The 57671-nt window shown below is 39.3% G+C and carries 47 protein-coding genes (2 of these 47 running past the window's edge); 24 read left to right on the forward strand and 23 right to left on the reverse strand.

The features are described 5' to 3' along the window. Positions 1–1037, reverse strand: partial view of a PAS domain-containing sensor histidine kinase gene (locus tag LVD15_RS15595; RefSeq protein WP_233776146.1) — the beginning only. The gene continues 1555 nt to the left of window position 1, outside the view; 1037 of the gene's 2592 nt are visible here — the first part of the coding sequence; it begins with the start codon at positions 1035–1037; its stop codon lies beyond the left edge, outside the window. 224 nt (positions 1038–1261) lie between these two features. Between LVD15_RS15595 and LVD15_RS15600 the strand changes: the two genes are divergently transcribed. Then, positions 1262–1852 (forward strand): hypothetical protein, encoded by a 591-nt coding sequence (locus tag LVD15_RS15600; RefSeq protein ID WP_233776147.1) that lies wholly within the window; start codon positions 1262–1264, stop codon positions 1850–1852. Here LVD15_RS15600 and LVD15_RS15605 read toward each other — a convergent pair. From LVD15_RS15605 to rpsF, 13 genes are all read right to left on the reverse strand, one after another. Continuing rightward, a complete protein-coding gene (locus LVD15_RS15605; protein WP_233776148.1) occupies positions 1849–2358 on the reverse strand; it encodes a hypothetical protein in 510 nt (169 codons plus the stop codon). The two genes, LVD15_RS15600 and LVD15_RS15605, sit on opposite strands and share 4 nt — an antisense overlap. A gap of 6 nt (positions 2359–2364) precedes the next feature. Continuing rightward, complete coding sequence (locus tag LVD15_RS15610) at positions 2365–3102, reverse strand: alpha/beta fold hydrolase (RefSeq protein WP_233776149.1); 738 nt, start codon at positions 3100–3102, stop codon at positions 2365–2367. Then, positions 3089–4477 (reverse strand): condensation domain-containing protein, encoded by a 1389-nt coding sequence (locus LVD15_RS15615; protein ID WP_233776150.1) that lies wholly within the window; start codon positions 4475–4477, stop codon positions 3089–3091. The genes LVD15_RS15610 and LVD15_RS15615 overlap by 14 nt, the downstream gene beginning before the upstream one ends. Beyond that, positions 4470–5666 (reverse strand): glycosyltransferase, encoded by a 1197-nt coding sequence (locus LVD15_RS15620; protein ID WP_233776151.1) that lies wholly within the window; start codon positions 5664–5666, stop codon positions 4470–4472. The genes LVD15_RS15615 and LVD15_RS15620 overlap by 8 nt, the downstream gene beginning before the upstream one ends. A 22-nt stretch (positions 5667–5688) precedes the next feature. Then, the gene (locus tag LVD15_RS15625; RefSeq protein ID WP_233776152.1) at positions 5689–6888 is read right to left on the reverse strand and encodes a glycosyltransferase; all 1200 of its coding nucleotides are present in this window, start codon (positions 6886–6888) and stop codon (positions 5689–5691) included. A 52-nt stretch (positions 6889–6940) separates the two neighbouring features. Beyond that, positions 6941–7741, reverse strand: a complete 801-nt coding sequence (locus tag LVD15_RS15630) for an alpha/beta fold hydrolase (protein ID WP_233776153.1) — start codon at positions 7739–7741, stop codon at positions 6941–6943. Beyond that, a complete protein-coding gene (locus LVD15_RS15635) occupies positions 7732–8025 on the reverse strand; it encodes an acyl carrier protein (RefSeq protein ID WP_233776154.1) in 294 nt (97 codons plus the stop codon). The genes LVD15_RS15630 and LVD15_RS15635 overlap by 10 nt, the downstream gene beginning before the upstream one ends. Next, positions 8016–12329 carry a type I polyketide synthase gene (locus LVD15_RS15640; protein ID WP_233776155.1) on the reverse strand — a complete coding sequence of 1438 codons (4314 nt, stop codon included), beginning with the start codon at positions 12327–12329 and terminating at the stop codon, positions 8016–8018. The genes LVD15_RS15635 and LVD15_RS15640 overlap by 10 nt, the downstream gene beginning before the upstream one ends. Before the next feature lie 46 nt (positions 12330–12375). After that, positions 12376–19698 carry a type I polyketide synthase gene (locus tag LVD15_RS15645; protein ID WP_233776156.1) on the reverse strand — a complete coding sequence of 2441 codons (7323 nt, stop codon included), beginning with the start codon at positions 19696–19698 and terminating at the stop codon, positions 12376–12378. A 658-nt stretch (positions 19699–20356) separates the two neighbouring features. Continuing rightward, positions 20357–23737 (reverse strand): methylmalonyl-CoA mutase family protein, encoded by a 3381-nt coding sequence (locus LVD15_RS15650; RefSeq protein ID WP_233776157.1) that lies wholly within the window; start codon positions 23735–23737, stop codon positions 20357–20359. A 155-nt stretch (positions 23738–23892) separates the two neighbouring features. Then, the gene (rplI, locus tag LVD15_RS15655) at positions 23893–24336 is read right to left on the reverse strand and encodes a 50S ribosomal protein L9 (protein ID WP_233776158.1); all 444 of its coding nucleotides are present in this window, start codon (positions 24334–24336) and stop codon (positions 23893–23895) included. Positions 24337–24354: 18 nt separating this feature from the next. After that, positions 24355–24606 carry a 30S ribosomal protein S18 gene (gene rpsR, locus LVD15_RS15660; protein WP_040495468.1) on the reverse strand — a complete coding sequence of 84 codons (252 nt, stop codon included), beginning with the start codon at positions 24604–24606 and terminating at the stop codon, positions 24355–24357. Next, positions 24603–24971 (reverse strand): 30S ribosomal protein S6, encoded by a 369-nt coding sequence (gene rpsF, locus LVD15_RS15665; RefSeq protein WP_202243149.1) that lies wholly within the window; start codon positions 24969–24971, stop codon positions 24603–24605. Before rpsF ends, rpsR begins: the two co-directional genes overlap by 4 nt. 110 nt (positions 24972–25081) lie before the next feature. On the opposite strand from rpsF, the gene LVD15_RS15670 reads away from it, so the two are divergent. Beyond that, positions 25082–26149 carry a hypothetical protein gene (locus tag LVD15_RS15670; protein WP_233776159.1) on the forward strand — a complete coding sequence of 356 codons (1068 nt, stop codon included), beginning with the start codon at positions 25082–25084 and terminating at the stop codon, positions 26147–26149. Between the two features lie 23 nt (positions 26150–26172). After that, complete coding sequence (locus LVD15_RS15675; RefSeq protein WP_233780972.1) at positions 26173–26937, forward strand: DUF547 domain-containing protein; 765 nt, start codon at positions 26173–26175, stop codon at positions 26935–26937. Here LVD15_RS15675 and LVD15_RS15680 read toward each other — a convergent pair. The 4 genes from LVD15_RS15680 to LVD15_RS15695 all read right to left on the reverse strand — a co-directional run bounded on the left by LVD15_RS15680 (position 26934) and on the right by LVD15_RS15695 (position 29423). Then, positions 26934–27395 carry a hypothetical protein gene (locus tag LVD15_RS15680; RefSeq protein WP_233776160.1) on the reverse strand — a complete coding sequence of 154 codons (462 nt, stop codon included), beginning with the start codon at positions 27393–27395 and terminating at the stop codon, positions 26934–26936. The genes LVD15_RS15675 and LVD15_RS15680 overlap by 4 nt on opposite strands. A 119-nt stretch (positions 27396–27514) precedes the next feature. Next, on the reverse strand, positions 27515–27850 hold the full coding sequence (locus tag LVD15_RS15685) for an avidin-fold protein (protein WP_233776161.1): 336 nt from the start codon (positions 27848–27850) through the stop codon (positions 27515–27517). 43 nt (positions 27851–27893) lie between these two features. After that, positions 27894–28508 carry a class I SAM-dependent methyltransferase gene (locus LVD15_RS15690; RefSeq protein ID WP_233776162.1) on the reverse strand — a complete coding sequence of 205 codons (615 nt, stop codon included), beginning with the start codon at positions 28506–28508 and terminating at the stop codon, positions 27894–27896. 51 nt (positions 28509–28559) lie between these two features. After that, positions 28560–29423: a helix-turn-helix domain-containing protein gene (locus tag LVD15_RS15695; protein ID WP_233776163.1), complete on the reverse strand. Its 864-nt coding sequence runs from the start codon at positions 29421–29423 to the stop codon at positions 28560–28562. Positions 29424–29518: 95 nt separating this feature from the next. Between LVD15_RS15695 and LVD15_RS15700 the strand changes: the two genes are divergently transcribed. Next, positions 29519–30415, forward strand: a complete 897-nt coding sequence (locus LVD15_RS15700; RefSeq protein WP_233776164.1) for a hypothetical protein — start codon at positions 29519–29521, stop codon at positions 30413–30415. Here LVD15_RS15700 and LVD15_RS15705 read toward each other — a convergent pair. The 3 genes from LVD15_RS15705 to LVD15_RS15715 form a co-directional block, all read right to left on the reverse strand. Continuing rightward, positions 30400–31719, reverse strand: coding sequence for an IS1380 family transposase (locus LVD15_RS15705; protein WP_233776077.1), 1320 nt, complete (start codon positions 31717–31719; stop codon positions 30400–30402). The two genes, LVD15_RS15700 and LVD15_RS15705, sit on opposite strands and share 16 nt — an antisense overlap. 291 nt (positions 31720–32010) lie before the next feature. Next, positions 32011–33009 (reverse strand): endo alpha-1,4 polygalactosaminidase, encoded by a 999-nt coding sequence (locus LVD15_RS15710; protein ID WP_233776165.1) that lies wholly within the window; start codon positions 33007–33009, stop codon positions 32011–32013. A 114-nt stretch (positions 33010–33123) separates the two neighbouring features. Next, on the reverse strand, positions 33124–34062 hold the full coding sequence (locus LVD15_RS15715; protein WP_233776166.1) for a DUF8428 domain-containing protein: 939 nt from the start codon (positions 34060–34062) through the stop codon (positions 33124–33126). Between the two features lie 110 nt (positions 34063–34172). Here LVD15_RS15715 and LVD15_RS15720 point away from each other — a divergent pair, with 110 nt between their 5' ends. Both LVD15_RS15720 and LVD15_RS15725 read left to right on the forward strand, forming a co-directional pair. After that, positions 34173–34751 (forward strand): class I SAM-dependent methyltransferase, encoded by a 579-nt coding sequence (locus tag LVD15_RS15720; RefSeq protein ID WP_233776167.1) that lies wholly within the window; start codon positions 34173–34175, stop codon positions 34749–34751. Positions 34752–34881: 130 nt separating this feature from the next. Continuing rightward, entirely contained in the window at positions 34882–35319 is a 438-nt protein-coding gene (locus LVD15_RS15725) for a ferritin-like domain-containing protein (protein ID WP_233776168.1), read from the forward strand. 56 nt (positions 35320–35375) lie between these two features. Here the strand turns inward: LVD15_RS15725 and LVD15_RS15730 are convergent, their stop codons facing one another. After that, entirely contained in the window at positions 35376–35657 is a 282-nt protein-coding gene (locus LVD15_RS15730) for a DUF4235 domain-containing protein (RefSeq protein ID WP_233776169.1), read from the reverse strand. A 214-nt stretch (positions 35658–35871) separates the two neighbouring features. Between LVD15_RS15730 and LVD15_RS15735 the strand changes: the two genes are divergently transcribed. From LVD15_RS15735 to LVD15_RS15745, 3 genes are read left to right on the forward strand one after another with little or no spacing between them, the layout of a single operon-like run. Continuing rightward, positions 35872–36162, forward strand: a complete 291-nt coding sequence (locus LVD15_RS15735; protein ID WP_233776170.1) for a GNAT family N-acetyltransferase — start codon at positions 35872–35874, stop codon at positions 36160–36162. A 25-nt stretch (positions 36163–36187) separates the two neighbouring features. Continuing rightward, positions 36188–37393 (forward strand): Pycsar system effector family protein, encoded by a 1206-nt coding sequence (locus LVD15_RS15740; protein WP_233776171.1) that lies wholly within the window; start codon positions 36188–36190, stop codon positions 37391–37393. A 17-nt stretch (positions 37394–37410) separates the two neighbouring features. After that, positions 37411–40077: a BamA/TamA family outer membrane protein gene (locus LVD15_RS15745; RefSeq protein WP_233776172.1), complete on the forward strand. Its 2667-nt coding sequence runs from the start codon at positions 37411–37413 to the stop codon at positions 40075–40077. 107 nt (positions 40078–40184) lie between these two features. On the opposite strand, the gene LVD15_RS15750 is transcribed toward LVD15_RS15745, so the two are convergent. After that, positions 40185–40511 carry a phosphoribosylpyrophosphate synthetase gene (locus LVD15_RS15750; protein WP_233776173.1) on the reverse strand — a complete coding sequence of 109 codons (327 nt, stop codon included), beginning with the start codon at positions 40509–40511 and terminating at the stop codon, positions 40185–40187. A gap of 328 nt (positions 40512–40839) precedes the next feature. Between LVD15_RS15750 and LVD15_RS15755 the strand changes: the two genes are divergently transcribed. From LVD15_RS15755 to tamL, 15 genes are all read left to right on the forward strand, one after another. Further along, entirely contained in the window at positions 40840–41109 is a 270-nt protein-coding gene (locus LVD15_RS15755) for a YtxH domain-containing protein (RefSeq protein WP_233776174.1), read from the forward strand. Between the two features lie 52 nt (positions 41110–41161). Next, positions 41162–41347, forward strand: a complete 186-nt coding sequence (locus LVD15_RS15760) for a CsbD family protein (RefSeq protein ID WP_233776175.1) — start codon at positions 41162–41164, stop codon at positions 41345–41347. A gap of 80 nt (positions 41348–41427) precedes the next feature. Beyond that, on the forward strand, positions 41428–42336 hold the full coding sequence (locus tag LVD15_RS15765) for a mechanosensitive ion channel family protein (protein WP_233776176.1): 909 nt from the start codon (positions 41428–41430) through the stop codon (positions 42334–42336). A gap of 19 nt (positions 42337–42355) precedes the next feature. After that, positions 42356–42778: an arsenate reductase family protein gene (locus LVD15_RS15770; RefSeq protein WP_233776177.1), complete on the forward strand. Its 423-nt coding sequence runs from the start codon at positions 42356–42358 to the stop codon at positions 42776–42778. A 94-nt stretch (positions 42779–42872) separates the two neighbouring features. Next, positions 42873–43751 (forward strand): mechanosensitive ion channel family protein, encoded by an 879-nt coding sequence (locus LVD15_RS15775; protein WP_233776178.1) that lies wholly within the window; start codon positions 42873–42875, stop codon positions 43749–43751. A 10-nt stretch (positions 43752–43761) separates the two neighbouring features. Next, positions 43762–45102: a dihydrolipoyl dehydrogenase family protein gene (locus tag LVD15_RS15780; RefSeq protein ID WP_233776179.1), complete on the forward strand. Its 1341-nt coding sequence runs from the start codon at positions 43762–43764 to the stop codon at positions 45100–45102. A gap of 2 nt (positions 45103–45104) precedes the next feature. After that, complete coding sequence (locus tag LVD15_RS15785; protein ID WP_233776180.1) at positions 45105–46124, forward strand: DNA topoisomerase IB; 1020 nt, start codon at positions 45105–45107, stop codon at positions 46122–46124. Between the two features lies 1 nt (position 46125). Next, complete coding sequence (locus tag LVD15_RS15790) at positions 46126–47445, forward strand: DUF2254 domain-containing protein (RefSeq protein WP_233776181.1); 1320 nt, start codon at positions 46126–46128, stop codon at positions 47443–47445. Positions 47446–47586: 141 nt separating this feature from the next. Then, positions 47587–47949 (forward strand): hypothetical protein, encoded by a 363-nt coding sequence (locus LVD15_RS15795; RefSeq protein ID WP_233776182.1) that lies wholly within the window; start codon positions 47587–47589, stop codon positions 47947–47949. Positions 47950–47996: 47 nt separating this feature from the next. Further along, the gene (locus LVD15_RS15800) at positions 47997–49163 is read left to right on the forward strand and encodes a baeRF7 domain-containing protein (protein WP_233776183.1); all 1167 of its coding nucleotides are present in this window, start codon (positions 47997–47999) and stop codon (positions 49161–49163) included. A gap of 150 nt (positions 49164–49313) precedes the next feature. Then, positions 49314–49877, forward strand: a complete 564-nt coding sequence (locus LVD15_RS15805; RefSeq protein WP_233776184.1) for a type 1 glutamine amidotransferase domain-containing protein — start codon at positions 49314–49316, stop codon at positions 49875–49877. 196 nt (positions 49878–50073) lie between these two features. Then, positions 50074–50505: an Ohr family peroxiredoxin gene (locus LVD15_RS15810; protein ID WP_233776185.1), complete on the forward strand. Its 432-nt coding sequence runs from the start codon at positions 50074–50076 to the stop codon at positions 50503–50505. Next, positions 50502–50939, forward strand: a complete 438-nt coding sequence (locus LVD15_RS15815) for a pyridoxamine 5'-phosphate oxidase family protein (RefSeq protein WP_233776186.1) — start codon at positions 50502–50504, stop codon at positions 50937–50939. The genes LVD15_RS15810 and LVD15_RS15815 overlap by 4 nt, the downstream gene beginning before the upstream one ends. A 215-nt stretch (positions 50940–51154) precedes the next feature. Next, complete coding sequence (locus LVD15_RS15820) at positions 51155–56086, forward strand: translocation/assembly module TamB domain-containing protein (protein WP_233776187.1); 4932 nt, start codon at positions 51155–51157, stop codon at positions 56084–56086. Then, positions 56083–57671, forward strand: partial view of a translocation and assembly module lipoprotein TamL gene (gene tamL / locus LVD15_RS15825; RefSeq protein WP_233776188.1) — the 5' portion only. The gene runs 712 nt beyond the window's last position; only the first 1589 of its 2301 coding nucleotides appear in the window; the start codon lies at positions 56083–56085; the stop codon falls past the right edge of the window. Before LVD15_RS15820 ends, tamL begins: the two co-directional genes overlap by 4 nt.

Below are 57671 nucleotides of genomic sequence, written 5' to 3' on the forward strand. Positions count from 1 at the left end.
CTGATAGAACCGTCTTTTCTCAATATCCTATATTCAAGTGATAAATCATTACTTCCTGAAAGCGTCTTTCTTATTCCTTCCTTGGCTTTATGATGGTCATCGGGGTGTAAATAATCCAGGCCTTTTTCAAAAGTAGGTACCACTTCATTATCTTCAAGCCCGAGGATTTTGAAAAGTTGTTCTGACCAGTACACATCTCCGGTTTCTAAATCCATCTCCCAGTTACCAAGGTTAGCTAATTTTTGGGCCTTGAGTAATACGGCCTGACTTTGCTTCAGCTCCTCTTCAAGCAATTTTTGCTTAGTTACATCCAGCAAAATACCCTCAATAGATATCAGCTCATCTCTTTCAGAAAATACACCCTGTCCTCTTTCAAATATGTATTTAATTTCTCCATACCTGGTTCTGATACGATAATGGATTTCAAAGGCTTCTTTTTTATTAATATACTCTTCTCTGGTTTTCCAAACACGATCTTTATCTTCTGGCACAATCAGCTTTACAAAACTGATGCTGGCCTTTTTAATAAAGTCTTCCTTGTGGTAGCCCGTAAGGTCTTCTACAGCATTACTTACAAATAGTATGGTTCTATTACTATCATGATTACAGCTGTAAGGAACCCCGGGAATGTTTTCTACCAGCTTAGAAAGCCGGGCCCTGCTTTTTTTGAGTAGTTCTTCGTTCTTTTTTCGCTCTGTAATAAATTCAGTGTGAACTATAATACCACCAATCTTATTTTGGTCATCTCGCCACGGACGGGCATCCCACCGGAGAATTTCCTTCTGGCCGTTTTCTTTTATGAACTCATCGTTTTCATTGAATTCCATAGCCCCTTTAAGGGCTCTTTTATGCACACTTTTCCAGTAGGGGATTACATCAGGAAATACTTCATAGTGGTTTTGCCCAATAAGGTCATCTATGTGAATAGGAGTGCTCTTTACCCACCAGTCGGTAAGCCATTTATGACTACAGGCTATGTAGTTCATGTGCCTGTCAAACATAGCTATTGACACAGGGGCATACCTAACAAATTGCATAAAGTGAGTGTATGCCGAATGGGTATGGGATGATTGCGTTGTCATTAAGAATTCTCTACTTCAATATCTCTACTGCTTATTCCTAACAGTTTATAATAAGTTAAGCAATAAATCTGATAAATATGATAGATTTTATTTTGAATATGTTTGATAACCAGAGAGAAACATCATTGGGGTGGGGGCTGCATGTAAACATTACTTGGGGAGATCTGTTAATTTAATCGATGGAGCAATTCTATGAAATACCTATATTTCCTTTAGCCATATTGCCTTTGCCTCATGAGCTGGTACCTCTTCATATTTTCGAGCCTCGTTTTCAGGAGATGCTGAGAGATGTAGAGGAGAAAAAGATCACATTTGGTATATATTACAGTCATGGGCAAAATAAAGATAGGCTAGGAGGCGTAATGGAGCTAGACAGCGTTTTAAAGCGATATGAAACCGGTGAAACTGATATAGTAGCCAAATGTGTAGATGTTTTTCTAATGGCCGAGTTTTATAGTCAGTGGAAAAAGAAATTGTACCCTGGAGGTAAGGTGTATCCGCTAAATATGTTGGAGCCTGAGCCTATGAGCAAAGGTTTTGTGGCTGATTTTAAGCGTTATATGAAGATGAAGGATGTCACTGATATCGATGACGACTTTGATATTCATGACATTGCTAACGAGCTTAATCTGGATGAAGTAGATAGAATAAAATACCTTAGATTACTTAGCAACCCTAAAAGAGAACGTTTTTTAAAGGAAAGACTGAAGTATCAAAAATTTATTCTTAATCAAGAGCAAAAAAATAAGGATACCTTTTTCCTTAATTAGTGAATAGAATTTAGCTTTCTAGTGGCTCTTAAGATTTGAACTACGGGTGATATGGTGAAAATTACAGCCATAGCACCTGCCATAGACGTGAGGACGACCATCACCAAGACACTGTTAAACATCATGTTTTTAGGTGATAGTAAAAATACTGATACCAGTATTATTGAAAATACCAATAACGACCAGCCAGCGTTTTTAAGACCGAGAATTAGGCGAAACTTGAGCGTTTTGTACTTCTTTGGCACTGAATAAGGAACGTTTTTCTGACAAGTTTTATCATAAAACCGCTTTACAGAGTCCATAGTTACAAATAGCGGGAGGAAAAAGGCCAGAGGTAAAAATACTCGTAAAATGGACTGCTCTCCTGAAGAAAAACTGATTTGCTCAAAATTATGCAAGCCCCAATATTGCACTCCAAAATTAAGTAATAAGTTGATTATCAAGTTTATAGATGCCCTTTTGATGATGAATTGCTTTATGGGCTCAATATTCAGGATATTCATCATGGTAACTCAAGCGTATACTGGTTCTGATAAAAACTTTTTCAGCTCTAAAGATACCAGGCTTGGTTTGGTCATAATGAAATAATGATCTCCATCAATTTCTTTTAAAGTGGTATTGGGTGCGTGAGTAATAAGTCTGGTGGCCATATCATAACAATCAGAATGCGTGCCATATAGTAAAAGTGTAGAGGGTTTTAATTGGCTAATGGATTCATTGTCAATGTCTTTATCGGCATCAATATCTTGAGTGATGGTAGTGGTATTCATTAATTTAAGCGTTCTCTGCTTAAGCCTGTCTTTAAATTTATCAGTCGGATTTTTACTGTTCTCATCTTCTTTCATGTGTTCCTGGGCCGTTTCGAAGGTGGGACGTATGGGGTTTGGGCATTCAATAATGCCTAGTTTATGAATCCTTTTAGGGTATTTAAAAGCAAATTTTAGTGCGATTAGCCCACCGAAGCTAAAGCCTATGATATGTGCTTTTTTGATTTTTAAGACTGACATCAATAAAAGCAAATCCTCATTGAAATCATCAATTTTATAGTTGGAGGCAGGCATATCGGTTTTACCATGGCCTCTGATATCATATAAAATTACACGATAAGATGAAGATAGTTCTGGAGCAATGGTCAGGTAAAATTGAGCCAGGTTAGCAATAATACCATGGATCATAATTATGGTTTCTTTCCCGGATGGGTTAAGTTCCTGGTAGTGGGTTCTAAGTCCGTTTATATCAATAAATGGCATATTTTTTCACTTTTTTATTGTGCGAAGTATATAAATCAATTGTTCGAGTCTCCTTTTTCTCCAGCGTAAGGGCTTGCGAAAGTGCATCATAAGGTTTCCAGCGGCATGCCATTTGGAGCTCGTTCATGCTTAAAGAGGCTATTTCACGCATCTGCTGGCAGGTAAGGGTATAATGGTTAGCCATAAAAGCAAAGCTCATGATTCCGTTAAGTGTGTTCACAATTACCGTATTGGCATTATACCAAGGTAAACCTACTATGGTGCCAAGCATTCGCTCAGCTTTAAAGTTTTTATATTCTAAGGGTATGGGTATTTTTCCTAAGTTGGACAAGGTAAGGCAATGGCTCCCCTTAGTATTTTGCATGAATCGGGAAATGGCTGGTACCAAAGGATGAATAATCTCGTCCTTTGAAAGCATTTTATAGATCTTTTCTTCAGTGGTGTTAATTTTAAGATCATCCAAAACTTTTCTGGTAGTGCTCCAGAAATCAAGGTTTCGATCTCCGTTTATGGCTATTCTCACGGCAGGGGCGAAAGAAAATAGCATGTCTGGTTTAAGGTCAGGTAAGAATTTTCGGATATCAATAGGAGAGATAACTTTTAATTCCTTTTTCTTCTTTTTATTTATTACCTGATGAAACCCTCTCATGAATGCTACACAAAGAGCCGCATGTACGGTGGTATTATTTTCTTTGCAGGCAGCAATAAGAGCTTTGGTTTGTGTTTCAGGTAGAGTCCATTTAATAGCCTGCATGGCGAATTGCTTTTTTTTGGTGAGCATATTCGCCACTTTCAGTATGTTGCCTCCTAATTTCAGGCCTAGTTTTGCATAAAATGCTTTATTTCCTTTAAGGAGATGCTTTTCGGGGATCATGCCGGCTAGATCCCCACATAAAGAATAGTTTTCCAGCTTAGTGTCAGGGTTATCTATTAAACTGAGCAGCTCTTTAATGATTACTACAAAAGAAGCACCGTCGCAGATAGCATGGGGGCTGATTATGAGCAAGTCAGACTTCTCTTTTCCTTTCACCCACAATAGCCGGATAGAGGCTCCTCGCTCCAGGTCAAAGGGTGTAGACCATTCATAATCTATCTGATCCCACCAGCTTTGTTCGTTTTTCCATGGAACAATCCGGATGGGAATGGACTTATACTTCTTGAGCACATGGTAACATGGAGAGCCATTTTTGTCTTGGCGTATAACTGATCTGAGCAAAGGATGCTTGGTCTGCACTACCTGGAGCGCATGTTCCAATTGTCGCAGCTCAATTGTGCCGGCTATCCGGATTCCGAAATATATATTGAATGGTTTTTTGCCATCCAGATACATGAGCCGTTCGCCAACAGAGAGCTTTCTTATGTTAATTTCATCCATAAACAGAAGTGTGTTGTGGTACTACATCTTCTAATAATTCTACCGCTCTTTTTTCACCTCCGGCTGCAGTAAACGAGTTACTTATAAATTTTGAGGCTTCTTTATAAGATGGGTTATTAAGTATATCCTGTACGGCAGTTTTAAGTTGAGTGGCTTTAAACCTTTTGAAATTTAGTCGGATACCACAACCCGATTCAGCTACCTGAGAAGATACATGCGATTGATCGTAGGCAATGGGGATGGTTATGAGTGGCAATCCGTGTGTGAGAGATTCACAAACGGTATTATGGCCGCCATGGCAGACTACAGCATCCAGGTATTTTAATAATTCTAATTGTGGGATGCGAGGCTGAACGATAAAGTTTTTTGGCCATGAAGGGAATAGCTTCTCTTCTGAAACTACTACCACAGTCATAGGTTCATCGCCTAAGGCTTCTATCACTTTTGCGAAGAAGTCTTTTTTATATTGCATATCAAAAGTAGTGCCTATCGATACCAAAACCCTTGGTCCTCTGGTATTTTGAAAACGAGCCCAATTAAAAGAAAAGGCCACTGGTCGGCCTACCGTGATAGGACCTACAAACTGATAATATTCTGGGTATGTCTCGTCGCCTAAAAATTCTTTAGAGGTAAAAACGAGTGTAAGCAGTTCTGAGCAGGCGAGCGAGCTGTTTCCGGCTATGCCTAACTCTTGCTGTAATCCTACTATTTGTTCTGTTTCCCATTCTAATATTTTAGGCATGTCTTTCATGGCCTTGAGTGCGGTAGGAGCTGTAACTGAAGTAACATAGGGAATTCTTTTTTTCACAGCTGCAATAGCTCCGGCATACACCTGATGGTCCGTAATTACTACATCTGCCCGCCAGCTATCAATAAACTTGCAAATGCCCGGAAACATAAACCGAGACATGGGAATGAGCACATCTTCATACAAAAACTTAATGCTTTCTATGCCAAATGCTGTATGACCTTTTTCGGTAATCTGGTCGAAGTATTCTTTTCCGCTGGTGCCATCATCACCACTTTGGATTAGGAGTAATTCTCCTCCATCAGGAATTTGTCCGTTAAAATTGTCGGTTAAGCTTATCCAGGCTACTTTATGACCTGCCTGCAGCAGTTGTTTTCCTAAGCTTAAAGTAGGGTTAATATGCCCTGTAAAAGGAGGTACAATAAATACGAATCTTGCCATATGGGTAGGTTTAGGTTAAGGGTTATAATACGGTAGCGGGTCTTTTATCAGCAGCAAACTGTTCTACATGGCTGGCTGCTGCCTCAGCTCCACCACAGTCTTTTAAGGATGCTTGTATCTTTAAGGCCTCTTTTTTATAGGAATTTCCTGGTTCCAGAATTTGATCCAGTGCTTGTTTTAAAGCATCTATGCGTAGCCTTTTATACCTTATATCTATGCCGCAACCCGCTTCTTTTACTAATGAGGCGATATAAAACTGATCATAAGCAATAGGGGTGATCACCATGGGTAATCCGTGGTAAAAGGTTTCATTTACCGTGTTAAATCCACCATGACAGATAACGGCATTCATTTTAGGAATGATTTCACTCTGAGGTACGTATGATTGGACTATGAAATTATCTGGCCATTCTTCTATTATATCCGGATTGGTAGCACAAACAAAGGTGTATGGCGAATCAGCAAAGGCTTCCACTACTTTAGAGAAGAATTTCTTTCTGATGTCTTCCAGCAAAGTGCCTATAGAAACATAGATTTTAGGGCTTGAAGCTTTATCCAGTCGTTCCCAGTCGAAGGTTACGGAGTTGGGTCTTCCTTTTATCAGTGGACCTACAAATTTATATTGCTTACCCAGTCCGCTGGCATCAGCAAACTCAGGAGAGGTAGATACTATGCAGAGCTCTTCAGACCTTAAAATGGGCTTGTCTAAGTCTATTCCATAAGCCTTTTGAACACCGAAAGTATGCCCTTTTACCCAATTCTCAATTTTAGGAATATGAAAGCGGTCTATCACTTTTGGGGGTACGGCTATGGTGGTAACATAAGGAATGCCTTTGTTCACCGCCAAAATAGGAGCAGCAAAGATCAGCTCATCATGAATGATAACATCGGGTTCCCATTCTTCTACCAAACGGGTAAGGCCCGGCATGAGTAGGTGACAAAAGGGGACATAAGTCTCTTCCAATGCTAGCTTTAAGGTTTCTAGTTTGGATAGGGAAGGGCCTTTATCCTGCTTTCCCAGAATTTCAAGGAGCTCTTCCTGATGGTCTTCTAGTTCTTCAGGCACCAGAAAGCGGCCTTTTTCAGGTACTTGTTTTTGATCTATTGGTTTTAATCCTACCCACACTACCTCATGCCCACGGGAAATAAGTTCAGCCCCCAGACTTAGTGTAGGACTTATATGTCCGAAAAAAGGAGGGACTACTATCATGAATTTGTGCATAAGCTCTTTGTTTGAGGCATAGCGCCTGATGAATATTTTATTATGTTAGCATTTATTGCTCCTCTAAGGCAAGGGTTTGCTCGCTCCGTTCTCTTAAAAACATAGAAAGTTCAAGCCCTACCTGGCGGCCAGATACCATGGGCATACTATGATTGCCATCCAGATATTTCAGGCTGGAAGAGGGTAAAATGGCTGACAGCGTTTTCCCGTCTTCAGCAAAGCTTGAAGATCTGGCATATAGTAATAAAGTGTCGTTCGTAATGTGTTTTAAATCAGGATGATAAAAGAAATTTTCTTCCATTTTTAAGTCTACAGGTAAGGTGGTTTCCCGAGTAAGAAAGTGATAAGAAGAAATGCTTTTATCTACCTTTTTTCTAATGAAAGCAGCGGCACCTTCTTTTGCATTAGCATGCTGCTGCATGTATGGTGTGATAAACTCTCGTTCATACATCTGAGCAAAACCTTCTTCGCTTATAGCCGATAAATCAGGAGCATCTATGATCATGAGTTTATCTATTTTTTCAGGGGCTATCATTGCCATTTTTAAGGCTATGAGGCCGCCAAAGCTATATCCTGCCAGGTGAACTTTTTCTAATTCATAGTGATCTATAAGGGCTTCCAAATCCTGAGTCATTTGATTCAGGTGGTAGCCGCTTTCTTCTTTACTATTCTTGCCATGGCCGCGCAGGTCATACATGAGCACCCGGTAGTTTTCGCTAAGCAGAGGAGCTATGTTGAAATAGTAAAGAGAGAGGTTCCCGAAGAGACCATGAATTAATATCACAGTGTCTTCGGAGTTACCTTCCAGCTCTTGCACATGCAGTTTTCCTGATGGTATATTGATTACTGGCATGATTGTATAAAGTCAATTACATCTTTCAATTTCATTTCTATGATCTCTTCCAGGTTTTTATTGGTAAGCCAGCCTGTAAAGTCTATGTCCTTACCAAAGCTCTCCTTCACCTTTTCTGAGAATGAGACTATTTCAATGCTGTCCATCTCCAGGTCTGAGGTAAATGAACTTTCTTCGGTGATATCCATATCTTCCACAAATTCTTCCCCAATGACATCGGCTATAATTGATTTCATTTCCTCGAGAATTTCATTTCTTCCGGTAAGTGTTTTTACTATATCCATCCTATTACGTAGTTATTAATTAAGGTTGATTTAATCCATTTGTCTTTAATGCGGACGCTGGTGCCGTCCACGGCTTCTATTTCATAATTTTTAGGATTGCCTTGCAGGCCTTTACCTATGCTTTTGCCGTAAGCTTCTTTGGCTGCCCAAAGCCTTGTAGCCCACTCCCAGGTGTCTTCATTTTCCGGAATAAGCGCCAGCTCACTTTCGTGGAATGACAGTTTCAGAAAGCCTTCACCTCGGTCTTCTATAATTTCTATGTCAATGCCTGGCTCACTGCTTTGAGATGCAATAGCCACGGCTATTTTGTCTTTATGAGCCAGAGATACATTGATAGGTTCAAGTTTAGTATGCTCCCCTGAAATAGTGGGTTTGCCATATTGATCTTTCTGTACTCTTATTTCGCAAGGGTAAAGGGCACTGTCTCTCTGGTCATCGAGCTTAGCCTTAACGGCATCTTTTATGACTACTCTCCCCATGAGCCATTTCTTTCTTCTTGGCAGAGGCAAACTCTCCATGTAGTCTTTTTCAGGCTTATTAAGGTATCTTTTGTTAATAAAATCCCAAGCCGTGCTTCTTCGGTAGATGTCTTTAAAGATGAATATCCCTTCAGGAAGCTGCTCACTAAGCGGATGATCTAATACATGGCGAGAAGTACCCCATAATTTGCGATCGAAACCGAGTCTGCGGTTCGTCCAGCCATTAATGGTGGCCCAGGTTTTACCGTTTCTGTTCACCGTCATATTACAGGTGAGCAAGTCATCAGTCATTTGAGTCAGCTGGCTGGTACATTCAAAATCACCTTCCTGATCCATAAAGTCTCCAGGGAAGTTGATTTCTTTAATCCTTACGGGAAAAGCTACATGGTCTACTTCTACCGTCATGTGAGTCCAAAGGCCAAATAACTGACCTGCATTATCTAAGAGTGATCCTTTGCCTGAGCTACCAGAAATAGTAGCAATAATGCCTTTGTCACCCATTTTTATAAAATTCTTAATACCCTGATAGGCTGGGCCATGGAACATATGGTTATCCTTATAGATATCTTCTGGCTTGATGGGCGGTGTGAGTATCTTACCTAAATCCTCCAAAGTTGAGAGGTAAGAAGATCCATTGCCAGTTCTGACGGTAATGAGTGCGGTTGCATAATCACCAAGCGTTACGTTTACCTTTTTGCTATCTTGCCAGCTGCCTTTTAAAACCAAATGGATAGGATCAGAAACATGGGTCCATTTAAATGCTTGAATGTTTTCAATTTTCTCTATTTGCATGCCTGGCACCTGCTCTAATACGGCATCAGCCATAAGCTCTATGAGCATGGTCATAGGCACCACAGGGAAAAGGTCTTCCATATAAGGCCAACCTTCTTTTTGCTCATACATGGAGTGGTCTATCAAATACGGATACTTGTTTAATGACAGCTCCATGGCTTTTTCAAAGTCATTTGGCGTAACCTTTTCCTCCGGCTGATAAGTATAAGGTGGCGATGGAGGTGTTTCTATAGCTACTGAAGAAGAACCCATGGTGAGCTTCTGTTTCAGTACACTGCTGATTTCCTTTTGAGCACTGTTGATAGCATTAAAATTATGATGCAATGACTGAAGTAATGGATGACCATCTTCAGCAATATATTCTTCTACTACCGTGTTTTCCGGTTTAGCAGGAGCGATAGGAGTGCTATCAAACTCATTTACCAAAGGAAAGCCTAATGATAACTTCATACTTCTGGCAGCCTTTACGGGCATGCGTAGATTGAGGAAATCAAGATCGATTTCTTTTCCTTCTACGAAAAGAGAGGCAAGCACACGCTGCAGCTGGTTGAGTGCTGTTCTTTTCGGTGAGCTGGCTGAGATAGTTTGAAAAGCTTTTCCTTTCAAGGTATCATCAGCAAAGCCAACTAAGCCGCCAGCGCCGATTTGTAAGAAATATTTGACTTCTTCTTGTTCATGTAGCTTCTCTATCAGTTCACGAAACCGTACCGGTTGGGTTAAATGGTGAAGCGTGAGCTCTTTGATTTCTTCTATACTGTTAGGATAAAGGTCGGTAGTGGTGGCTGACCATAAAGGAATAGAAGGTTCTTTTTGAATGATAAATAGCTTATCGCGAAGCTGACTGATATAGCCTTCAAAAAACGGCGAATGAAAGCCTGATTGGAAGGGCAGTAACTGATGGAATATCTGCTTTTCATTTAAAATCTCCTTACATTTCTCTATAGCTGTAATATGCCCACAAACTATTACCTGATGAGGACAATTGTCATGGGAGAGATACAGGTTGTCAAGGTCTTTTATAATAGGTTCTATCTCGTCTATTCCGGTACCAATGACCAAAAAGTGAACGTCAGGAACGCTGATAGAATGCGGATCGAGCTGAGTGAGCATCTTTAGCACAAACTTTTCATCGCATATGCCAGAAGAGTAGCAGCCTAGCCATTCTCCCAGGCTATGACCAGCAATCAGGTCAGGAGCCACACCTAGCTTTTTAAGTGCCTGATCCAGTATCATACTGGTTTCAAATACTTTAATACTGGATTCTATTAATTCAGAGGCTTCTGCATGTTCCATCCTGGGTATGTCGAAGTATTCAGAAACACTTTCTATATCGCTTTTTTCAAGGGCGTCTAAGCCGGGGAATAGAAAGCATATTTTATCATTTGTCTTTAGCAGAGGGTCATTTACATACCATATATCATTTCTATTTCTCCATGATTTGCCTTTGTTAATAATTTTAATGGCCTTTTCTATTCTGTCGGGTGTAGGATCGAACAAGGCCAGCTTATGATCTCCACTACCTGCAGAGGTATCCCCTTTCTTGAGGGCATCAATAAGTGCGGCTGCAGTAGGGCGAGCCATGAGCATTACCTGGTCTTTAGATAGGTTCACTGAGCTGCCCGGAAATGATTTGGTGGATTTGTTCTCAGGAGAATTGAAGCCTTCTAAAACTACATGGGCGTTTATTCCTCCAAAGCCGAAAGCATTTACACCTGCCTTTCTTGGTAATTCGGTCTGATCCCAATCTATGGCTTCATTGATAGTCATAAAGCGAGAGTTACCTAATGCCTCCAAAGGAGAATCACAATGCAAGGTGGGAGGAATTTCGCCATGATAAAGCGCCAGAGCTGTTTTTATGAGTCCGGCCATACCAGCAGCGGGCATGGTGTGGCCAATCATAGACTTCACTGATCCCAAGCCAGCCAGAGGGGCATCTGTACGGCTACCAAAGCATTTGATCAGGGTTTCTGTCTCTGTTTTATCTCCTAGCTGTGTTCCTGTGCCGTGAGCTTCTATGTAGCCCACTTCTCTTTCCATTTGAGCCATATCCCAGGCATGCTCTATGGCTTGTGACTGTCCTTTTACAGAAGGACTCATCAAGCTGCTTTGAGCACCATCGCTGGCTACACCTACGCCTTTTACTACGGCATATATGCGATCATCATCAGCTAGGGCATCTTCTAACCTTTTGAGGACTACCATGCCACAACCTTCACCTATTAGCAAGCCATCAGCATTTTTATCAAAAGGCCTTATTTGTTGACTTCGGGATAGTGCTCCCAATTGAGTGAAAACGCTGTAGAAAGTGGCGTTTTGGCATAAGTGAATACCTCCGGCCAGTACCATATTGCACCTTCCGGTTTGCAGTTCTTTCACAGCATGATCTATGGCTATCAGTGAGCTGGCACAAGCCGCATCAATGGTGTAGGCAGTTCCGCCAAGGTTGAGTCTGTTAGCTACCAATGAGGCCGCCAGGTTAGGAATAAGCCCCATGGCAGTATCAGGACCATAACGGCCTGTGCTTTTCTGGAAGCCTTTTCTGATTTTATCTATTTCGGTAGGAGTAAGGTCAGGCACCAAAGTGCTGAGCAGGTTCACAATATGCTCACCGGTACGCATTTTTTCTACTAAGCGAATAGTACCAGTACCGGTATAGTTACCTTTGCCTAAAATTATACCGGTTTTATCCAGACCTATTTTTTTATCAAAAACACCAGCATCAGCAAGGGCTCGCTTCGCCATTTTTAATGTGATAAGATGATCGGGTTCAGTTCCTTCTACTGCTATCGGCACTATGCCGAATTCAATTGGGTCGAAGTCAGCAAAATCATCTATAAAGCCGCCTCTTTTACAGTAAAATCTGTCAATTTCTGAAGAAGCAGGATCGTAATAACGACTTTCCCACCTGTTCTCAGGAACATCTGTAATTGCATCGACCTTATTTTTTATATTGTTCCAGTAAGTATCTATGTCTCCAGCGCCAGGGTAGACACATGACATGCCCACAATAGCAAAATTATTGGTATTGGTCATATTGAATTAGGTTGTAGGTTGAAGAGGAAAAGGACAGAGTATTTTACTACTCTGCCATAATCAGCACCTGACTGTCTTTTCCATATTTGATTTCGTTGACAAAGGACTCCATGCCTTCTTCTAAAGGAATGAGTGCAATGCCTCTGCGTTCGTACTCTCTGGCCAATGTAGGAGATACCATACCGGCTCCTTTCCACGGTCCCCAGTTGATAGAGATAGTTTTGCCTTTGAATTTCTCCTTAAGTTCCCAGGCGTAAATATCTAACACACTATTGGCTGCTGCGTAGTCAGTTTGTCCTCTGTTTCCATACACGGAAGCCACACTGGAGAATAGCACTAGAAATTGAACATCATCCTTCAGTTTTTCTGCCATTACCCGTATAGGTGTTACTTTGGTTGAAAATACACGCTCGAATGACTCGGGAGTTTTGTCCTGGAAAAGCTTGTCTTCCAAAAGTCCGGCACCATGCACTACGCCGTCTATTCTTCCGTATTGATTATACAGATCATCAATAAGACCAGATAAGGCTGCTTCATTTCTGAGATCCAGAGCCTTATAGTTTACCTTAGCTCCGTTAGCTTCTAAAGAGCGAATAGTTGCCAAGATCTGGTTTCGCTTATAGATTCTGTTGGTTTTAGCTTCAATTTCGGCAGGTTTTTTCAATGAGCCTTCTTTTATAATGGCTTTCTTGAGTTCATCTTTATCTAGCATGAAAGTGTAAGCGTCTTCAGCTTCTTCTCTAGGATCTGCAGACCTACCCACCAGCACATAATTACAGGCATATTCACGGCTGAATCGTATCATCATCTCCGCTGTAATGCCCTGCGCGCCACCCAGAACAAGTACTACTGATTCACTGTCAAGCGTAACCTCGGGGGCAGTGCCGCTGGCCAATTCTGTAGGCACCAACTCATAAGTCTGACGTTGATTGCCTTTGTAGAATACTTCTATGTGGTTGTCTTGTAAGAAAAGCTCATGAAGCATAATGTTGGCTATATCATTGTCTGGTAGCGGATTCTCCAGGTTAATAGTACGACAGTGTGTATGGGGCAACTCTTTGTTAAGACTTTTTAAGAAGCCTGAGTAGCCCTGAAAGTTCCTTAGCATACTGATGTCTTTAGACATTTTGAAGTGTGCTTTCAGATCAGAGATCACATAAATCCATTGTGCTTTTTGTGGATCTAACCGCTTGATTAATGACACAAAGTCGATGATCTGAGGCCGCTTGGAAGATTCGAAAATATCCAAAAGGATGAGTCCGTCATATCCTTTTAAGTCAGTGACTTCAGAGACTATGTCTACTTGTGCTCCGCTATTTTCTAGAAGTGATTTAGCAGATTCAGCTATTTTTCCTCCATCATTGGTAATGGCAAACTTTTTATTTTGAATAATCGATTGATTGCTGTCAATGTCCTTAGAGTTGGTTAGTTTGAACATGAGTCGAACCAATCGTTCTTTCAGCCCAGTTTTTTTAGGGATATCTGCAGCAGGAGTTATACCATTTGTTGCTGCAGTTGTGGTAGAAGGCTCAGCTGCTGGTGCTGAGGCACTGCAAATCCAATTTACCAGACCTTGCAACGTTTTTATTGATGCCAATTCTTCTATCAGTGCTTCCTCTGACTTGCCATTGCTTTTAAAACCACCCAATTGATTTTTCAAGTCATTGATAATCTCCATTCGTTTAATAGAGTCAATGCTTAGATCGGCTTCCATATCCAGATCCATGCCCAGCATATCTTCAGGGTACCCTGTCTTTTCACTAATAATATTGGTGAGCATTTTTTTAACTTCTTCCTGGCTGGGTGCTCCACCACTGGTGCTGGCAGCAGGTGCCGCTTGTGTTGTCGCTGTAGGTGCAGAAGTAGTGGCAGCAGGTGGCTGAATTCTGTTTTCTAACCAGCTGATAAGTCCGCTTAAGGTTTTTATGGCAGAAAGTTCTTCAACCAGTTGCTCCTCAGACTTGTCTGTAGCTCCGAATCCACCGAGTTTATTCTTCAGCTCTCCGATAATCTCCATTCTTTTGATAGAGTCTATGCTCAGGTCGGCCTCAAGGTCCATTTCCAGTCCTAACATATCATCAGGATATCCCGTTTTTTCGCTTACTATTGATATTAACATGCCTTTAATGTCAATATTAGCTGTAGGGGCAGGTGCGGCTGCAGGTTGAGCTGCAGGAGTGGCTGCAGGTTGTGGAGCGTTAGCCAGGACCCAATCTACCAACCCGTTGAGTGTTTTAATGGATGCTAATTGCTCTACTACTTGTTCTTCATTTTTTCCGTTAAGGTTAAAGCCTCCCAATTTATTTTTTAACTCAGCGGTGATCTCCATTCTTTTAATAGAGTCTATGCTCAAATCTGCCTCCATATCCATATCCATGCCCAGCATGTCTTCAGGGTAGCCCGTTTTATCACTGACTATGGCCATTAAAGTGCTTTTTATGGAAGCAGCAGTTAAGGCAGGAGCTTGAGCCGGCTGTGGGGTAGAGGCCGGAATGGCTTGCTGCGTAGTGTTGGTTTTTGGCTGCTCTTGCGGTAAAGGATAATTAACAGGAGCTTTAGGAGCATGACCTAAGTAACTCAAAATAACATCTCTCTGTGCATCTACCATGGTTTTAACATTGGTGAGATAATCTTGCACTAACTTTTCAGTCTGATGATCATTAGTAGGCGTAGGAGTAAAGCTGCCATTGCTCGATAGCTTTATTTGCTTAGTGATTGGCTTGGCACCGTGCGCTGGTAATTTACCAAAAGCAGGATAAGAGTAGTGGCCGTTAACATACCACATGGTTTTTCTTTTGGCATACTGAGCAGGGTTATCCAAATCAAGTTTTTCTACATCTCTGTCATTAAATAATTTGCTTAGTTCTACTGATCTTCCGGTAGATAGATAGGCAGCGATGCTATTCAATAAATAGGCTATACCAGAACCCGCCCTTTCGGTGGTTATAATTACTTTTTCATCATCAATTATACTTTTGGTTAATGAAGTGAGTACAGATCCTGGTCCTGCTTCTATAAATATTCTAGCTCCATCTGCGTACATATTAGCTACTTGCTCGGAGAATTTCACAGGATTCACCAGGTGATCGGATAGCCTTTCTTTAATGTCCGCAGCCTCTGTAGGGTAAATAGCGGCTGTAGTGTTAGACCATACATCTACAGATGGTTTACCGAAGGCATAATCTTCTAGTACCTTGCTGTATAGGCCCTTGGCTCCGGCCAATAGAGGACTATGAAATGCACATGCCACCGGAATAAGCTTGCAACTAACGCCTTGTGCTTTTATTTTTTCAGCGAAAGCGGTAATGGTATCTGTGGCGCCTGCCAATACCTGCTGCTTAGGAGCATTCAGATTAACCGGATATACGCCTTCTTCATCTTTTAATAAATCTTCTAGCTCATCGGTTGTAATGCTTACCGCTAACATGGTACCCGGATCACCATCAATAGCATTAAGAATAGACTGTGCCCTGGTAATACTTAGGTCTACCAAATCATATTCATCTATAACTCCGGCAAAGCATAGAGCAGGTAGTTCTCCGTAACTGTGACCAGCCACCATATCAGGCATAATGCCCAGCTGCTTTAGGTAGGAAGCTATAGCATAATCTACCACACCCAGCAGTGGCTGAGCGTTACGAGTGTCTTTAATATTTTCCGTTTGTTCTTTTACAAGGTCACTATCAAAGGCCGCTGAAGGAAAAAGGATTTTTTGTAAATCAGGTCTGTCTTTAAGTAACTTCCTCATTTCGGGGAAAGCAACGAACAGATCACGAGCCATATTCACTTTTTGACTTCCCTGCCCCGGGAACATAAAGGCCACTTTACCTTCTTTAGTTTCGGTTTTGTAAATGCCTTGTTCAGAAACTCCACGACTGGTGAGTTCCAGTTTTTCCATTAGGTCATGGTAGTCATTAGCTACTATGGTAAGCTGTACAGGCTCATCATTATAGGTTGCAAGGCTATAGGCCAGGTTTTTTAATGGTGTTTTGTCATTACCTGTAAGCAGTTCTTTTACCTGATTGATCATTCTTAGGGCGTCTTCATATGACTTACCTCTAAATGCGAAAAGCTCAGCAGGCCAATGCTTCATAGTGGAGGCCTTTTGGGCTGTTTGCTCAGCAGACTGTAGAACAGCATGAAAGTTAGTACCTCCAAAACCAAAGGCGCTTACTCCGGCAGTTCGTTTGTCATCAGTCCAGATGCCCGCCTGAGTATTAAAACCGAACGGGCTGGTTAGAGCATTATAGAACGGGTTAGGGTTCTTGAGCTGTATAGTAGGAGGCTTCACGCCATGGTAAATAGATAAAGCTGCTTTAATAAGCCCCGCCAGGCCAGCGGCACATTTGGTATGGCCTATTTGCGTTTTTACTGATCCCAAGTGGGTTTGGTTAATAGTTGCGCCAGCCTGAAGCATGAGATCTGTGAGAGCACTAATTTCTGTTTTATCACCCACTACGGTGCCGGTACCATGAGCTTCTATGAGTCCGGCTTCAGCAGGGGAGATGCCTGCGTTTTCATAAGCACGTTCCAGTGCTTTTACCTGTCCACTTCTGCGAGGAGCTGTTAAGCCCAGGCTTTTGCCATCGCTGCTGCCTCCAACGCCTTTGATAACAGCATAAATTTTATCTCCATCAGCCTGGGCATCGGTAAGCCGTTTGAGAGCTACTACGGCTATTCCTTCACCCAATGCTATGCCATCGGCATCTTTATCGAAGGTCTGACAGCGGCCTTTTCTTGATAAGGCATGGGTGCTGGAGAACATCAGATAATCATTAATGCCATTGTGGAGGTCGGCTCCACCCGCCAGCACTAATTCAGAGCGACCTAGTATCAGTTCCTGACAAGCTAGGTCTACCGCTGCAATAGAGCTGGCACAGGCTGCATCTACGGTGTAGTTTCTGCCTCCCAGATCCAGGCGGTTACTGATTCTGCCTGATATTACGTTAGCCAGTACACCAGGGAATGAATCTTCAGTGAGTTTAGGGAGCGCTTCGTCTACCTCTTTTGGTATTTCTCCAAACAGCTGAGGAAAGAAGCAGCGGAAGCCATAGCTATTGGCTAAGTCATTACCTCCTTCTGCTCCAAATATTACAGATATGTCTTCTTTATTCACTTCTTCACCTGCGTAGCCAGCATCTTCAAGTGCCTTTTTTGCTACCATTAGGCTTAGTAATTGTGTAGGCTCTATGGCTGCTAGTGATTGTGGAGGGATACCATATTCTAGCGGGTCGAAGTCAATCTGAGGAATGAAACCACCCCACTTAGAAGGCGTTTTTTCTCCGTTCATAGAGTTAGGATCATAGTATAAATCCTTGTTCCAGCGCTCGTCTGGCACTTCGGTAACACAGTCTTTACCTTCTAAGATGTTTTTCCAATATTCATCAATATCAGAAGCGCCTGGGTAGATACATGCCATACCTACTATGGCTACATCCAGAGATTTTTGGGTAGAAGATGGGTAATCTGGAAGTAATGCTTTTTCTATGACTGACTGATTGTTCACAGCTACATCATGGTGAAGCTCAGCCATTGGCACTATTTTATTTCTGAGCGCAGCTACTTCACCGATCATGTACATGCCGGAGGTGAGTTGCTCATCAGTTTTTATTTCCACTAGCCCTGCTGCTTGTCTTTCAATGCCTTTAGAGGCGATTCTCAGTCTGCCCACATTGAGTTCTTCCAGCTTCATCCAGATCTCTTTCTTATCGAGGCCTTCTTCTATCATGCGCTTTTTCTCATTATTGAAAAAGTCTGCAAAAGGAGTATTGAGGCAACGTGTTTCATGACCTGGAGCGGTTTCCAGCAGCACGGTGTCGGTATGTTCTATTGCCTGATCCTGGAATTCCTGTAAAATGGCTCCGCAGGAAACGGCCTCTTCAGTAAACAGATAACTGGTGCCCATTAATACTCCAATTTTTGCGCCTTTGGCAGCTAACGGCGCGGCCATAGTGGCTATCATGGAAGCGGAAAGGGCATCATGTATGCCTCCCGCAAATATGATGTTGAAGTCTTCCGCTTTATCTTCTTCTAGCAGTCGATCGATTTGTCTTTCCCATAAAACTAGGCTGGAGAGTGGGCCTACGTGTCCACCACATTCTCTTCCTTCGAAAACAAAACCTTTGGCTCCTTCTTTCAGATACATGTCTAGCAGGCTGGTTGAGGGCACATGAAGAAAGGTTTTAATTCCTAATTCTTCTAAGGGCTTGGCTTGAGAGGGTCTGCCGCCAGCAATAAGTACTACCGGGGGCTTCGCGTCTTTGATATACTTCATTTGCTCATCTCTGAGTTCCTGAGGGGCAAAGCCAAGAATACCCACTCCCCAGGTTTTATCGCCAGCCAGCTTTTTGGTGTTTTCTATCATGTCAATAGCTTTCTGTCCTTTTACCAGGGACAGGGCGATAAAGGGTAAACCTCCGGCCTCAGCTACAGCATTGGCAAACTCAGGTTCATCACTCACCCGGGTCATAGGTCCCTGGGCGATAGGATATTTTATATTGAAGGTGCTGGCGAAAGCATTGCCAGGAGCAAGGACAGGGATGGATTTGGCTTGTTTAATATGAGCGTGAATAGCTTCCTGAAGACCTCGAACCATTTTTTTGATGGTGTTGAATTTAGCCTTTAGGTTTCTGGCTATATTAATATCCTGACCTATAGTTATGATAGATTCGCTAATATCTAAGCCACCAAGTAAGGGCTCCAGATCCTTAAAAGTAGGAGCTTCTGGTAGTTTAGGTGAGTTAGGCCTAATCAATACACGGTGACCGTCTATGAGCTTGGTATCAGTGCCATCTACTTTGCTTAGTGTGTCTTTTAATGCTTGTGGCAGTTTACTTTCGCTGAAGAGAGCCAGCTGACTGTCTAATACTACACCCGAGGCTCCTGCCATAATGAGAGCCGGAGAGGTATGTAAACCAGCACCACCCTGAATTAAAATGGGTAAAGAAATAACCTCTTTAATCCTTTGGAATAAAATGAAACTAGACTCATAGGCTACTTTGCCAGCACTTTCATTACCTTTTATAATGATAGCATCGGCTTGTTTATCCTGCGCTTCTTTGGCCTCTGTAGCATTAGTAACTTGTATATACCACTCCTTGCCTTTAGGGAGGGTAAGGTTTACTGTGCTGGAAGAGATGACAGAAGTGACTTGCTCTGGAAGTTCCAGATCAGCTAATTCTTGTGTTTCAATACAAACGCCGAATGGTTTGTAAGTTTTTTCAGTAAGTAGATTTAGAGCCTCTATGGCTTTTTCTTTGTTTCTACCCAGATGTAATACTGGATAGGCAGCGGTTTTCAAAATAGAGAGTACAAGGCTTACATCTGGATACTCACATGGAGTAACCATAAAAATTTTATACATGCTCATAGGTCAGGTGGTTTAGGTGAATAAGTTTTGAGTAACTCTAATACGTAAGGGTTTTTACAACCTTAAATATTAAAGTAAGTAGCAGTAGTGAGTAGCATGAGTTGTATAAAATCAAATTCTATACTTTCAAGTAAGGATAAATTCCTTAGAAAAAATAGGACTAAATGGAGTGACTCTGTAAAATGTAAGCTTTAGTTTTATAATTAACATCAGTTTCTTGCTATCGAGGATAGAAAACGATTTAAATGGAGGCTTATTTATGGTTTAATAATAATTGTAAACTTGTATTAATGTAAGAAACCATATACTTTTTTAATAAACCGTAGCTTTTACGTTTTGGAAATGAGTAATGAATTAGAATACTTACTTGAGATGAATGGTAAGGGAGTAAAATCTATGGTTATTCAATTATTTACCGATGTTATTCTTAACAATATTTAAATATTCAAATAATATCCATTGTTATATACGGTTGTTTGTTTTGTGAAAGAACTAAAATTCAGGCACTTAAATAATTACGGGCTCATATAAATTGTTAATATGAGCCCGTTTTATCTTCAATAGTAAATCATGATGTTTTCACTGACTGGGATTCATATTATAGAATGGATCCAAAGTGTCTCGTAGCCATTTGGTGCGATAACCCATTTGTGAAACCTTACATATTTCTTCTATATTCTCCGCCTACTTCAAACAAAGCATGTGTTATTTGCCCAAGTGAACAAACTTTAGAGGCTTCCATTAAAGCAGTGAATATATTTTCATTCTCAATGGCCACTTTTTTAATGGTTTCTAACTCTTGTTCAGCTTTAGAAGAATAGTGTTTATGTAGATTATTCAACATGTCTATTTGATATTCCTTTTCTTCTTTAGTGGCTCTTATCACTTCTTGGGGTATGATAGTTGGAGATCCTTGTGCACTTAAAAAGGTGTTTACTCCTATAATAGGGTAGTTTCCTGTGTGTTTAAGTGTTTCATAGTGGAGACTTTCTTCTTGTATTTTACTGCGCTGATACATGGTTTCCATAGCACCAAGTACACCTCCGCGTTCTGTAATACGATCAAACTCGGTAAGTACGGCTTCTTCTACCAGATCAGTGAGTTCTTCTATTATGAATGAACCTTGAAGCGGATTTTCATTTTTAGCCAGACCCAATTCTTTGTTAATGATGAGCTGTATGGCCATCGCCCTTCTTACTGACGCTTCAGTAGGAGTGGTAATTGCTTCATCATAGGCATTGGTATGTAATGAATTACAGTTGTCATAAATAGCATATAGAGCCTGTAACGTGGTTCTAATATCATTAAAGTCAATTTCCTGAGCATGTAAAGATCGTCCCGAGGTTTGAATATGGTATTTGAGCATTTGTGACCTGGCATTAGCTCCATATTTTTCTTTCATAGCTTTGGCCCAAATGCGGCGGGCTACTCTACCTATTACTGCATATTCTGGGTCTATTCCATTAGAAAAGAAGAAAGATAAGTTAGGAGCGAACTTATTGATGTCCATACCACGACTCAGGTAATATTCCACGTAAGTGAAACCATTGGCTAATGTAAAGGCTAGTTGGGTAATGGGGTTGGCACCGGCCTCAGCAATATGATAGCCAGAGATAGACACAGAGTAGAAATTTCTCACATTTTCATTGATGAAATACTCTTGGACATCACCCATCAGTTTAAGCGCGAATTCGGTAGAGAAAATGCAGGTGTTTTGCGCCTGATCTTCTTTTAGTATGTCGGCCTGTACGGTGCCTCTTACCGTAAAGAGTGTCTTTTGTTTGATCTCATTATATACTTCGGCAGGCAGTACCTGATCTCCGGTAACCCCGAGGAGCATAGTGCCTAAGCCATCATTCCCTGCTGGGAGTGGGCCTTGATAGGCTGGCCTTTCCTGTTCGCGACCTTTATAGATAGCCTTTATTTTTTGTTCTACTTCTTTTTCGAGGCCATTTTCTTTGATGTAAATCTCACATTGCTGGTCAATAGCCGCATTCATAAAGAAACCGAGTAGGATAGGAGCTGGGCCATTGATAGTCATAGAAACTGAGGTGTACGGATCGGCCAGGTTAAAGCCAGAGTATAGCTTTTTAGCATCATCGAGGCAGCAGATTGAGACTCCGGCATTACCGATTTTACCATAGATATCTGGTCGGCAATCAGGATCATTACCATATAGCGTAACGGAATCAAAGGCCGTTGATAGTCGTTTGGCTGGCATATCTTTGCTCACATAATGGAAGCGTCTGTTCGTTCTTTCAGGCCCACCTTCTCCGGCAAACATACGGGTAGGATCTTCTCCTTCTCTTTTAAAAGGATAGATTCCCGCGGTATAAGGAAATTCACCAGGAACATTTTCCTGCAAAAGCCATTTTAGTCTATCTCCCCAGCCTTCATACTTAGGAAGGGAAATTTTGGGTATCTGAGTATGAGACAAGCTCTCGGTATGCGTTTTTATGGATATAGTTTTATCTCTAACGCTAAAGGTGTACAGTTCATTTACATATTTTTCTCGCAGAGCATCCCAATCTTCCAGCAGCTTGTTGTTTTTAGGGTCTAGATTAAGAGCAAGCTGATCATAAGTGTCTTGCAAGCCTTGGGTTACGGTGGTTTTATCTTCAATGATACTGGCTGCAATAGTTTCTATAGACTTATTGAGGGCATAGAGCTGCTGAGCTATTTCACCTTGTTCCTGTGTTCGTTGATTATAACTTCTATTACTATCAGCAATTTCTGAGAGATATCGCGTACGGTTGGGAGGTATCACAAATATTTTTTCAGACATCTCATCTGATATTTCGAAGGAGGAGTGGAGGTCCGCTTCCGTTTGGTTGGCTATGATGTCCATCACTTCTTTATAGAGCCTGTTCATACCAGGATCGTTAAACTGCGAAGCAATGGTGCCGTACACCGGCAGATCATCATCAGCAGTTTCCCATAGGCCGTGATTACGTTTATATTGCTTTTTTACATCTCTTAATGCATCTAGAGAGCCTCTTTTATCAAACTTGTTTACCGCTATAATATCAGCGAAATCCAGCATGTCGATTTTTTCCAGCTGCGTAGCAGCACCATACTCAGGAGTCATAACATACAGGCTCACATCAGAATGGTCGGTAATTTCTGTGTCTGACTGACCAATGCCGGATGTCTCCAGTATAATCAAATCAAAATTGCTGGCTTTAAGAATTTGAATGGCTTCTTTAATATGCTTAGACAAGGCCAAATTCGATTGCCTGGTAGCCAGAGAGCGCATGTATACTCTTGGGCTTTTAATAGCATTCATTCTAATTCTATCACCCAAGAGTGCACCTCCTGTTTTTCTTTTTGAAGGATCTACAGATATGATAGCTATGGTTTTATCATCAAAATCCATTAGGAATCTTCTCACCAGTTCATCTACTAATGAGGACTTACCAGCACCGCCTGTTCCGGTTATTCCCAGTACAGGAATCTTTACTTTTTCAGCTTGCTGGTGTATGTCATCTAGTTGCTTTTGGTGTTTATCTGGGTAGTTTTCTGCTGCTGAAATAAGCCTGGCAATAGCTGATGGAGATTTTTCTACCAGATGCGAAGCTTCGCCGTTGAGGTTTTCGCCAGTAGCAAAATCACATTGCTCTATCATGTCATTGATCATACCTTGCAGACCCATAGAGCGCCCGTCATCAGGTGAGTAGATTCTGCTGATGCCGTAGTCATGCAGTTCTTTGATCTCTTCAGGTAAGATAACACCACCACCGCCACCAAATATCTTGATGTGTCCGGCACCTTTTTCTTTGAGGAGGTCATGCATGTATTTGAAGTATTCTGTATGACCACCCTGGTATGAGGTCATGGCTATGGCCTGAGCATCTTCTTGAATGGCGGTGTTGACCACTTCTTCAACACTTCGGTCGTGGCCTAGATGTATTACTTCGCAGCCGGTAGATTGTATAATACGGCGCATGATGTTAATAGCTGCATCATGACCATCGAACAGGCTAGCTGCCGTGACTATTCTAATTTTATGCTTTGGTTTATAAGGAGTTGCTTGCTTCATGAGGGCATTCGTTTATTATCAAAAATAAAGAATTATTCATGATTAAGCTAACAAGCATTAGTTAGGAGGAGGATGTGAAAGGAAAACGTTTAGCCTTTAAACGAAAAAAGCCTTGATGCGGCTGCACCAAGGCTTTTCTTATAGTCTTCTGAAGCTTATTCAGCTACTACTTTAATGCTAATTTCATGCTTCACATCTCTGTGTAAGTCGATAGTAGCAGTGTACTCTCCAAGATCTTTGATATTTTCGTTGAAAGAGATTCTCTTTTTATCGATATCAAAACCTTTAGATTTTAACTTCTCAGCTACCTGATTAGCAGTAATAGCACCGAAAATTTTACCGCTTTCACCAGCTTTAGTTCCTAACTCAATAGTTAGATCACCAATGCTAGCAGCAATGTCTTCAGCATCTTTCTTAATTTTCTCTGCTTTGTGAGCCGCTTGTTTGATGTTTTCAGCGATCATTTTAGCATTAGACTTGCTGGCAATGATAGCAAACCCCTGAGGGATCAAATAATTACGACCGTAACCTGGTTTCACCTCTACAGTGTCATTCTTGTAACCAAGTCCTTGTATATCTTGTTTTAATATTACTTCCATGATAAATAAAGTCTTTTCTTATTTTAAAGAATCGGTTACATAAGGTAATAAAGCTAAATGTCTTGCTCTTTTTACAGCTTGAGACACTTTCTTTTGGAATTTCAGGCTAGTACCAGTAATTCTTCTAGGCAATATTTTACCTTGCTCGTTTACAAACTTCAACAAGAAATCAGGATCCTTGTAGTCTATATATTTAATACCGTTCTTTTTGAAACGACAGTATTTGTTTTTATTCTCGTTCCTGTTTACAGGTTCGTTCATTAATGTCATGATGCAGCCTCCTCTTTAGCTTTTTTCTTATCTTTTCTAAATGCTCCTTTTCTACGCTTTTCGTTGTACTCAATAGCGTGTTTGTCTAATGAAACTGTAAGAAATCTCATTATAGCTTCATCTCTTCTGAATTCAGTCTCTAGTTTATCTACAAGCTCAGGATTCGCCTCAAATTCAACCAGGTTATAGAAGCCAGTAGATTTATGCTGGATAGGATAAGCCAGCTTTTTAAGTCCCCACTGTTCTTCGTTGATGATGTTTGCTTCACCATCTTTCAATACCTGTACGAATTTTGCGACAGTATCCTTCATCTGCTCCTCAGATAAAACGGGATTTAAAATGAATACCGTCTCGTAATTTTTCATAAAACTAAGTATTTTATAATTGTTTAAAATTTTGGTTTGCAAAACTAGATAATTTTTCAATAAATAAAAACTTACTATGCATTTTAGTCTCGAGTATTTACTTTTAAAAAATGAGGTTATGCTTTGTATTAATATTATGTATCATTCTGGGGGGTGAAAATACCTTTTCTCAGTCACCTAATGATAATATGGCCAATGCTCAGCTATTGGAGATAGGCACATCAGTAGACTCACATACCCGAAATAATACGGTAGAACAAGCCTGTATAGATGAATCTTTGACAGATAAGTGTATAAAATATCATAATGATCAATGGTATTTTTTTAAAACTGAAGAGCAGACTCACCTTTATATCAACCTCCAGGGGCAGCAGTGCAGAGATTTGCTAGGTGTGCAGCTAGTGGTGTTAGAAGGCGAACTGTGCTCGCCTGATACTTATAGTATAATAGATTGTGTTTCTTTAGCTACGCAAGATGATATCTATGTGGAGCTAGACCATTTGGAACCTTTTCACCAGTATTGGATAAATGTGGATGGCTACCTGCATGACTTCTGTAGTTTTGAAATAGAGGTAAACCCTACGCCGAAAGGATTTTCTGCACAACAAATCAATATTCTTGAAAAATATGAGGCATCAAAGCAGGGTAGCCATGTTACGCTGCAATGGGCTATTCCTGATAGTATTTTAAGCACTAGCTCTTCTACCTTAATCTATAGGAGAACAGATGATCAGTTTCGTTATTCATTATTGGCAGAAGTACCGGTACAGTATAATGCTTTTGGTAGTGCTCAGCAGCAGTATGAGTATATCGATTCTCTGAAAAGGCCTGATTATTATTATTATCGAATGGTGCTTCAAAATAATGCGGGAAAACAATATTTTGTAGCAGAGTCTTCTTTTAGAATTTCAGATAGCATCGATAAATTATCAATTAACCTGGAATGTAGTAGGGATGATGAAATAGTGTTGGAAGTACGCGACGAGCAAGGAGGAGCTCCGCTTGATGTATATGAATTTTACTATAATCCTACGTTACATCAGCCTTTCATTTTGTTTACATCAGCCTACAAGGCTAAGGACATTCGTTACCTGGAAATAAAAGTGATGAATAAAGATGATGACTATTTACAGACTTATTATGCCGATTTGGCAACAGGGCTGGTGAAAAAGTTTTAGTGTTTCAGATGGATAAAGCGATGATGAAAATAATTTACACTCACATACTTCTTATAGTGGCCATGGTGGTGGCCTGCAATGCCTCTGAGCGTGAAACTAGTAAGGTGGCACCCAGCCATGATATGTGGGATACACTTGTTAAAAAGCATGTAGACGACCAAGGCTGGGTAGATTACAAAGGATTTATTTCTGACAAAGCCCTTTTGGAAGAATACTTGAACCTCTTGAGCAATCATGCTCCTGATAAAGCCAAATGGAGCAGAGAGGAGCAGCTAGCCTATTGGATCAATGCTTACAATGCTTTTACTGTAAAACTGATTGTAGATAACTATCCTGTAAAAAGTATTAAGGACCTGAAGCCTACTTTAAATATACCCGGAGTAAATACAGTTTGGCATAAGCAGTTTTTTACCATAGGTGGAGTGGCCAGTAGTCTTGATGAAATAGAACATGATATTTTAAGAAAGCAGTTTGATGAACCCAGGATTCACTTTGCTATCAATTGTGCTTCTTATTCTTGCCCTCCATTAAGAAATGAAGCTTATAAGGCCTCGTTAATAGATGAGCAACTACAAGCTCAGGCAGAATGGTTTATAAATGACGAGAAGCGGAACCTAATAGCCGAAAATCATATCCGCATCTCAAGTATATTTAGTTGGTTTAGCGGAGACTTTACCAAGAAGGGAGATCTTATTGATTATTTAAATCAATATAGTAAAGTGAAAATTTCAAAAGACGCTGAGATCAAATATTTGGAATATGATTGGCAATTAAATGAGCAGCATTAGACTGTAGAGGTGAATCTGCCTTTTAATTTTTCTTTAAGTAACGCTTCTAGCGTTTTTAGTTTATTCTCCTTTTCTATAAGCTCTAGAGGATATTTGTGTTTATTTTTTTTAAGCGTTTTTAAGCGCAATATTGTTCCGGATTTTGTAGAGGCGTAAATGCAATAACCTCCAAATAAAAATGGGATTATTGGTATCAGAATCTGTTCTATATATATGGTAACGTAAATATTATTCTGAATAGCAAGGTACAGTTTTACAGAATAGTAAATAGAAAAAACTACAAGGCTAATTCCTATAGCAAGAATGATAGTCCAGTTTTTTAGCTCTTTGCCTGTTTCTATCCTTATTTCATCTATTTCGGAATAAGGATATGTTTTATAGTTAAATCTATCTCGAAGAAGATGAAACCCTTCTTGGGACAGCCCGAATTCGTTAGTTTCGAAAAGGAAGTCAGACATGTGTTGGTGCTTTATTTCACTAAATGTATAAAATAATACTGATGTTTAATGTGAATATTACATCAAAACGCATGAAGAAAGGTATGAGTATTTGTTTTAAAATCAACTTGATTCAAAAATTACACTTCTTCCAAAACAGACTCTCCTGAGGATTGATCTCCAGAAGTCCATTGCCATTTTTCATGTAGTCTTATTTTGCCTGTAGGCATTATCTCAGGTGTAGAATGACAAATTCCAGTCATTAGTTCTCCCTGGCTGTTCACCTGATGATACCTCATATTAATATGACCGTTTTCATCTACTAACCCAATTAAATGGCCTTTTACAATTTGTGACCCACTGTACTCACAGGTTAGAATATTGCCTTCTTGTTTGTAATGAAAACGCGTATCTTCAGAAACTTCTCCATTTTCTGAATTACTTAATGGCCGGAATTGCTTGTTATGATAGTTCACAGTTATTTATTGGTTGTTACCAAGTTACTATTTTATCATTTCTTTACTGCTTTATACCCACAAATCTGATTACAGAACCTTGTCCGTTATGATATTTACCTTCACTAAGTAAGACTAACTCTTCATGAAAATAAAGAGGTTTATAATTGGCGAAATCAGAAGCTACTTCTTCTTTAGAAAACAATGATTCTAAGTCTTTAGGGCCACCTACTTTTGGATTTTTCATTCTTAGTTCCAAATGAGTTTTGCTGAAGGCTTCAAATATAATTAATCCACCAGGCTTGAGAGTTTGGTCTAGTTTTTTGTGCATAGCAGACTTAATGGAAGCAGGAAAGTGAGCATAAATAAGGCCTATGGCATCAAAGCTGTTTTTTTCGAAAGAGAGGTTTTGGAGATCGCCAACCATATAGTTTAGGCTTACCTTTCTGTCCTTTGCTAACTGTAATGCTTTGGTTCTGCCAGCTTCGCTAAGGTCGCATGAGGTAACTTGCCAGCCTTGTTCGGCAGCGTAAACGCCATTTCTTCCTTCTCCATCGGCAGGCATTAGTATTTGGCCTGGTATCGCAGTTTTCAACCATCGTTCGAAAAATAAATTAGGTCCCGCTCCATAGGCAAACCCTACTTCCTGGTATCTTTCATCCCATTTTTGTGTCATCATCTTTTTGCGTAAAGCTAAGATTCCGCATCATGTTTATGATAGGACTAATTTTTAATATGGTAGCACTTCTGGGTAGTTCTTTCTAAACATTTCAGGCGAATGGTTGGTGTGCTTTTTAAAGAACCTGATGAAGTAGGAAGGATCCTGGTAACCTAGCAGGTAGGCTATTTCGTTCACCTGCATTGGTGTAGTAACCAGGTACTTTTTGGCTTCCAATATAATATGTTCATTGATAAGCTCAGAGGCTGTTTTATTAAGCATTTTTTTGGTGATGTGATTGAGCTGGTAATTACTTAAGTGTAGCCTGTCAGCATAGTAAGATACCTGTTTGTGCTCATGAATATGCGATTCTATTAATTCTATAAATTCATCTAGTTGAGTAGAATAGGAGAGTGGCTGAGACTCTTGAGGTTGAAGTCTGTAAAGTGAAATAAGCAAAATAGAGAGGTTGGCCTTAATTATTTCACTATATTCTTCTGGTTTTTCACTGTTTTCAGTGTATGAGTGGGCACATGAGTATATTACCTTTGATAAAACATTAGCTGGTGGCATGTACAAATTATGTTGTGCTACCTTGCGCAGAATGTGATAACTGGTGTGTTCAGTTTTAGCGAAGTAATTTTTATGGAATTGAAATATGTAGCCTGTGCAGTTGGCATTTAGTTCTAACTGGTGCACCTGTCCTGGTTTTAAAACAAAGATGCAGCCGCTGGTAATGTTGTAATGATGGAAATCTATAACATGGCTGCCAGTACCAGACTCTATGATTAATAAATAATAAAAATCATGTCTGTGAAGCGGTTCTGAGTGAGGCTGGCCATTGGTTAATTGTTGGATAGAAAGAATTTTAACAGGGTGCAGTTCATTATGAGCAGTGGTTTTTGATTCTATTTTTCTTACGGGAATATCCTGCATAGCCGGTTTCTTTTGCGCTTAGGCTAAGTTAATGGATTAAAATTAATTGGGCATTCTATGCACTTTGCTCATCTACCGAATTTAAAATAAATGTTATGACTCCATTTGAAGAAGAAGTATATGGCTATGTAGATAACTGGGAACTAGATAAGTTAGATGCCCTTTTTGAAGAAGTGAAAGATGGTTCTTTGGAAAAAAGAGAGGTTTTGTCAGATGCTTACTTGTCATGTTTTGGGCAATGTCATTATGATTTCTACAGTCAGAAGTTTACCAAGATGGAGGAAGTTTCACAACTATTTGACTGGGCTGAGAAGGCTTATGTTTTGAGCCCACAAGATAATGGATTACATGAACTAAGAGCCAGGGTGTATGAGATGCTGTCTTTAGCGGAAGATACGGATGATCCTGTAAAGTATAATGCTCAATGCATAGAAGAGCTGAGAAAGCAGATCGAAATAGAAGAATCAGCGGCCTTATTGGTATATCTGAGTGAAAAGTTATTTCAACATATTGAGTTCTCAGGAGTCTGTGAAGATGCTCAGGTAGCAGAGATCAAGCGGTTGTTAGTGAGAGTCTTCGCTCTAAAGCCAATATACATTGGCAGCATGCTGGCAGAAGGAGGGTATCACATTGGCCTTTGTATAAGAATAACTTATGCCTGGCTTAAGACCACTTACCCTGATAGAACAAAATGGCATCTTGATTATTTAAGCACTTTTAGTACTGAGCTTCAGTTAAGTGCGGAGAGCGAGCCTAAAGACTATTACTACTGGGCCAATGAACTTTTTCAGCAGATGCAATGTATGCAGCCAGAGCGGCAGGAAGTAATATTGATGGAGATTAAAAGGTTACTTAAAACTATGCCTGAAATTTACCTGGAAGAGGCCGTAGATTACAACTCTTTAGGACATTTATATGCGAATCTGGCATATAGACTTGAAGATGTGTCTTTGTATAAAACAGCATTAAACCCGGATTATTCATTAGAATAATCAAAAGGAGGACTAGTAGACGATATGTTCAAGAATATTCCCTCCATCCAGGGTCTTCTTTTGGAGGGTAATGAGATTTTTAAAACCTTTTTATTAGCATGGTTTGCTGTCCAGGCTCCTAATGCAAAGCAATAGGATCTGAGGGTTGATAGGGTTGCTTTTCGATGATGGTTCAACGCAAAATGCCTGAATAAACTCATCAAATTGTAAGCCACCATGATAAAGCGAAAGGAGGCTTCTGTTGCCCAAAAATCTTGTAAACAAAAATTTTCAAGCCCAAAATCTTGTTTCAATTCCTTAATTCTGTTCTCACAATCGGCGCGGGTGTTGTACATGTTCCAAATCTGATCCAGAGGTAAATCCATATTGGTCACATAGCAACTATATCGATAGCCAGGCTGATCTTCAAAAAGTTCCTTGCCTCCTGCATGTGGCCTGATGTCAACTTGCTTTTTTACAATAATGTATCGTCTTGGCTTACCGTTTTCATGACTGAAAACCATCTCGTTCAGCTCTATTCCCTTTGCCAGTTTGACCCAATCTTTAAGCCCCCAAACTTCGCTTTTTACATTGGGGTACATGCGTACAGCCATAATGTAATTGAGGAGTTCTTCATCTAGATATGACATGATTTCTTCGTTGTAAAAACCACTATCGGCCCTTACCAGACCTACTTTTTGTCCTGCCAAGGCGTGCTTAAAGGTTTCTTCCATGAACTCCCTGCAACTACTACTGGCCGCTGTGTTGCCTGGCCTGAGCCATGCATTGGCCACCATTCTGGTTTGACTCACAAAGGCCATCAAGGGGTGATGTGAATTTCTCCCTCTTTTGTTGGGGTTATAACCTTTACTACTCCCTTGTTGATCTCCATATCGAGTGATCACAGTACTATCAAAATCAATGGTGAGTGCTCCTAAACGGAGCTGGTCAAAGAACCATTGTTGAAGCTCTGGAAATACTTCGTTGTTTAGGGATTGAGAGAATTTTCCAAAAAAACGACTGTAGGTACTTTGGCTAGGCATACCATCCCATCCAAAAATTGACTGTAAAACAGTATCATATCTCAACCAGTCACAATGGATGTATCTACTAGCCCCTGTCCAGATACTCAGCCAAAAACTCTCTACGATTTGCTTGGGGTCATACCCTCGGTTAGAACCAGGAGATGGAAGTGCCAGTTCGGCTAATTTTTCTCGTATCCCTACCTGATCGATAAATCGTTTCATTAAACTCATCCCTCCAAAGGGTGTCACTGGCTTGGAGGAATATTCAATGGGTAAAGACCCTATATTTTGAGTAACCATTCTGGTGATTTTTATACCTCATCAAAATCGATCTTTTTACACAATTATCGAAGGATTTTCTAAACTTTTAGTTTTCTAATGCATAATCAGGGTTGAATTTTGAGGTGTATTTCTTTCTTGTCATATCAGTAAATTTAAGTTTCTTTTTTGAACTTAAAATGCTGACCTAATTTTTGGGGTATGATCAGAAATGAATTCAATGTGCTGAAATGGGCGGAATTTGAAATTGAGAGTGAATAAAGTATAGAAAGAAAAGCCCATGAGGTTTTACAACCTCATGGAGCAGTTATTTTATTCAAAATATTCAAAGGCATCTATAATATCCAGGTATACGCCATCAAAGCCTGCGTCAAGTATTTTTTTAAGGTATGAGTCATCATTACCATAAATAACAGCTTGCCACTCAGGCTGCCAGTATTTTACTTTATAATTACCTTCCCAATCCGGGTTTTCATTTTCTATCCAATCAGGAGATCCAACGGTCCATTCTGGTTGCCAGTAGTAGCGGTAATCTTCAGCTTCACCTATACTCATATAGCAGATTACCAACCTTTCACCGCCATTTTGTTTCTGTTTTAATTGCTGTATTTCATCATTAGAGAAAGAGGATTCGTTATGAAATAAATCCATAATAATAGCATCATAGTTAGTAGCAGCTACGGCAGCTATGAAGTCTGATTTGGAATCAAAGTTCTCGCTATTAATGAGGTATAAGAAGTTCTTTGCCTCAGAAATGGTGGTAATATCATTATCATTGACCTCGTAAGGTGTTGCTGGGTAGTCTGGTATTACATTTAAGTCCCGCTCAGGGGCTGCGAAAGATATAAAATCATTTTGCTCATTGAGCTGGTAGGAGTTGTCCATTTTTGCATGGGTATAGCAGTAGTCTGTTACAAGCACTTCTACTCCGGCATTTTCACATACATTACAGAGACCCAGAAGGTAGCTCATTTCAGACTCAGGAGTGGCTTCATCGTCATTATCATAACCATAAAACAGGTCTTTGCGGCCTACAGCATCTATAGCATTAAGGTAAGCACTTTGAGGTGTTCCGTTAGGATCTCCACTATCTGTGGCCAGCTCTTGTCCGTTTTGAGGTATTATTATAAAATCACTGTCATTACTTTTGGCGTAAGTACTTATTCCTTGCACAAAAGTCCGCATAGCTTCGCGGTAATCTTGTATTTCATTATTTGTGGGCGTGGTATCGGCCGCGTTGTCATCGTCAGAGTCACAAGCTGTAAACAAAATAAGTAAGCCCCAAACGGTAATTGATAGTATTCTCTTCATTGCTTTCATTCTTTATCAATTATAAACGGAATAAGTGAGTAAAATATTGGGTATAAAAAAAGGTTACACCGTAGTGCAACCTTTAATAGCTTTATAAGACCAAATAGTGACCTTTTATTTCACTTCAAATTGTTTAGTTCCCATTTTATACTCGTCAGTATATACTTCCATAGTATAAATTCCTTCTTCCCACTCAGAGCCTTTCTGGTATTCAAAAGTGAGCTGTTGCTTGGTGTTATCAAATAGTATTTCCTGACTGGCCGTGTAAAATACCTCTTTGCCATCTATCATAAAAGTGCCAGATCCTTTCGCTACATCAAATATCACCTGACCATTTTCATCTACTATTCTTACTATAATGTCTTTACCTTCAATTGGAGCTACTTTGTTTTCAGCAATATTAAAAACCACTTTTAGTTTATCAATATGTCTGCTTTTGAAAGGAGAATCTCTTTCTTTACCTCGACTGTTTACAGCAAAAATACCTATGTTTTCAGCTTTAAGCTGTGAGGCTACTGCTACTTTATCAGCTAGTTTTTCACTAGACTCTTTTATTCTGTTTATAGAGTCAGACAGTTGGTTTTTTTCTGTTTTTAATGAAGTGTTTTCATTAAGTAGCTCATCATTAAGACTCTTCAGATGGGCTATTTCTTCATCTTTTTGCTTAAGCAATTCTTCATAACCACCTACTTTGTCGCTTAGGTTTCTGATAGTGCTTCGGTTGGCTCTTTGCTGGCGAGCAAGTTCTTGTTCTATGTCAGCTTTCGCTTTTTCTAACTCATCTACGTTACCGCCTAATTCCTGTATCTGAGCAATTTTATCTTCAAGTTCAGCTTTTATATCGCTAAGCTTTTGCATGGTAGAGGCCAGCTCTTCTTCTGTATCAGTAAGTTCTGTTTCTCTGGCTACACTCTCCTGATGATCCAGATAAATTTTCACACCTTGTAAAATGATAATTACAGCTAGGATAGCTACCACTATTGCCGTCTTTTTGTTGCTTTTCTTTTGCGGTGTGGCAGGAGTGTTGTCTTGGTTGGTTTTATTTTCGGTCATACGGTTCGTACAGTTTTTGCAATTTTGATCGTAAAATTATTCTTTATTTCATATAATTCAATGATTTTCACGTCATTTGTGGGATATAACGCTTTTATATTACTACTGTTATGTTACTTGATGAAAATTACTGGACAAACAGGTATAATCATAATGATACTCCTTGGGATGCAAATTCAATAACCACTCCTCTAAAAACATATTTTGATCAGCTGCAAGATACGTCCATCAAAATACTAATACCAGGAGCCGGAAATGCCCATGAAGCCGCGTATCTCTATGAAAAAGGTTTTAAAAACGTTTATATAGCTGATATTTCGTCAGCACCACTAATGCAATTTCAGTCTCGCTACCCCTCATTTCCTAAGAGCCAATTACTGCATCAGGACTTTTTTAACCTTATGGGAAACTATGATCTGATAGTAGAACAAACTTTTTTCTGTGCTCTTGATCCTTCATTAAGAGAACCTTATGCACACAAATGTGCCGAACTGCTAACAAGAGGAGGAAAACTAATGGGAGTATTATTTAATACAGAATTTCATCATGAAGGCCCTCCCTTTGGTGGAAGCAAAGAAGAATATGTCTCCTATTTCGAGCCTTATTTTAATTTGAAGTATTTTGAAGTCTGTTATAATTCCATAAAACCGAGGCAAGGGAGAGAATTATTCATCTTATGTGAGAAATAACTGGTAATCAGATACACATACTGCTTCACATATTCAACATAATTTATTAGTAAAACCCTGTAAATGACCATTTCAGCTGCTTGGAATAGTTTATGCAAATCATATCTGTAGAAACCAAAAACTATTGATTATGAATACTGAAAGAAAAGCAATACAAGACGTAGTAGATATTTGTCATGACGGGATGAAGGGGTACGAAAAAGCTGCTTCAGAAATCCATAATGATGAGTTTAAAACTATTTTCAACAGGCTGGCTCAGCAGAGAAAACTATTTATAGAAGATCTTAAAGCAGATGTTAGAGATCAGGGAATTGAGCTTAATGATTCTGGTACGGTGAAAGGTTATTTTCATAGAAATTGGCTAGATATCAAATCTTCATTTGCGAATAAAGAAGACCGCGAAATTATTGAAGAAGCTAAATTTGGAGAGAAAGAAGCTGTGAACGTATACAATGAAGCCTTAAACGCTGATGTGCCACAGTATATTAAAGAAAAACTAGAGAAGCAGAGACATTTAATAGCTGGTTCTATTGAGCAACTTAATGAGTTCGAAAAAGAAACCGTTTGAGTAATAATTGGCTGTTGATGACAAGGGTGTCCGAATAATTTGGACACCCTATTTTTTTATTCTTCTATTTTCTTTTGCATAATATCCGTAGCCATAAGTTTCACCATGCCTGCCAGGGCACTGGTAGCTACAGTCCACAAAATCACATGGGTGATGTTATGATCATTATGACGTAATGTTTTGGGCGGGTCTTGCTTTCTGACTTTCTGATAGCCTATGTCAAATAATCTTTTCAGTGCAAAGCTACTGGCTATTGCTATACCGGGCAGTACTACTGAACTCAGCACGGATTGTTTGTCGGCCGGTATTACAGATGTATTAGAGTTCTTTTTAGACATTTTGAATTTATTTATAGGATGAGAATTATCAGATAAGGGTCAAATAATATTCCAATACACCTACAACGAGGATTGAGGCATTATCAGGTTTTTAATGGGGAAATTATGCCACACTGTCAGGCGTATAATACCTATTGTCTATTATAATTTCATTGATTAACGTCTTTGGCATGCTTTTTACATACGCTAACTAATCAATCTAACTTAAATTGTTATGAACTATACCGTAAGATTAGATATGGCAGGTAAAAGGTTTACCACCATAGTAGATGGTAAAGAATGTTATCTTCAATTTAAACAAATGGCGCCACAGGTGCTAGATTTTGAATATATATTCGTTCCAGAAGAAGTCAGATCTAGAGGCATAGGCAGTAATTTGGTGTACAATGCGCTCATTTTTGCGCAGAAGGAACATTTAGAAATTATAGCTGGCTGTGCATTCGTTCAAGACTATATGACTAAACATCCTGAGTTTAGATGTGTTTCTTGGAAAGAAGCGGTTTAGCTTTAAAAATAGGCCAACTTATTGTATGATAGAAGAAGAAACACCTATCCAAGAGAAATCAGAAATTTTAATTAAGACAGAGCAATATATCAAGCAACTTTTCAAAGAGAAGTTGTCTGATCAATTGCTCTATCATAGCTTATCACACACTACAGAAGTAGCTGAGGCTGCTGTGGCATTGGGTTTTGATACCGGTCTGAATGATGAAGAGCAGGAGCTACTAGAGTTAGCCGCCTGGTTTCACGATACGGGTTATATCAAAAAATATAACGGCCATGAAGCAGAGAGTGTAGAGTTTGCCAAAGATTTTCTTTCTAAAGAGGGGTATCCTGAAGAGAAAATAGAAAAGGTAAGCGAACTCATCATGAGTACTGTGGTAGGCCATGATCCTCAAAATCAGCTTGAAGAGCTCTTGCATGATGCCGACATGTCTCACATGGGCAGAAAGCGCTTTTTTAGAAAAGGAGAGTTGCTTAGAGTAGAGCTGGAAAACTACCAGGATAAAACTTATACCGAGCTAGAATGGGAGAAGCACCAGTACAACTTTTTGGTGTGTCATTCCTTTTATACTCCGGCTGCCCGCGCTCAATTTGAAAGGCGAAGAGTTAAAAATATAAAGAAGCAGCGCAAGAACATTCTCAAAGCACGTAAAGTAACCGTAAGGCAAAACACGGGTAAAGACTTTGGTAGAGGAATAGATACACTTTACCGTGCTAACTACCGTAACCATATTAACCTTAGTGCCATTGCTGATGGAAAGGCTAACATGATGATTAGCATCAACACGATCATGATTTCTGTGATTGTGACCCTTTCTGGAGCCAGTCTGTCATTAAGTAAAGGATTTGCTGTAGAGAGCTTAAGGTTCACTATTCCTATCCTTATTCTTTTAGTAGGCGCACTAGTGTCAGTAGTGTTTGCAGTATTATCTGCAAGACCTAAGGTTACAGAGAAAGATGTGGATCTTGAAAAGGTGAAAAAGGATAAAATAAGCCTATTGTACTTTGGTAATTTCCTTGGAGTGCCCAAAGAGGAATTTGTTCAATATTTAAATAACCTTAAAGAAGACCAAAAAAGACTATATGATAGTATGTCTGTAGACATTTATCATTTAGGTATAGTTTTAAAAGAAAAATACAGATTACTCAGTATCTCGTATAACATATTTGTAGCAGGGCTAAGCCTTACAGTGGTGGCGTTCATAATTATATTTTTTTATACGAACGGCTGATAATTTTTTAAAAACACATGCAACAACAATACTTACATAAAAGCAGGGCTAAAGCTTATTTAGCTGTAGTATTTATCGCTTTACTGGCATCTTGTAAAGTTTCTAAAGTTACAACACATAATGACTCCGTGAAGCAGGAGGTGGTAGAAACACATGGAAAAGATTCCGTTACGGTGGTGGCCGGGGAGTTATATCAGGCAGGAAAGTTTAAGAGGTTTATGCTGGGAGATCATTACAGAGATGTATGGTTAGCTCCTGTAAAAGTGCCTGTTATTAATCTGGATACTGTAAAAGGTGGTTTAGAAATTAACCATAAAGGTGGAGGTATGCAGACCTATTCTTTAAAGGCTAAAGGAGGTGATGGCAAGCTCTATTCTTTACGCTCTTTACAAAAGGATCCTACACCTGCATTGCCATTTGGCTTGCGTTATTCTTTTGCTGATGATGTTGTGCAAGATCAGATTTCAGCATCTAATCCTTATGCTGCTTTTATTCTACCTCCATTAGGAGATGCCGCCGGTATTTATCATACTAATCCTGAATTATACTACATTCCTGATACTCCCAAGCTAGGAGAGTATCAAGAGACTTTTGGTGGTGTTTTGGCTATGCTTGAAGAAGATGCCGATGAAAACTGGGAAAACAAAGACAGTTTTGGTAACACTAAAAATGCCGTAGGCACTGATAAGGTAAGAGAGAAGCTTTTGGAAGATAATGACGATTATATTGATGAGCCTAATTTATTGAGAAACAGGCTTTTTGATATGTGGATAGGCGACTGGGACAGGCATGACGGACAGTTTAGATGGGCAGAGCTTAAAGATGATGATGGAGATAAGTATTACAGACCTATCCCGGAAGACAGAGATAACATGTTCTTCAAATTCGATGGCTTTTTACCGTGGTGGGCAAGCAGAAAATGGGCTCTAAGAAAGTTTCAGGATTTTCAACCCGAAGTAAGAGATATTGCTGGTCTTAACTTTAATGCACGGTACCTTGATAGAAGATTTCTAACAGGTATGTCAGAAGAAGAGTGGGTAGAGGTAGCTAAAGACATGCAAAAAAGACTCACAGATGATATTATAGAAAAATCTATAAGGCAAATGCCTGATACGGTTTTTCAGCTTACTGGTGAGAGAACAATTGAGATACTTAAAAAACGAAGAGATAATCTGGATGATTTTGCCAGAAGATATTATAAGGTGCTTGCCAAGCAGGTAGATATTTTAGGAACAGACCAGGAAGAGGCCTTTGAGGTTATACGTCATCCTAATAATGATACAGAAGTAAATGTATACGAATCTAATGATGATGGTAAGAAAAAAAGAAGGTACTATCACAGGGTATTTCATAATGATGAAACCAAAGAAATTAGAATTTATGGCCTTGGAGATGATGATTACTTCTACTTGTCTGGTGAAAGTAATGATGGACCGCTGGTACGTATAATTGGAGGTGAAGGAGATGATATTTTGATGGATTCTTCAAAAGTTTCCGGGCTTAGAAGAAAAAATATCTATTATGATGATATAGCTGAAGAAAATGAAATTGAAAGTGGCAAAGAAACCAAACTGATGCTTTCTGATGATAGAAATGCTAACAGCTATGATTTCAAAGAATTTAAGTATGATTACTTAGGCCCAGCACTTTACTTTGGTTTAAATAATGATGATGGCTTATTCCTGGGAGGTGGTGTGGTTATTAAAACCCAAGGTTTCAGGAAAGATCCTTATGCCAGCATGCACAAAATTATGGCTAACTATGCTCCTAGTAGTTCTGCATGGAACTTTCAATATGAAGGTGATTTTAAAAAGCTATTTGGAGATATAGGTATGAACATAGATGCCTTTGCTCGTGCTCCTAACTTTTTCACTAACTTCTATGGATATGGAAATAGCTCAGAAGAGGTTAATGATGATGAAGACTATTACAGAGTACGCTATGAAGAGGTGTGGGTAGCACCAGGCTTAACTTATGATCTGGGCAAAAATTCGTCAGTGAAATTTGGTCCGGCCTATCAATACGCAAAAGTGCACAATGGAGATGATAATTTCTTTACTGAAAATGCAGACAGCTTTGGGCCTGATGCTTTAGACGCCAGTCATTTTGGAGGTTTTTACTTTAAAGCGGACGTTAATACCACTAAGATATTAGCCAAACCAGAAAAAGGTGTAAGGTGGCTTACGGAGAGCAGATGGCTGGCCGAGTTAAATAATGACAACAGCCGAATGAGTAAAATAAGCAGTGAACTGAGAGCATATTATACTGTAGATATTCCTTTCGAAACCACCTTTGCGGTGCGTATAGGAGGATCTAGTGTTTCAGGAGATTATAACTTTTACCAGGCCAGTACCATAGGTGGTAATGCCGGGCTTAGTAGGTTAGGTACAGTGAGAGGTTATGGCAGAGACAGGTTTGCTGGGCGAAGCAGTATCTACCAGAATAATGAGATCCGTATGAGATTATTGAAAGTGCCGTTTTACTATATGCCTTTTGAGTTTGGTATTTCCGGTCACTTTGATCAGGGCCGTGTGTGGTCTGATCAGCCTGAGGAAGATACCTGGCATACCGGTGTAGGTGGTGGCGTATGGATTGCTCCGCTGGGCCGTTGGGTATTTACCGCAGTGTACACCGTAGGTGATTATGATAACATGTGGAACGTTAACTTAGGATTTCTTTTCTAATATAGTTTAATATATAATTAAAAAGGGCTGTCTCATTTGAAACAGCCCTTTTGCTTTTAGTAGAGTCTTGTACTTAGGATCTTTCCTTTCTAATTTCTGAAAAGGGATTAAGATTTATTATACTCATGATCTTCGTGGTGTGCTTCATTTAGAAATTCTTCCATTTCTACATTAGCATCTGCTCCATAAGCATTGATGAGCGTACCCTTATCTCCTGAAGTAGTTTCAATAACGTATAGGATGTTAGCATCTCCAGGATTAGTATCTCCCTCAAATCTGTACTCTTCTTTTACAGTAACTTCAGTGGGTTTATAAACAGTGCCGTTGTCATCATTATGAAGCTCATTTTTTCTGAAATTAAAGTCAGTAGAATAACCTTGATTCTTAAGATCATCCATTACTTCTGACATTGGTTTTAAATTATGAATAGCCATTTTTTATCTAGTTTAAGTTCTTATATCAATTTTCATTACATATAGTGCTAAAGCCATGCCACTACCCGCATATGCTCTGTGAAGTAGGCCTGAGCTGATGTAATGCTTAGATGGATTATTTGCTCCGTGTTTTGTTCTACAAACTGTGGAAAAAATTATACACAAGAAGCCCGAGTTTACTATTCATTTCATATCTAATAAAATTATAAAACACTGATAATCAATTAATTATATTTAATTGGCTGATTTGGTATATCTTTTTCATGGTATAAAGTAAATAAGTCTTAAAACAGACAGCTAATTATTACGAAACTTAAATATTACAATCATGAACAATACCAACATTAAAATCATAGCAGGATTTGCAGCGGGTGCCATAGCTGGTGCATTAACAGGATTATTATTAGCTCCAGAAAGTGGAGATAGAACCAGAAAGAAACTGGGTAAGGAGTCTGATAAACTAAGAGAATCTTTGAGCAAATCAATTGCAGAGTCTTTTGATGCCGCTAAAAGTAAATATGGCAGCCTGATAGATGAATATGTTGCTGAAGGTAAAAAACAACTAGATAAAGCTAAAGAGACTGCTAAGCTTAATTAAAACTAAGCCGAGCACATTTTAAAATAGATTTAAAAACTAAAACCATAAGACCATGTCAGAATTAGAAGTAAAAGGAAACTGGAATGAAATAAAAGGTAAGCTTAAGCAAAAATATGGTGAGCTTACAGATGATGATCTGACTTTTGCAGAAGGTAAGTATGACGAGATGCTAGGAAGAGTGCAAAAGAAAACAGGTAAGTCTAAAGACGAATTGAAAAAAGAAATTGCTGAACTATAATTCACATTTCAAAAAAGAATAACCTGTAGTTCTTAACGGAGCGCAGGTTATTTTTTTATAAGCAAAAGCAACAAGAATATATGGAATTTGACTTTGAATCAGCCTTAGACAAAGTACTTGGTAAGCTAGACAGCTGGCTGGAAACGCTACTCACCATGTTGCCCAATATGGCGGTATCGGTTTTATTGTTTGTAGTGTTTATGGTACTAGCTAAGCTGGCACAGAAATTACTGGTTAGAATTTTTGAAAGGGCTTCTGATAATAAACTTTTAGAGAACCTTTTCTCTACCATGGTTTATTACAGTGTATTGGGCATAGGGATATTCATTATTCTTGGAATTTTAAAACTAGATAGAGCGGTAACATCGCTGCTGGCAGGTGTAGGAGTTGTAGGGTTGGCCTTAGGGTTTGCTTTTCAAGATATAGCAGCAAATTTTGTTTCAGGGATCATACTAGCCTTTCGCAGGCCTTCTAAAATTGGAGATGTGATCTCAGTAAAAGATTTTATGGGCACTGTAACTAAAACTAATTTAAGAGTAACAGTGCTAAAGACATTTCAGGGGCAAGAGGTGTACATACCCAACAAAGATGTGTTGCAGAGCCCCATTATTAATTACACCGTCTTAGGGCAAAGAAGAATAGACCTGGGGGTAGGTATCTCTTATGGAGATGACTTAGAAAAGGTACAGCAGGTGGTATTAGACGCCATAAAAGGGCTTGACGGCATATTAAGGCCAGATGATACCATCTTCGATTATTATGAATTTGGTAGTAGCTCTATCAATTTTAACATCCGGTTCTGGATAGAATATCCGGATCAGCCGGGCTTCCTGGCCATGAGAAATGCTGCCGTTATGGCTATTAAAAAGGCCTTTGATGAAAATGATATTACTATACCATTCCCTATTAGAACACTGGATTTTGGTATAAAAGGAGGAGAAAAGTTATCAGAGATGCCCCTACAAATGGCATCTAATGAAACTACATAAATAAAAAACGATTAAGATTATGAAAGCTGAAAATAATGAAATATTGTTTTTCTTCAATTCAGAAAAACAACAAGACCGAAAGGCGAGAGGATATGCAGATACGGTTGAAAACCATCAACTAAATGAAAAGGAAATCAATAAAGATCACCTTACAGAAACCCAGATAGCTGAAATAGCTGATGATATGGGGGTAAGAATGGTAGATCTTATTGATAAGAATTCAGGATATTATCTGGATGAGCTTAAAGATAAAGATATTTCTGATAGTGAATTAGCTACTATTATGGCTAAAAATCCTGAGGTAATAAAAACACCTATTGCTTATATGGGTAGCAAGGCATTTTTTGTAGAGGATGCTTACAGCCTGGTGCAGCAAGGATTAGAGATGAAAGGTGTGCAGTCTGATAAAGGAAATGTTTTTGAGAAATCAGTAAAACATTAATATGTCTGATGCGAAGTGCATATAAGCAATCAGCTAATCACCTCAGCAAAGAACGAGGATATATTTTAAGGGCATTAAATACTCCGAAAGATCTATGAAAGAGAGAGTATTTAATGCCTTTGCGCATTTCTGGGAGTCAATAATAGATCGGGTACCTGAAATTAGTATAGGCGTAATCATGCTGGTGTTTTTTACTATCACCGGCGTTATGCTGCGTCGTTTTACCCAGCGTAGGTTGCTTAAGAGGTTAGGAGACCAGCTACTGGCTAATTTCATAGGGCGAATTATATTTCTTGTTTTTCTGGTAATAGGTATAGTGATTTTTCGAAATCAACTAGGGCTTAGCAGAGCAGCAGGCGGTTTACTGGCAGGAGCCGGCGTTTCTGCTTTAATCATAGGCTTTGCTTTTAAAGATATAGGTGAGAATTTCCTATCGGGTTTCTTCCTGGCGTTTAGCAGACCTTTTCGCATAGGAGATATTATACAGGTAGATAGCTTCACAGGTACAGTAAGAGCTCTGAGTTTTAGAAATACGCATATACGCACTTTTGATGGGCGAGATATATTTATTCCTAACTCCATTTTAATAAAGCAACCGCTTACCAATTTTACCCGAGATGGGCTAATGAGGCATGATTTTATAGTAGGGTTAGACTATGGAGATGATATAGCCAGGGCTACAACGGTTATTTTAGATGAACTTTCTAAAATGCAAAATATTACCACTGCTGAAGGAGTGGAGCCTTTCGTTATTATTAATGATTTTGGTACCAGCACTATTAATTTAAAAATCCATTTCTGGATTAATACATATGATTTTCTGGGCTCTACCACGGTACTGAAAAGCACAGTAATGCACCAGGTGGTAAACAGACTCATTAGCGAAGGTTTCAATATGCCTGCAGATATTATAGAGTTAAAAATTTATCAGGAAGGTCAGCCGATTCCTGTAGCAGTGAAGGGAAGGCCATGAAGAAAAAATAATGAAAAAGTTTGAAGTAATAATAATAGGTAGTGGGCCGGCAGGATCTGGCATAGCGCATAAATGTGCAGGAGAAGGTAAACAAGTGGCGGTGATAGACAAGGAATTTGGAGGGACCTGTGCTTTAAAAGGCTGTACTCCTAAAAAAGTGTTGGCTGTATCATCAGAAATACTAAGGTATGCCTGCCATTTAAATGGAAAAGGGGTGAAAGATGTAAATGTAGAGCTGGATTGGGCATCGCTGATGCACTTTAAAAGATCATTTACAGAGTTGATACCTATGCATACCAAAGAGGGCTTTAAGAAGGAAGGTATAGAAGTGATAGAAGGTGAGGCCCAGTTTGTAAGTGAAAACACATTAGAAGTAAATGGTGAGCAGTATCAGGCGGACTATATAGCTATAGCTACCGGAGCCGTGGCTACCGAGCTGCCGATAGAAGGGTGTGAGCACCTCATTACCAGTGATGAACTGCTGGAGTTAAATGAAGTGCCTAAACGAGTAACTTTTGTAGGTGGAGGTTATATCGCTTTTGAATTTGCTCAGATATTGAATAAATGTGGCTGCCAAGTAACCTTACTTGAAGCCGCAGATCAGCCGCTGTCAGGCTTTGACCCCTTTTTAGCCTCGAGGCTGATTGAGTCTTTTCAGATGGAAGGTGTGGAGGTAAGAACGGGTATAAAAGTAGAGAAAATTGAAAAGCATGATAATGAATTTGCCATATCAGGTAAGCATGCGGAGGGGGAATTAGAAGTCCGTTGTGACTTGGCCATTCATGGAGCAGGCCGAATGCCTAATATCTCATCACTGCATCTGGAGAATGCTAATATTGCTTTTTCAAAAAGCGGTATTACGGTAAATGACCACATGCAAAGTGTGAGTAACAGTAAAATATACGCTGCTGGAGATGTAGCGGATACTGGCTATCCTTTTACCCTGGTGGCCGATTATGAAGGCAGAATAGTGGCTAATAATATTTTTGAAGAGGATAAAGAAAAATCATCATACCTAGGCGTTCCATTTGTTTTGTTTACTAACCCTAAAATGGCATCTGTAGGTCAGTCAGAAGCGGAACTGATAGAGAAAAATATTAAATACGAAAAGAAACAGGCCGATACCAGTCATTGGCTAATCTCCAGAAGTATGCAGGAGAATGTGAGTGGTTATAAGGTGCTCATAGGTGAAAAAGGGCAAATACTTGGTGCACATCTGGTAGGTCCTAAAGCCGATGAGGTGATCAATGGTTTTGCTATGGCCATACAACATAAGCTCTCCGTTATTGATCTTAAGAAAACTTTTGTGAGTTACCCTAGTGCTTTTGCTGAGCTTCGCAAAATGATATAGTCATGACAGATCAGAAGAGTAACTGCCCTCATGGCATCCATTATATAGCTGATGATTGCCCCGGCTTTACCAGAAAGAAAAGGGGTAGAGGCTTTTCTTATTATGATTGCGATGGAAAGAAAATTAGTGACAAAAATATAATTAAGAGGATCCAGAGCCTGGTAATACCACCTATGTGGCAAGATGTATGGATCTGTGAAGATGAAAGCGGTCACTTACAGGTAACGGGTTATGACCAGAAAGGGAGGAAGCAGTACATCTATCATCCTAAGTGGACCGAATACCAACAGAAGAATAAGTTTAACCGTCTGAAGGAGTTTGGCTTTAAGCTCCCTGATATAAGAAGGCAGCTGGAAAGGGATATCCGAAAGAAAGGATGGCCTAAGCAAAAAATCCTAGCGCTGATAGTGATGATGCTGGATGAATACTACATCAGAATTGGCAATAAGCGCTATGAGCAGGAAAATAAAACCTATGGACTAACCACGCTGAGAAGAAAGCATATTAATGAAAAAGATGGCCATTTGGTTATCAGCTTTAAGGCGAAGAGTGGAAAAGAAAGAGAAATAGATATCGGCAGTAAAAAGCTTATCAGACTGATTAAAGCAACCTCAGAACTTCCGGGCTATGAAATCTTCAGGTATCTGGATGATAGTAAACAAAGCCATAGATTAGATTCTCATGATGTAAATGAATACCTGGTGGAAATTGCCGGCGAATACTTTACCGCCAAAGATTTCAGAACCTGGGGTGGAACTATGCTGGCTCTTGAAAATTATGAGGAATCAAAAAAGGAAGTAGAAGAAAACCCCAGGCAAAAGCTGGAAACTACCATAGTGAAGAAGGTGGCCGCTGTGTTAGGGAATACAGTGGCGGTATGTCGTGAGTATTACATTCACCCAAAAGTAATGGATGTACTGCTTAAAAATAGCTTAGGCCACTATACCAAAAAGAATTTAGGAAAGCTTGAAGATGAAAAGGAATTATCCGAAGCAGAAAAGCTGGTTCTAAAAATCATTTAACATGAAAAAGATCAGACGGATACTGTATAAGGTTTCTTTTGAAGTTACCAGTAGCATTGCTTTTTACCCTACACTTATAGCAGTAGGTTTTCTGCTGTTTTCCTTTCTGGTGATGTCAGTAGAGTATGATGCTTTCATAGTTGATTTTAAGGAAGATATCCAGATTTTACTAGTACAGGGTGGAGATAATGCCAGACTAATTCTGGGCACCGCAGTGGGCAGTATTATTTCTTTAATGGTATTTAGCTTTTCCATGGTAATGGTGGTACTCAACAGGGCATCATCTACACTTTCTCCAAGAGTAATACCCGGTCTTATTACTAATAAAGCCCATCAAGTAGTGTTGGGAGTCTATCTGGGTACCATTATTTATAGCCTTATACTCACCATTAATATACAATCTGCAGATGCAGAATATCAGATTCCCTCTTTAGGCATTTTATTTTCAATGGTATTTGTAATAAGCTGTCTGGGGCTGTTCGTCTATTTTATTCATTCCATCTCCAGGGCCATTCAGGTAGATAATATTTTAGATAGCATTTATAGACAAACCGAAGAGCAATTAGAAAAAGTAGAGATAGAGGATGATTATAAAGATATACCGAATACTGATGATTGGCAGGTGCTGTATACCAAGCGAGCGGGTTATTTTAAGCAGATGAAAGAAAAAGCCCTTATGAAGATTTGCGCTAAGCATGATGTAGCTATAGAAGTGATAGAACAAAGCGGGTTTTTCATGGTAAAAGGTTATCCTTTCCTTAAAATAAGTAGAAAAATAGATGAGGAAGTAGAAGAAGATATTCGTAGCTGCTTTATCTTCTATGCAGAAGAGCATGTTTCAGATCATTATCTTTTTGGCTTTAAGCAAATATCAGAAATAGCGGTGAAAGCCCTATCGCCAGGCATAAATGATCCGGGAACTGCTATTAAGGCTATTGACCTGTTGTCTATTTTATACATTAAAAAAATGACGCATAAAGAAAGGCGATATCTGCAAAATGATGGAGGAGAACCATTGGTCATTATAAGGCAGCTATCACTAGATAGGCTTTTGTATTTTAATCTCACACCCATTAGAGAGTATGGTAAAGAAGATGCTACCGTTATGCTCAACTTGCTAGAGAGTATGAAAAATCTCGCTTATGCTGATAAAGATTTGTTGGAGCATCAGCAAATTCTTGAGAAATACACTAAGAGTATAGTGGCCTCTTGCCAAAAGCATATACATAATTCCCTTGATGTAGAGCAGATCAATGCTATGATAAAAAGGGTAAATGAATTTCTCCAAGAACAGCATCAGGTGAGGTTTATTAGCGGGTAATTATGTCCTCAAAAGTAGAATTTCATGCTCACGCAATCGGAGACCGGTGAGTCTGCGGCCTCTGATTAGCGATTATTTTATAAAATTTATTGGCACAGTATTGATACTTGAATAAAAACAACTAACCTAATAACTTTTGCTATGAAAAAACTAACAGATCAAATTCACCTTAAAAATATCCTGGCTTGTATAGAAGATATTGAAGACTACTGTCCTGATATTACGCCACAAGAATTAAGGGAAGAAGAGGTCATTATGCCTATTTACCGCAACTTTACTATGCTAGGGATAGAAGCTAACCTTGTATATGGATCTCATGAGGCATTAACCACTCTTAAAAGTTTTAAAAAGGCCGACTTTATTGAAGGTATAGGTCGTGACATTTATGCCCTTTACAATTTTATAGTGAATGAGTTAAGCAAGCTAAAATCTGAGGTAATGAGCCTTATTTCTTCAAGAGAAAAATCACAATCCACCCCCAGGCTATCTCGGATGAGCGCCTAAGGTATGCTTTTTGGATTGTCTTAGATATAACCACAAAATTAAGAGACATGGATATATTTAAGAGATCAACATTTTTAAAACTTTCTGAAATTCACCAGCCACATTGTGTGTCTATTTATATCCCTACTGAGAGGGCCGGAGGTGAAGAAGGACGTTATAAAAATAAAACCAAATTAAAGAATCAGTTAAAAGAGGCAGCTAATCAACTAAAGGTATTTGGCCTCTCCAAAACTGAGATAGATGAATATTTGCAGCCAGCACAACAGTTGTTAGACGATGAACGTAATTTCTGGTCTGAGCAGTCTGATGCGTTGGCTTTATTTATTTATGGTAATGAAATAGAGTATTTTACTTTACCATTAGAAGTACAAGAGTACACTTACGTTTCTAACCATCTGTATTTACAACCTTTGGCTAATATGCTTCATGGTTCTGGTCGTCATTTTATTATGATGCTTAGCCTTAATGAAGTGAAATTTTATGAGGCAACCCGTCATACACTTACTCCTGTAGTAGTGGAGGGCCTCATTCCGCAGGCTTTGGAAGAGACAGTAGGAGGAGACTATGAAGAAAATAGTCTGCAATTCCGTTCTGGTCAGGGAGAACAAGGGCAAGCTATGTATCACGGTCATGGCTCAGGCAACGAAACAGAAAAGAAAGAGGAAGCCGCTAAATTCTTTAAAGAAGTAAATGACGGACTCATGGAAATGCTGCACGATGAAGATGCTCCATTGGTAGTAGCTTGTGTAGACTATCTTTTCCCAATTTATATGGAGGCCAACACCTATTCTAATTTGTGCCCTAACTTTATTCAGGGAAACCATGAGCATACAGAACCTATAAAGCTCAAAGAAATGGCCTGGGATCTGGTAAAAGAAAGATTCGAAAAGGATCAACAGAAAGGCGTAGATCGTTATAATGAGTTGTTGGATGATGGAAAAGCCTCTTATAATCCGGAGCAAGCCATACCTGCGGCTATCATAGGCCAGGCAGATACCTTATTTATCCAAAAAGGACAGCATGTATGGGGTACCTACCAGCAAGATGACAATAAAGTAAAAATTAATGCTACCCACCAGGTAGGCAATGCTGACTTACTCAATAAAGCAGCAGCGGAAACCATAAAGCACGGCGGTAAAGTCTATGAATTGGAGGCGGATCAGATGCCTGATGCCGGTTCTTTAATTAATGCTGTGCTACGCTATAAAATGTAATTTTCGCCTCACATTTGTACATTCTGTGTATAGGATTTCACAGTGTTAGGCCTTGAAAACCAGTGCTAAGCATATATAGCGGCTTGGCACTGTTTTTCCACTAATTACAGTATAAAACAATAATCAACTAAACAAAAATAAAGAAGAGTTATGGATTTATTAAAAGATAAAAAAGTAGCCATTTTGGTTGCTGACGGATTTGAAGAAGTTGAGTTTACAGAACCTAAAAAAGCATTAGAAAGAGCGGGAGCTACTGTAGAGGTGATCTCGCCTAATGATGATAAAGTAAAAGCTTGGGACAGCACTGACTGGGGTAACAGCTATGATGTAGATAAAACATTAGATGCCGCATTAGCCAGTGATTATAATTCACTACTACTGCCTGGTGGTGTGCTAAACCCTGATCAGCTAAGAGCAAATGACAAAGCAGTGGAGTTTGTAACCCACTTCTTTGAAGCAGGAAAACCTATTGCAGCTATTTGCCACGGACCTTGGACGCTAATAGAGACAGGTGCTCTGGAAGGTAGAAAAGTTACTTCTTATAAGTCTATCAAAACAGACCTTATTAACGCAGGTGCTGAATGGGTAAATGAAGAAGTAGTAACAGATCAAGGGCTAGTAACCAGTAGAAACCCTGATGATATTCCTGCCTTCTGCAAAAAAATGATTGAAGAGTTCTGCGAAGGAGTACACGAAGGACAAAAAACAGTGTAATCTGTAGCTAAGAGATAAGATATAATAAGAGGTTGTATCAAAAGTAATTACTTCATGGGCGAATGTAACCTTTAGTCACTCGTAACAAAACCATTCATAACAATGGAAATGTACAGAAATTGGAGCTGACTACTAAGAGACTTTTGATACAATCTTTTTGTTTACAACGGACCTACTAACTAAATAATAGATAAAAATGAAAACCTTATATACAGCGGAAGTTACGGCACAAGGCGGTCGTGATGGACATATAAAATCTCAAGATGGAATATTAAACATGGAGCTAGCCACGCCAGAATCAATGGGTGGTAATGGAGCTCAAGGCACTAACCCTGAGCAGCTTTTTGCGGCAGCATGGGGACCTTGCTTTTTGGGTGCACTGGGCACTGTGGCTAAAAAAGAGAATGTAGAACTGGGAGATACTAAAATAGTAGTAAAAGTTTCTTTTAACGAAGAAGGTAACGGTTATGACCTTTCTGCAGCACTTAATGTGATAGATGAAAGCGTAGAAGATGATGTGCTGAACCAACTGGTAGAAAAAACACAGAAAGTTTGTCCTTATTCTAAGGCTACCGCTGGGAATATTGATGTAACTGTAACTGCAAATAAAATAGAAGTGGAGGTATGATGATTAATGGAGTAGATAAATTAAAGGAGACTATAGCTTCTATTGAAGTAGCTATGTTGGCCACTAAAACTGAAGACTCAGAGCTGGTAAGCCGCCCTATGTACACTTTGCATATGGATAAAGATGGCTATCTGTGGTTTTTCACTTCTAAAGGCTCTCCTAAAATGGATGATATAGAAGAGAATAATCATGTTAACGTAAGTTATGCAGATACACATTCTCATACTTACGCATCAGTAAGTGGTACTGCCATCTGTGTAGATGACCAAGAGCTTAAATCAAAATTATGGAATGACAGCCACAAGGCATGGTATCCTAAAGGAGTAGATGATCCTAATCTGTGCCTGCTGAGGGTAAGTGTTCAGTCAGCAGAAGTGTGGGATCAGGATACAGCTACAATGGTTTCTGTATTGACTAAACAACATGCGCTATAATTTGTTAGTAATCACAGTAGTAAAGTAAAAGTTAAAACTGAACCGTCTTAGTAAAATAAGATGGTTCTTTTTTATTTAGATATTCATAACACTTATTAATATATGGCCGTTATTTTGGCAAGGCTACATATATGGGGCAGAAGAAATTAACAAAAATTTTAAAAAAAATACTGAAGGTAACAATCTGGTTTATAATCAGTTTAGTGCTATTGCTTGTGGTTGTTATTTTTTCGCTTCGTATACCAAAAGTGCAAGAGTTTGTAACGGGGAAAGCTTTAGACTTTTTTAAAAGTAAGGTAAATACAGAGGCCAGTATAGGCCGGCTATATGTGGGCTTTCCTAAAAGTATAATAATAGAAGACATTTACGTAGAAGATCAGCAGCAAGATACCTTGCTGTATTCTCATTATATAGAGGTCAATACAGATTTAAGGGGCCTTCTGGATAATAAATTTCAAATCAATGATCTGGAAGTAGATAAGCTGGTGGCCAATATTTACAACACTTCATCAGATAGCACCTTTAACTATCAGTTTATTGCCGATGCCTTTACCAGCCAGGATACCACACAAGCTCCGGCAGATACCACGCAGAGCAAACCCTTTGAATTTTCTATTAAAGAAATAAGCATTAAAAAAGCGAATGTTGTGTATGATGATCTTTTTAACGGATCCAGCTTACAGGTAAATGTAGGTGACTTATACACTTTTATCTCCACTTTCGATCTTATTAATTCTCAAATTATAGTTGATGATATTGAGCTCAAAAATAGTGAAGGCAGTTTCAAAATTTTAAAATCTACCGTAGATGAGCCTGATACTACCAGTACTGAAATTTTTGACATACAGGGCAAATCATTACTAGTCAATAATGTGAAGTTTACTTTTGAAGATCATCCTGGTAATTTAAAACTGCTTACAGACATAGGTGAAGCAGGAATTGAAGTGGATAGCATGAGCCTGGAGCGTCAGGTTTATGTGGCTAAAAAAATTGATCTTAAAAAATCCTTTGTATCTATTGATCAGTTTACGTCTTCAGATTCCACAGCTCAGTCACCAACTGATACCACGTCCACAGCCAGTGATACCACTTCTCTGGAAATATTAGCTGGTACTGCTCAGGCTACCGTGGCAGATGTAGATTTTAGACTATACAATCACAATTATGAAAAGGCAGAAGGTTTTGATCCTAATCATATGTGGTTTCAAAAGCTCAATGCAGATCTTAAAGATATTGTTTTTGAAAATGGCTACGCTAACGGTACGGTAAAAAGCATGTCAGGGATAGAGAATGGAGGTTTTCATCTCAAGGAATTTGAGACAGAATTTAAATATGCTGCTGAAGAATCTCTGGTGAAGAACCTACATTTGGTGACCGAACACAGCCAGATAGACGGAGAATTGGCCATAGGCTATCCTTCGTTAGAAGCCTTGCAAACTAACCTCAACCAGTTGCAAATAGACGCTTCTATTCAAAGATCAAGAATAGATTTTGAAGATGTATTTTATTTTCAGCCGGCCCTCAAGCAGAGTATGTCCTATTTTACAGGATCTGCCAGTCAGGTGATCTTTCAAGGAGATATTCAAGGCTCATTAGATAACTTAAAAGTGAATGGCGTAAAAGCGGAAGCTTTGAGAGATACTCGTTTAGCCGTAAATGGAACTATCAAAGGTCTGCCAGATATAAATAATACTTCCGTAGATCTGAAATTAAGAAATCTGTCTACTTCATCTGATGATATTGCTACCGTAGTGCCAGATACACTGCTGCCGCAGAATTTAACCATCCCCGAAGAAATTACCTTGCAAGGAAATGTAGAAGGGAGCATGAATAATTTTAGCTCTAAAATTAATATAAAAACCTCCTTAGGAGAGGCACTTGCCGATGTGAGTATGCAGCTAAAAGATGATAGCCTTTATCATTATAATGGAGCCGTGGAGGTAGATAGTTTTAACATAGGTAAGCTACTGCAGCAAGAGCAGACTATAGGCCATGTAACCTTTAATATGAAGGCTGAAGGGAAAGGGTTTTCTATACAGGATCTTGATACCCAGCTCAAAGGAGAAGTATCTTCTTTGCAATATAATAGCTATAACTATCAAAACATCTCTGTTAATGGTGTAGTAAAGTCCGAAGAATTTAATGGTGAGTTAGGAATGGATGACCCTAATGTGGATTTTGATTTTAACGGCCTAGTAAGTCTCAATGACAGCATTCCTCACTATCAGTTTACACTGGATATGCGCACGCTGGATCTCTACGCACTTAATTTTACGCGTGAGGAAATCAAGGTTCGTGGTAAAGTGGAATCAGATATAAGAATGGCTTCGGTTGAGAAGATCAATGGCACCTTGTCTATTCAGGATTTTGTTATGGGCAAAGGCACTCATGTGTATCAGATGGATACCTTCCTGCTTTCTTCCACAGCCAATGAAGATAGTACCAATATCAGTATTAAATCAAATATTATTACGGCTGAGTTTGCTGGTAATTTTGATATTGTAACCTTGCCACAAGTGCTGGAGCAGCATTTTAACAGGTATTATGAACTCCAGGGAGTGGAAGATGTAGATGAACTGACACCTCAAAGCTTTGATTTTGATATTAACATATTGCAGCCAGGCTTTTTCACTAACCTGCTTATTCCTGAACTAACTGAGCTCCGGCCAGGTGATATAAAAGGTAATTATAATAGTGAATTATGGGAGCTCAACCTGGATATTAATATGCACCGATTGGCTTATGGAAGCAATCAGGTAGATTCATTAGGAATACAAGTAAACTCTGATGAAGCAGGCTTGCAGTATCTGGTGAAAATAGGAAGTATTGGCAATGGCTCTATAAAAGTTGATCATGTAAATTGGCGAGGAAATGTGGAGGCTGATCACATAAAAACTGAGTTGCTCATCAATGATAAAAAGGGTGAAAATAAATACATGTTTGGCGGCATTTTCATCAGTGGCGAAGATTATTCTCGCTTTCAGTTTACACCAGGGGAATTTATTCTTAATTATAAGGAATGGGAAGTGAGGCCATCCAACACTATAGATTTGTATGCGTCAGGTATCTGGGTGAAAAACATGGAACTGAGCGAAGGTGGCCAAAGTATTTCAATAGAGTCACAGGTAAATGACGAAAAGGACAGTACACTGGCTGTAAATATTAAGGATTTTAGTCTGGGCTCTTTAGGTAAGTTTGAAGAATCTGAGGAGTATCTTATCAATGGAATTTTTAATGGAGAATTTCACCTACTTATGGAGCAGGCAAAATTTGCCTTCACTTCTGATGTAGACATCGAAGACTTTAGCTATAAAGGAGATACATTAGGAAACGTAAGCGTTTTAGCCAGCAATGAAGGAAATGCCAAGTACAACCTTGATCTCGATATAAAAAATAACCTGAATAATGTAAAAGTTGATGGCTACTACCTGGCGGACAGCGTTCCTGAGATTCATCTGGATGCCAACCTGGTGAATTTGGAGCTTGCCAGCATACAGTCCTTTACTATGGGGCAGCTCACTGAGATGGAGGGCAGTATAAAAGGGAATCTCAAAATTAGAGGTACCACTTCAGAGCCCGATATAGTGGGTAAGGTGAATTTTGATGACGCTAAATTTAATGTTACCTACTTAAAAAGTGTATTTTCTCTTAATAATGAAACACTCAACTTCACCAGGTCAGGAATTACGTTTAATAATTTCAATATTGATGATGTAGATGGTAATTCGGCTACAATAAATGGAGAAGTTACTACCGATGATTATGCTTTTTATAAGTTCGATCTAAGGCTGAAAACAAAAGATTTTCTATTTCTGGATACCGATGCAAAAGATAATGAACTGTATTACGGCCGCATTAAGCTTAATAGTACAGCCAAAATTACGGGTAACTCAGATCAGCCTAACGTAGATCTTGATGTAGGTATGAGTAAAGGCAGTGAGCTTACTTATGTTATTCCAGAACAGCAAATTACAGAACAACAGACAGAAGACATTGTCCAGTGGATTGATAAAGACATTCAAAATGATCCTTTTTATGAGCAATTTCAGACTAAGGAAGAAGATCAAGACAGCATTGATGCGCAGATTACTGGTCTAAATATTAATGCCAATATCAATATTAACAATGATAATACGCTTAATGTAGTAATAGACCCTGTTACGGGTGATAAGCTTACAGTAAAAGGAACATCTACTTTAAAACTAAGCATTAAACCAAGTGGAGAGATGACTCTGGCCGGTCGCTACGAGGTGTATGAGGGTAGTTATAATATGAATTTTTATGGACTGGTAAAGAGAGAGTTCAGGCTGGAAAGGGGTAGTTATTTACTCTGGACTGGAGATGTGCTAAATGCGCGGATGGACTTGTCTGCCGTAAACGAAGTGCGAGCAGCTCCTCCTGCAGAGGTATCTTCCAGTGACGTGTCTAGTCAAAAAATACCATTTTTGGTGTATATAGATATTAAAGGTGAGCTTTTAACTCCTGATATATCATTTCGTCTGGGCATAGAAGAGGGTGCTGCGGCCAGTCAGGCAGTAGCTTCCTACGTGAATCAGCTCAATACCAGAAAAGATGAGCTAGATCAGCAGGTCTTTGGATTGTTGTTGTTTAAAAATTTCCTTACCGGTACCTCTTCTAATAATAGTAATGGCAATGTAGCACAGACTACAGCCACTAATAGTGTGAGTAGAATTTTGAATTCGCAGCTCAGTAAGCTATCCAGTAAGGTCAAGGGTGTAGAACTTTCTTTAAATCTGGAGTCAAACGGAGCGCCAACTAACTCAGATGACCCTTTATCTAATACTCAGCTAGAGTTAGGCTTATCAAAACAGTTATTTAATAATAGGGTTGTAGTAAAAGTAGCGGGTAATTTTAATCTGGATCAGAGCGAACAGAACCGTCAGCAAGGTATGAATGATTTTGCTGGAGATATCAGAATAGAATATAAACTTACTGATGATGGCAGGTACAGGCTGGTGGGCTTTAGAGAAAATGAATATGATAATTTGTTTCAGGGTGGAGATGATATAGTGAAAACGGGAGTAGGAGTAATCTTTGTGCGTGACTACGACAGTTTTAGAGAGCTTTTCAATGCTAAAGACAAGCAAGAGCAAGATAAAGAACAGACAAGAGATAATAAAAATTGATCAATAGACCATACATATTAGTTATAGTATTGGGCATACTACTCATAGTAGCTTCATGTTCAGGAGTAAAACACTTGGAAGAAGGCCAGACCTTCTATGGTGGAGGTGAAGTAGTATTCGCCACCAAGAGAGACTTTAAAAAGAAAAATGAAGTAAAAAGGGAGCTGGAAACGCTCATTACACCTACTCCGAATACTAAAGTATTGGGCTCCAGGCCTAAAGTATGGTTTTATCATTTGGCCGGAGAGCCTAAAAAGGAAAAAGGCTTTAAATACTGGATGCGAACTAAGTTGGGAGCACCTCCGGTACTTATGGAAGATGTAGATATTTATCGTACCCAAAGCCTTATAGAAAGTAGAATTAAAAATGAAGGCGTTTTCCAAAGTAGAGTGGAGGTGAAAACCAAGACCAAACACCATGAAACTACGGTAGATTATATCACCTATTTGAGTCGTCCTTACCGTTATGATTCTATTTATTTGCCCGAAGGAGACGGTAAGTTAGAAAAGGCCATCCGAGGATTAAAGGAGGGAATGGTTTTTAAGAAAGGCGATAGATATGACCTTAATGATCTGGAAGATGAGCGACTAAGGCTTGAACGCGAACTGAAAAATAGCGGATTTTATTTCTTTCAGGATGATTACATTCTATTTGAGGCGGATAGTACCGTAGGAGACAGGCAGGTAGATGTATACATGACCATTAAAAAGGAAACGCCAGAGAATGCAAAGCGAACCTATACGCTGGGAGAGATCAATGTGTTTGCTAATTATGATTTTGCCGGCACTTCACAGGCAAATGTTTCAGATACCATAAAAGTAGATAGCGTTAACTATTACTCTGATAATAAGGAGTTCAGGCCTAAGGCTATTACTGATCATATAAAGCTAAGAAAAGGTAATATCTATACTAATGAAGATGAAGAGGTCACGATAGATCGATTACTTCAGTTAGACGTTTTTAAGTTTGTGAATGTAGACATTGAAGAGATGTCAGATGATCAGCTCAAAACTGATATTTATTTAACGCCATTCAAGAAGAAATCTATTCGTTTTGAAGTGCAGGGAGTGTCTAAATCCAATGCCTTTATAGGGCCTAACTTCAATGCGGCTTTTAGAAATAGAAATGCCTTTGGAGGTGCCGAATTGTATGAATTATCACTCAATACAGGTTATGAAATACAAGTAGGAGGTAACCAAAATCAGAGTAATGGTGGGGCATTAAATTCATATAGTGTAGGAATACAAAACACCCTCACTATTCCTAGATTTATCACTCCTTTTAATATAGATTTTCACTCTTTTAAATACGTACCACAGACCCTTATCAAAGCAGGTTTTGCTATGCAGAAAAGGAGTAACTTCTTTACTTCTTATACAGCTAATCTGGGGTATGGGTTTAGGTGGAATGAAACTCCTACCCGTAGACACGAGCTCTTCCCTATAGATATTGATTTTATTCAGCTCAGTAGTACTTCTGATGAGTTTGAACAGTTGCTTAATGATAATCCGTTTCTAGCCAGAAGTTATGCAGAGCAGTATATTTTGGGTACTTCATATTCTTTTTACTATAACTCTCAGGGTAA

This window comes from Fulvivirga maritima (assembly GCF_021389955.1).
GTDB lineage: Bacteria > Bacteroidota > Bacteroidia > Cytophagales > Cyclobacteriaceae > Fulvivirga > Fulvivirga maritima.

Bases quoted from the DNA above. Each gene is read 5' to 3' on its own strand.
- LVD15_RS15810 (WP_233776185.1), top strand. From the start codon at position 50,074: ATGAAAACCTTATATACAGCGGAAGTTACGGCACAAGGCGGTCGTGAT.
- LVD15_RS15780 (WP_233776179.1), top strand. From the start codon at position 43,762: ATGAAAAAGTTTGAAGTAATAATAATAGGTAGTGGGCCGGCAGGATCT.
- LVD15_RS15760 (WP_233776175.1), top strand. From the start codon at position 41,162: ATGTCAGAATTAGAAGTAAAAGGAAACTGGAATGAAATAAAAGGTAAG.
- LVD15_RS15605 (WP_233776148.1), bottom strand. From the start codon at position 2,358: ATGATGAATATCCTGAATATTGAGCCCATAAAGCAATTCATCATCAAA.
- rpsF (WP_202243149.1), bottom strand. From the start codon at position 24,971: ATGAAAAATTACGAGACGGTATTCATTTTAAATCCCGTTTTATCTGAG.
- LVD15_RS15755 (WP_233776174.1), top strand. From the start codon at position 40,840: ATGAACAATACCAACATTAAAATCATAGCAGGATTTGCAGCGGGTGCC.
- LVD15_RS15700 (WP_233776164.1), top strand. From the start codon at position 29,519: ATGACTCCATTTGAAGAAGAAGTATATGGCTATGTAGATAACTGGGAA.
- LVD15_RS15765 (WP_233776176.1), top strand. From the start codon at position 41,428: ATGGAATTTGACTTTGAATCAGCCTTAGACAAAGTACTTGGTAAGCTA.
- LVD15_RS15740 (WP_233776171.1), top strand. From the start codon at position 36,188: ATGATAGAAGAAGAAACACCTATCCAAGAGAAATCAGAAATTTTAATT.
- LVD15_RS15710 (WP_233776165.1), bottom strand. From the start codon at position 33,009: ATGAAGAGAATACTATCAATTACCGTTTGGGGCTTACTTATTTTGTTT.
- LVD15_RS15680 (WP_233776160.1), bottom strand. From the start codon at position 27,395: ATGTCTGACTTCCTTTTCGAAACTAACGAATTCGGGCTGTCCCAAGAA.
- LVD15_RS15670 (WP_233776159.1), top strand. From the start codon at position 25,082: ATGAGGTTATGCTTTGTATTAATATTATGTATCATTCTGGGGGGTGAA.
- LVD15_RS15735 (WP_233776170.1), top strand. From the start codon at position 35,872: ATGAACTATACCGTAAGATTAGATATGGCAGGTAAAAGGTTTACCACC.
- LVD15_RS15620 (WP_233776151.1), bottom strand. From the start codon at position 5,666: ATGGCAAGATTCGTATTTATTGTACCTCCTTTTACAGGGCATATTAAC.
- LVD15_RS15715 (WP_233776166.1), bottom strand. From the start codon at position 34,062: ATGACCGAAAATAAAACCAACCAAGACAACACTCCTGCCACACCGCAA.
- LVD15_RS15795 (WP_233776182.1), top strand. From the start codon at position 47,587: ATGAAAAAACTAACAGATCAAATTCACCTTAAAAATATCCTGGCTTGT.
- LVD15_RS15610 (WP_233776149.1), bottom strand. From the start codon at position 3,102: ATGCCATTTATTGATATAAACGGACTTAGAACCCACTACCAGGAACTT.
- LVD15_RS15730 (WP_233776169.1), bottom strand. From the start codon at position 35,657: ATGTCTAAAAAGAACTCTAATACATCTGTAATACCGGCCGACAAACAA.
- rpsR (WP_040495468.1), bottom strand. From the start codon at position 24,606: ATGACATTAATGAACGAACCTGTAAACAGGAACGAGAATAAAAACAAA.
- LVD15_RS15650 (WP_233776157.1), bottom strand. From the start codon at position 23,737: ATGAAGCAAGCAACTCCTTATAAACCAAAGCATAAAATTAGAATAGTC.
- LVD15_RS15635 (WP_233776154.1), bottom strand. From the start codon at position 8,025: ATGGATATAGTAAAAACACTTACCGGAAGAAATGAAATTCTCGAGGAA.
- LVD15_RS15615 (WP_233776150.1), bottom strand. From the start codon at position 4,477: ATGGATGAAATTAACATAAGAAAGCTCTCTGTTGGCGAACGGCTCATG.
- LVD15_RS15805 (WP_233776184.1), top strand. From the start codon at position 49,314: ATGGATTTATTAAAAGATAAAAAAGTAGCCATTTTGGTTGCTGACGGA.
- LVD15_RS15675 (WP_233780972.1), top strand. From the start codon at position 26,173: ATGAAAATAATTTACACTCACATACTTCTTATAGTGGCCATGGTGGTG.
- LVD15_RS15800 (WP_233776183.1), top strand. From the start codon at position 47,997: ATGGATATATTTAAGAGATCAACATTTTTAAAACTTTCTGAAATTCAC.
- LVD15_RS15625 (WP_233776152.1), bottom strand. From the start codon at position 6,888: ATGCACAAATTCATGATAGTAGTCCCTCCTTTTTTCGGACATATAAGT.
- LVD15_RS15630 (WP_233776153.1), bottom strand. From the start codon at position 7,741: ATGCCAGTAATCAATATACCATCAGGAAAACTGCATGTGCAAGAGCTG.
- LVD15_RS15790 (WP_233776181.1), top strand. From the start codon at position 46,126: ATGAAAAAGATCAGACGGATACTGTATAAGGTTTCTTTTGAAGTTACC.
- LVD15_RS15695 (WP_233776163.1), bottom strand. From the start codon at position 29,423: ATGCAGGATATTCCCGTAAGAAAAATAGAATCAAAAACCACTGCTCAT.
- LVD15_RS15750 (WP_233776173.1), bottom strand. From the start codon at position 40,511: ATGGCTATTCATAATTTAAAACCAATGTCAGAAGTAATGGATGATCTT.
- LVD15_RS15600 (WP_233776147.1), top strand. From the start codon at position 1,262: ATGGAGCAATTCTATGAAATACCTATATTTCCTTTAGCCATATTGCCT.
- LVD15_RS15745 (WP_233776172.1), top strand. From the start codon at position 37,411: ATGCAACAACAATACTTACATAAAAGCAGGGCTAAAGCTTATTTAGCT.
- LVD15_RS15645 (WP_233776156.1), bottom strand. From the start codon at position 19,698: ATGAGCATGTATAAAATTTTTATGGTTACTCCATGTGAGTATCCAGAT.
- LVD15_RS15775 (WP_233776178.1), top strand. From the start codon at position 42,873: ATGAAAGAGAGAGTATTTAATGCCTTTGCGCATTTCTGGGAGTCAATA.
- rplI (WP_233776158.1), bottom strand. From the start codon at position 24,336: ATGGAAGTAATATTAAAACAAGATATACAAGGACTTGGTTACAAGAAT.
- LVD15_RS15640 (WP_233776155.1), bottom strand. From the start codon at position 12,329: ATGACCAATACCAATAATTTTGCTATTGTGGGCATGTCATGTGTCTAC.
- LVD15_RS15815 (WP_233776186.1), top strand. From the start codon at position 50,502: ATGATGATTAATGGAGTAGATAAATTAAAGGAGACTATAGCTTCTATT.
- LVD15_RS15725 (WP_233776168.1), top strand. From the start codon at position 34,882: ATGAATACTGAAAGAAAAGCAATACAAGACGTAGTAGATATTTGTCAT.
- LVD15_RS15785 (WP_233776180.1), top strand. From the start codon at position 45,105: ATGACAGATCAGAAGAGTAACTGCCCTCATGGCATCCATTATATAGCT.
- LVD15_RS15720 (WP_233776167.1), top strand. From the start codon at position 34,173: ATGTTACTTGATGAAAATTACTGGACAAACAGGTATAATCATAATGAT.
- LVD15_RS15690 (WP_233776162.1), bottom strand. From the start codon at position 28,508: ATGATGACACAAAAATGGGATGAAAGATACCAGGAAGTAGGGTTTGCC.
- LVD15_RS15705 (WP_233776077.1), bottom strand. From the start codon at position 31,719: ATGGTTACTCAAAATATAGGGTCTTTACCCATTGAATATTCCTCCAAG.
- LVD15_RS15770 (WP_233776177.1), top strand. From the start codon at position 42,356: ATGAAAGCTGAAAATAATGAAATATTGTTTTTCTTCAATTCAGAAAAA.